This is a genomic window from Pseudomonas sp. BAV 4579 (genome assembly GCF_009765395.1).
Classification (GTDB): domain Bacteria; phylum Pseudomonadota; class Gammaproteobacteria; order Pseudomonadales; family Pseudomonadaceae; genus Chryseomonas; species Chryseomonas aestiva.
Genome location: NZ_WHOV01000019.1, coordinates 1 through 55,481, shown reverse-complemented (window position 1 = coordinate 55,481; position 55,481 = coordinate 1). Strand labels below are relative to the sequence as shown.

The 55,481-nt window shown below is 67.5% G+C and carries 54 protein-coding genes (1 of these 54 running past the window's edge); 25 read left to right on the top strand and 29 right to left on the bottom strand.

Annotation, left to right across the window (positions count from 1 at the left end):
* Together lgt and GSQ95_RS06325 are read left to right on the top strand one after the other, a co-directional pair.
* Positions 1-70 carry the end of a prolipoprotein diacylglyceryl transferase gene (lgt, locus tag GSQ95_RS06330; RefSeq protein ID WP_158893552.1) on the top strand. 743 nt of this gene lie to the left of the window's left edge, so the window shows 70 of its 813 coding nt (coding positions 744-813); the start codon falls outside the window, past its left edge; it ends in the stop codon at positions 68-70.
* A gap of 85 nt (positions 71-155) precedes the next feature.
* Positions 156-512 carry a multidrug transporter gene (locus tag GSQ95_RS06325; protein WP_133861480.1) on the top strand — a complete coding sequence of 119 codons (357 nt, stop codon included), beginning with the start codon at positions 156-158 and terminating at the stop codon, positions 510-512.
* A gap of 10 nt (positions 513-522) precedes the next feature.
* Here the strand turns inward: GSQ95_RS06325 and GSQ95_RS06320 are convergent, their stop codons facing one another.
* The 6 genes from GSQ95_RS06320 to GSQ95_RS06295 form a co-directional block, all read right to left on the bottom strand.
* Positions 523-774 carry a YfhL family 4Fe-4S dicluster ferredoxin gene (locus tag GSQ95_RS06320; RefSeq protein WP_007161640.1) on the bottom strand — a complete coding sequence of 84 codons (252 nt, stop codon included), beginning with the start codon at positions 772-774 and terminating at the stop codon, positions 523-525.
* A gap of 99 nt (positions 775-873) precedes the next feature.
* Complete coding sequence (coaD, locus tag GSQ95_RS06315; protein ID WP_158893554.1) at positions 874-1,359, bottom strand: pantetheine-phosphate adenylyltransferase; 486 nt, start codon at positions 1,357-1,359, stop codon at positions 874-876.
* 99 nt (positions 1,360-1,458) lie between these two features.
* Positions 1,459-2,463 carry a hydrolase gene (locus tag GSQ95_RS06310; protein WP_158893556.1) on the bottom strand — a complete coding sequence of 335 codons (1,005 nt, stop codon included), beginning with the start codon at positions 2,461-2,463 and terminating at the stop codon, positions 1,459-1,461.
* Entirely contained in the window at positions 2,460-3,029 is a 570-nt protein-coding gene (rsmD, locus tag GSQ95_RS06305) for a 16S rRNA (guanine(966)-N(2))-methyltransferase RsmD (RefSeq protein ID WP_158893558.1), read from the bottom strand. The genes GSQ95_RS06310 and rsmD overlap by 4 nt, the downstream gene beginning before the upstream one ends.
* Position 3,030: 1 nt before the next feature.
* Entirely contained in the window at positions 3,031-4,470 is a 1,440-nt protein-coding gene (locus tag GSQ95_RS06300; RefSeq protein WP_158893560.1) for a pitrilysin family protein, read from the bottom strand.
* Positions 4,467-5,828 carry a pitrilysin family protein gene (locus GSQ95_RS06295; protein WP_158893562.1) on the bottom strand — a complete coding sequence of 454 codons (1,362 nt, stop codon included), beginning with the start codon at positions 5,826-5,828 and terminating at the stop codon, positions 4,467-4,469. Before GSQ95_RS06295 ends, GSQ95_RS06300 begins: the two co-directional genes overlap by 4 nt.
* Positions 5,829-6,030: 202 nt before the next feature.
* Between GSQ95_RS06295 and ftsY the strand changes: the two genes are divergently transcribed.
* The 4 genes from ftsY (at position 6,031) to rpoH (ending at position 10,170) form a co-directional block, all read left to right on the top strand.
* The gene (gene ftsY, locus GSQ95_RS06290) at positions 6,031-7,476 is read left to right on the top strand and encodes a signal recognition particle-docking protein FtsY (RefSeq protein ID WP_158893564.1); all 1,446 of its coding nucleotides are present in this window, start codon (positions 6,031-6,033) and stop codon (positions 7,474-7,476) included.
* Positions 7,473-8,147: a cell division ATP-binding protein FtsE gene (ftsE, locus tag GSQ95_RS06285; RefSeq protein ID WP_158893566.1), complete on the top strand. Its 675-nt coding sequence runs from the start codon at positions 7,473-7,475 to the stop codon at positions 8,145-8,147. Before ftsY ends, ftsE begins: the two co-directional genes overlap by 4 nt.
* On the top strand, positions 8,144-9,154 hold the full coding sequence (gene ftsX, locus GSQ95_RS06280; protein ID WP_158893568.1) for a permease-like cell division protein FtsX: 1,011 nt from the start codon (positions 8,144-8,146) through the stop codon (positions 9,152-9,154). Before ftsE ends, ftsX begins: the two co-directional genes overlap by 4 nt.
* Before the next feature lie 161 nt (positions 9,155-9,315).
* A complete protein-coding gene (gene rpoH, locus GSQ95_RS06275; RefSeq protein ID WP_064309252.1) occupies positions 9,316-10,170 on the top strand; it encodes an RNA polymerase sigma factor RpoH in 855 nt (284 codons plus the stop codon).
* 227 nt (positions 10,171-10,397) lie between these two features.
* Here rpoH and mtgA read toward each other — a convergent pair whose 3' ends face one another.
* Complete coding sequence (gene mtgA, locus GSQ95_RS06270) at positions 10,398-11,099, bottom strand: monofunctional biosynthetic peptidoglycan transglycosylase (protein WP_158893570.1); 702 nt, start codon at positions 11,097-11,099, stop codon at positions 10,398-10,400.
* Positions 11,100-11,167: 68 nt separating this feature from the next.
* On the opposite strand from mtgA, the gene GSQ95_RS06265 reads away from it, so the two are divergent.
* From GSQ95_RS06265 to GSQ95_RS06245, 5 genes are all read left to right on the top strand, one after another.
* Entirely contained in the window at positions 11,168-11,545 is a 378-nt protein-coding gene (locus GSQ95_RS06265; protein ID WP_133861469.1) for a DUF423 domain-containing protein, read from the top strand.
* Between the two features lie 93 nt (positions 11,546-11,638).
* Positions 11,639-11,839, top strand: a complete 201-nt coding sequence (gene thiS / locus GSQ95_RS06260) for a sulfur carrier protein ThiS (protein WP_007161653.1) — start codon at positions 11,639-11,641, stop codon at positions 11,837-11,839.
* A 19-nt stretch (positions 11,840-11,858) separates the two neighbouring features.
* On the top strand, positions 11,859-12,641 hold the full coding sequence (locus tag GSQ95_RS06255; protein ID WP_133861468.1) for a thiazole synthase: 783 nt from the start codon (positions 11,859-11,861) through the stop codon (positions 12,639-12,641).
* A gap of 68 nt (positions 12,642-12,709) precedes the next feature.
* The gene (gene trmB, locus GSQ95_RS06250) at positions 12,710-13,420 is read left to right on the top strand and encodes a tRNA (guanosine(46)-N7)-methyltransferase TrmB (protein ID WP_158893573.1); all 711 of its coding nucleotides are present in this window, start codon (positions 12,710-12,712) and stop codon (positions 13,418-13,420) included.
* Between the two features lie 169 nt (positions 13,421-13,589).
* Entirely contained in the window at positions 13,590-15,323 is a 1,734-nt protein-coding gene (locus GSQ95_RS06245; protein ID WP_158893575.1) for a bifunctional diguanylate cyclase/phosphodiesterase, read from the top strand.
* Here GSQ95_RS06245 and GSQ95_RS06240 read toward each other — a convergent pair.
* The 9 genes from GSQ95_RS06240 to GSQ95_RS06200 all read right to left on the bottom strand — a co-directional run bounded on the left by GSQ95_RS06240 (position 15,320) and on the right by GSQ95_RS06200 (position 23,563).
* A complete protein-coding gene (locus tag GSQ95_RS06240) occupies positions 15,320-15,646 on the bottom strand; it encodes a DUF3392 family protein (protein ID WP_158893577.1) in 327 nt (108 codons plus the stop codon). The two genes, GSQ95_RS06245 and GSQ95_RS06240, sit on opposite strands and share 4 nt — an antisense overlap.
* A 14-nt stretch (positions 15,647-15,660) precedes the next feature.
* Positions 15,661-16,812 (bottom strand): radical SAM family heme chaperone HemW, encoded by a 1,152-nt coding sequence (gene hemW, locus GSQ95_RS06235; protein ID WP_158893579.1) that lies wholly within the window; start codon positions 16,810-16,812, stop codon positions 15,661-15,663.
* Positions 16,809-17,402: an RdgB/HAM1 family non-canonical purine NTP pyrophosphatase gene (gene rdgB / locus GSQ95_RS06230; RefSeq protein WP_158893581.1), complete on the bottom strand. Its 594-nt coding sequence runs from the start codon at positions 17,400-17,402 to the stop codon at positions 16,809-16,811. Before rdgB ends, hemW begins: the two co-directional genes overlap by 4 nt.
* 83 nt (positions 17,403-17,485) lie before the next feature.
* Positions 17,486-18,106: a methionine biosynthesis protein MetW gene (metW, locus tag GSQ95_RS06225; RefSeq protein ID WP_133861462.1), complete on the bottom strand. Its 621-nt coding sequence runs from the start codon at positions 18,104-18,106 to the stop codon at positions 17,486-17,488.
* A 5-nt stretch (positions 18,107-18,111) separates the two neighbouring features.
* Positions 18,112-19,251 carry a homoserine O-acetyltransferase gene (locus tag GSQ95_RS06220; protein WP_158893583.1) on the bottom strand — a complete coding sequence of 380 codons (1,140 nt, stop codon included), beginning with the start codon at positions 19,249-19,251 and terminating at the stop codon, positions 18,112-18,114.
* 108 nt (positions 19,252-19,359) lie between these two features.
* On the bottom strand, positions 19,360-21,318 hold the full coding sequence (locus GSQ95_RS06215) for a dynamin family protein (protein ID WP_158893585.1): 1,959 nt from the start codon (positions 21,316-21,318) through the stop codon (positions 19,360-19,362).
* 118 nt (positions 21,319-21,436) lie between these two features.
* Positions 21,437-22,030 carry a YggT family protein gene (locus GSQ95_RS06210; RefSeq protein ID WP_017640989.1) on the bottom strand — a complete coding sequence of 198 codons (594 nt, stop codon included), beginning with the start codon at positions 22,028-22,030 and terminating at the stop codon, positions 21,437-21,439.
* A 9-nt stretch (positions 22,031-22,039) separates the two neighbouring features.
* Positions 22,040-22,858, bottom strand: coding sequence for a pyrroline-5-carboxylate reductase (gene proC / locus GSQ95_RS06205; RefSeq protein WP_158893587.1), 819 nt, complete (start codon positions 22,856-22,858; stop codon positions 22,040-22,042).
* 9 nt (positions 22,859-22,867) lie between these two features.
* Complete coding sequence (locus GSQ95_RS06200; protein ID WP_158893589.1) at positions 22,868-23,563, bottom strand: YggS family pyridoxal phosphate-dependent enzyme; 696 nt, start codon at positions 23,561-23,563, stop codon at positions 22,868-22,870.
* A 126-nt stretch (positions 23,564-23,689) separates the two neighbouring features.
* On the opposite strand from GSQ95_RS06200, the gene pilT reads away from it, so the two are divergent.
* Both pilT and GSQ95_RS06190 read left to right on the top strand, forming a co-directional pair.
* A complete protein-coding gene (gene pilT, locus GSQ95_RS06195) occupies positions 23,690-24,724 on the top strand; it encodes a type IV pilus twitching motility protein PilT (protein WP_007161666.1) in 1,035 nt (344 codons plus the stop codon).
* Entirely contained in the window at positions 24,724-25,866 is a 1,143-nt protein-coding gene (locus GSQ95_RS06190; RefSeq protein ID WP_133861457.1) for a PilT/PilU family type 4a pilus ATPase, read from the top strand. The genes pilT and GSQ95_RS06190 overlap by 1 nt, the downstream gene beginning before the upstream one ends.
* Here the strand turns inward: GSQ95_RS06190 and GSQ95_RS06185 are convergent.
* The 3 genes from GSQ95_RS06185 to GSQ95_RS06175 all read right to left on the bottom strand — a co-directional run bounded on the left by GSQ95_RS06185 (position 25,863) and on the right by GSQ95_RS06175 (position 29,207).
* A complete protein-coding gene (locus GSQ95_RS06185) occupies positions 25,863-27,305 on the bottom strand; it encodes a UdgX family uracil-DNA binding protein (protein ID WP_158893591.1) in 1,443 nt (480 codons plus the stop codon). The two genes, GSQ95_RS06190 and GSQ95_RS06185, sit on opposite strands and share 4 nt — an antisense overlap.
* A complete protein-coding gene (locus GSQ95_RS06180; RefSeq protein WP_158893593.1) occupies positions 27,306-28,517 on the bottom strand; it encodes a putative DNA modification/repair radical SAM protein in 1,212 nt (403 codons plus the stop codon). It lies immediately after the preceding gene.
* A 132-nt stretch (positions 28,518-28,649) separates the two neighbouring features.
* A complete protein-coding gene (locus GSQ95_RS06175) occupies positions 28,650-29,207 on the bottom strand; it encodes a C40 family peptidase (RefSeq protein WP_133861455.1) in 558 nt (185 codons plus the stop codon).
* 434 nt (positions 29,208-29,641) lie between these two features.
* Between GSQ95_RS06175 and GSQ95_RS06170 the strand changes: the two genes are divergently transcribed.
* On the top strand, positions 29,642-30,046 hold the full coding sequence (locus GSQ95_RS06170; protein WP_133861454.1) for a TM2 domain-containing protein: 405 nt from the start codon (positions 29,642-29,644) through the stop codon (positions 30,044-30,046).
* 50 nt (positions 30,047-30,096) lie between these two features.
* Here GSQ95_RS06170 and GSQ95_RS06165 read toward each other — a convergent pair whose 3' ends face one another.
* The 7 genes from GSQ95_RS06165 to gshB all read right to left on the bottom strand — a co-directional run bounded on the left by GSQ95_RS06165 (position 30,097) and on the right by gshB (position 35,903).
* Complete coding sequence (locus tag GSQ95_RS06165) at positions 30,097-31,374, bottom strand: dihydroorotase (RefSeq protein WP_158893595.1); 1,278 nt, start codon at positions 31,372-31,374, stop codon at positions 30,097-30,099.
* Positions 31,371-32,369, bottom strand: coding sequence for an aspartate carbamoyltransferase catalytic subunit (locus GSQ95_RS06160; RefSeq protein WP_158893597.1), 999 nt, complete (start codon positions 32,367-32,369; stop codon positions 31,371-31,373). The genes GSQ95_RS06165 and GSQ95_RS06160 overlap by 4 nt, the downstream gene beginning before the upstream one ends.
* 15 nt (positions 32,370-32,384) lie before the next feature.
* Positions 32,385-32,894, bottom strand: coding sequence for a bifunctional pyr operon transcriptional regulator/uracil phosphoribosyltransferase PyrR (gene pyrR, locus GSQ95_RS06155; protein WP_158893599.1), 510 nt, complete (start codon positions 32,892-32,894; stop codon positions 32,385-32,387).
* A 2-nt stretch (positions 32,895-32,896) separates the two neighbouring features.
* Complete coding sequence (gene ruvX / locus GSQ95_RS06150) at positions 32,897-33,349, bottom strand: Holliday junction resolvase RuvX (RefSeq protein WP_158893601.1); 453 nt, start codon at positions 33,347-33,349, stop codon at positions 32,897-32,899.
* Positions 33,346-33,915 (bottom strand): YqgE/AlgH family protein, encoded by a 570-nt coding sequence (locus GSQ95_RS06145; RefSeq protein ID WP_158893603.1) that lies wholly within the window; start codon positions 33,913-33,915, stop codon positions 33,346-33,348. Before GSQ95_RS06145 ends, ruvX begins: the two co-directional genes overlap by 4 nt.
* 55 nt (positions 33,916-33,970) lie before the next feature.
* Entirely contained in the window at positions 33,971-34,849 is an 879-nt protein-coding gene (locus GSQ95_RS06140; protein WP_158893605.1) for an energy transducer TonB, read from the bottom strand.
* A 103-nt stretch (positions 34,850-34,952) separates the two neighbouring features.
* Positions 34,953-35,903, bottom strand: a complete 951-nt coding sequence (gshB, locus tag GSQ95_RS06135) for a glutathione synthase (protein WP_158893607.1) — start codon at positions 35,901-35,903, stop codon at positions 34,953-34,955.
* Positions 35,904-36,123: 220 nt separating this feature from the next.
* On the opposite strand from gshB, the gene pilG reads away from it, so the two are divergent.
* The 8 genes from pilG (at position 36,124) to GSQ95_RS06095 (ending at position 49,132) form a co-directional block, all read left to right on the top strand.
* The gene (gene pilG / locus GSQ95_RS06130) at positions 36,124-36,531 is read left to right on the top strand and encodes a twitching motility response regulator PilG (protein ID WP_007161679.1); all 408 of its coding nucleotides are present in this window, start codon (positions 36,124-36,126) and stop codon (positions 36,529-36,531) included.
* A 40-nt stretch (positions 36,532-36,571) separates the two neighbouring features.
* Positions 36,572-36,937, top strand: a complete 366-nt coding sequence (gene pilH / locus GSQ95_RS06125; protein WP_007161680.1) for a twitching motility response regulator PilH — start codon at positions 36,572-36,574, stop codon at positions 36,935-36,937.
* Positions 36,938-36,986: 49 nt separating this feature from the next.
* Positions 36,987-37,523: a chemotaxis protein CheW gene (locus GSQ95_RS06120; RefSeq protein WP_158893609.1), complete on the top strand. Its 537-nt coding sequence runs from the start codon at positions 36,987-36,989 to the stop codon at positions 37,521-37,523.
* A 161-nt stretch (positions 37,524-37,684) separates the two neighbouring features.
* The gene (locus GSQ95_RS06115; protein WP_158893611.1) at positions 37,685-39,715 is read left to right on the top strand and encodes a methyl-accepting chemotaxis protein; all 2,031 of its coding nucleotides are present in this window, start codon (positions 37,685-37,687) and stop codon (positions 39,713-39,715) included.
* 61 nt (positions 39,716-39,776) lie between these two features.
* The gene (locus tag GSQ95_RS06110) at positions 39,777-40,625 is read left to right on the top strand and encodes a protein-glutamate O-methyltransferase CheR (RefSeq protein ID WP_158893613.1); all 849 of its coding nucleotides are present in this window, start codon (positions 39,777-39,779) and stop codon (positions 40,623-40,625) included.
* Positions 40,626-40,636: 11 nt separating this feature from the next.
* Entirely contained in the window at positions 40,637-47,641 is a 7,005-nt protein-coding gene (locus GSQ95_RS06105; RefSeq protein ID WP_158893615.1) for an Hpt domain-containing protein, read from the top strand.
* Complete coding sequence (locus GSQ95_RS06100) at positions 47,634-48,653, top strand: chemotaxis protein CheB (RefSeq protein ID WP_158893617.1); 1,020 nt, start codon at positions 47,634-47,636, stop codon at positions 48,651-48,653. Before GSQ95_RS06105 ends, GSQ95_RS06100 begins: the two co-directional genes overlap by 8 nt.
* 11 nt (positions 48,654-48,664) lie before the next feature.
* Positions 48,665-49,132, top strand: a complete 468-nt coding sequence (locus GSQ95_RS06095; protein WP_007161686.1) for a chemotaxis protein CheW — start codon at positions 48,665-48,667, stop codon at positions 49,130-49,132.
* Here GSQ95_RS06095 and GSQ95_RS06090 read toward each other — a convergent pair.
* The 3 genes from GSQ95_RS06090 to GSQ95_RS06080 form a co-directional block, all read right to left on the bottom strand.
* A complete protein-coding gene (locus GSQ95_RS06090; RefSeq protein WP_158893619.1) occupies positions 49,129-49,788 on the bottom strand; it encodes an HAD-IA family hydrolase in 660 nt (219 codons plus the stop codon). The genes GSQ95_RS06095 and GSQ95_RS06090 overlap by 4 nt on opposite strands.
* A 67-nt stretch (positions 49,789-49,855) precedes the next feature.
* Positions 49,856-50,584, bottom strand: a complete 729-nt coding sequence (locus GSQ95_RS06085) for a 16S rRNA (uracil(1498)-N(3))-methyltransferase (protein WP_158893621.1) — start codon at positions 50,582-50,584, stop codon at positions 49,856-49,858.
* Positions 50,585-50,597: 13 nt separating this feature from the next.
* Positions 50,598-51,998 (bottom strand): adenosylmethionine--8-amino-7-oxononanoate transaminase, encoded by a 1,401-nt coding sequence (locus GSQ95_RS06080; protein ID WP_158893623.1) that lies wholly within the window; start codon positions 51,996-51,998, stop codon positions 50,598-50,600.
* Positions 51,999-52,171: 173 nt separating this feature from the next.
* Between GSQ95_RS06080 and GSQ95_RS06075 the strand changes: the two genes are divergently transcribed.
* From GSQ95_RS06075 to GSQ95_RS06065, 3 genes are all read left to right on the top strand, one after another.
* Entirely contained in the window at positions 52,172-53,749 is a 1,578-nt protein-coding gene (locus tag GSQ95_RS06075) for a flavin monoamine oxidase family protein (protein WP_158893625.1), read from the top strand.
* Positions 53,750-53,922: 173 nt separating this feature from the next.
* Positions 53,923-54,477: a cytochrome b gene (locus tag GSQ95_RS06070; RefSeq protein ID WP_133861437.1), complete on the top strand. Its 555-nt coding sequence runs from the start codon at positions 53,923-53,925 to the stop codon at positions 54,475-54,477.
* Between the two features lie 35 nt (positions 54,478-54,512).
* On the top strand, positions 54,513-55,091 hold the full coding sequence (locus GSQ95_RS06065) for a YceI family protein (RefSeq protein ID WP_059313566.1): 579 nt from the start codon (positions 54,513-54,515) through the stop codon (positions 55,089-55,091).
* Positions 55,092-55,481: the final 390 nt, after the last annotated feature.

The following is a 55,481-nucleotide window of genomic DNA, read 5'->3' as shown; positions in this document are numbered from 1 at the left end:
GCTCGGCGGTATCGCGCTCATGGTCTATGCCTATCGCCGTGCGCCCCAGCCGGTCGTCCGCGCCGAATGACGTCTGGGGGCCGCCCGCATGACAATTGCGGGCGGCCTGTTATAGTTCAGGGACCACCATTACAACCGCGCAAGGGATCAGCCGTATGAATCCGTTCCGTAGCCTGGCCGCCGTGCTGGCGCTGGCCCTGACGATGCAGGTCCTGCCGGCGCAGGCACAGCAGGCCCAGGGTGACGTCACCGAATATCAGACCGCCGACCAGGCGTTCGGTGAAGCCCAGGCTCCCGCCGCCTTTTCCATGATCGGCGATCTGCTGATCGCGCGACCGCTGCTGATCGCCGCCACCGTGATCGGCGCGGGCGCGTTCGTGGTCAGTCTGCCGTTCACCGCCGCCGGCGGTAACATCGGCAAGGCCGGCAAGGCGCTGGTGGTCGAGCCGGGCAAGGCGGCCTTCGTGCGCTGCTTGGGCTGCACCCAGAGCGGGTACGGGCGTACCGAGTAGGCCAGGCTGTTTAAGCCTGGCCGCTGATCTTCAGATACTTGTCGTGCAACTGCTCCTTGGTCTCGACATGGTTCTCGTCGAGGGGGATGCAGTCCACCGGGCAGACCTGCTGGCACTGGGGTTCGTCGTAGTGGCCCACGCACTCGGTGCACAGGTTCGGATCGATCACATAGATCTCCGCACCCTGGGAGATGGCGCCGTTCGGGCACTCGGGCTCGCACACGTCGCAGTTGATGCAATCGTCGGTAATGATGAGGGACATCGTCGGCTCCACGCCGCGCGAACGCGCAGCGATCCAAAAGTCAGGCGCGCATTTTGCCCCATCCGCGCGCCGGCTGCACCCGACAGTCCTTGGGGTTAATCAGCTGGCCGGGGCAAAACGCTCCAGCAGCGCCTGATGCACGGTGGGATGGACGAACTTGGTTACGTCGCCGCCGAGTGCCGCGATCTCCCGCACCAGGGTGGAAGACAGGTAGGAATAGTGTTCCGACGGGGTCAGGAACATGCTTTCCGCCTGGGGCGCCAGTACCCGGTTCATGTTGGCCAGCTGGAATTCGAATTCGAAATCCGACACGGCGCGCAAGCCGCGCAGGATGATGGTCGCCTGCTGCTGCTCCACCAGGTTGGCCAGCAGGCAGCTGAAGCCGATCACCTCGACGTTGGGCAGGTGCGCGGTCACCGCCTTGGCCAGCTCGACCCGCCGCTCCAGCGGAAACAGCGGATTCTTCTTGGGGCTGGCCGCCACCGCCACCACGACTTCGTCGAACAGCCGCGAGGCGCGCTCCACCAGATCGCCATGGCCCTTGGTGATGGGGTCGAAGGTGCCGGGGTATAGCACTCGGTTCATGACGCTTTCCTGGGGGCGAAGCTGTTGGGGCTTGGATGGTAGCTCAGGGGCGGAGTGAGGCCAAGGCGACAGCCGCCGGGATCGCCGACCCGTGGGCGTTTATCGGCCGGATGGCGCTGCCCGCTGGCTGACCAGCCAGTCGGGGATGCGCCTTTCCAGATAGTAGTCCGGGTCGCGGAAGGCGCCGCCGACGAAACCCACGTGGCCGCCATGGGGCAGGCGCTCGAACAGGGTGTCGGGCGCCAGTTCGGCGCGGGCGGGCAGGGCGTCGGTGCCGATGAAGGGATCGTCCTCGGCCTGGATCAGCAGGGTGGGGATGCGGATTCCCCCCAGGTAGTAGCGGCTGGAGGCCTGGCGATAGTAATCCCGGGCGTCGCGAAAGCCGTGCAGGGGCGCGGTGTAGCGGTCGTCGAAGTCCCAGAAGGTCTTGAGCCCCTCCGGCGGCCCCAGGCGCGCGAGGATCTCGTGCTGCTCGGGGTGGCGCTCGCGGTCGAACAGCGCCTGCTTGTCGCGCACGTAGCGCGCCAATTCGCGGATGAAGTGCCGCTGGTAGATGCGCGAGAAGCCGAGGCCGATGCGATCGGCGCAGAGGTCCAGGCGAAAGGGCACCGAGACCGCCGCTGCGGCGGTGAGACCACTGTCCGCGCCGCGCTCACCGAGATACTTGAGCAGCACATTGCCACCGAGGGAAAAGCCCACCGCATACAGTGGCGCCTTCGGACGACTGGCCTGCAGATGGCGCACCACCGCGGCCAGGTCTTCGCTGACGCCAGAGTGATAGCCGCGCGGCAGGCGGTTGGGTTCGCCGGAGCAGCCGCGCCAGTTGAGGCCGACGCTGGCCCAGCCGCGGGCGGCGAGGGCGAATTGCAGGCCGAGCACATAGTGGGAGCCGGAGCTGCCGGTGAGGCCATGGGCGATCAGTACCAGCGGCGCGCGCGGATCCTCGGCGTGGTACCAGTCCAGGTCGAGGAAATCGCCATCCTCCAGCCACAGTCGCTCCCGCGGCCGGGTGATGGGCGGCAGGCGGCGCCACAGCGAGCCCCAGAGGGTCTGCAGGTGCGGGCCGGGCAGCCAGCGCGCCGGGCGAAAGGGAGCACTGTTCACGCCTGGCGATGCCAGAGGGCATAGTGGACGTTGCCGGTCTTCTTCTCGCGGTGCAGCTGCCAGGTCGCGGGCAGGGCCAGGCGCGAGGGCTGGGTCTCGCTCTCGGTATAGATCCAGGTGTCCGCGGCCAGCCAGCCCTGGGTTTCCAGGGCCGCGCAGGCCGGCTCCAGCAGGTCCTTGCCAAAGGGCGGATCGAGAAACACCAGGTCGAAGGGCATCTCCGCCGGCTTGGCCAGGGCCTGCAGGGCGTCGGTCTGGCGCACCTCGGCGTGGGCGCAGCCGAGGGCCTGCAGATGGCCGCGCAGGGCATTGGCGGCCTGGGCATTGAGGTCGAAGGCCAACGCCGGGCCGGCGCCGCGGGACAGGGCTTCCAGCAGCAGGGCGCCGCTGCCAGCGAAGGGATCCAGCACCCGTGCGCCCGGGGTGACGGCGGCCAGCCAGTTGAACAGGGTCTCGCGGACCCGATCCGGGGTGGGTCTCAGGCCCAGGGCATCGGGAAAGACGAAGCGCCGGCTGCGCCAATCGCCACCGATGATGCGCAGTTGGTTGGCGGTCTTCTGGGCCATGCTAGTGCTCCGGAACGCCGCTGGGCGGCAGGTTGGGAAGAGGGCGGGGTGGCGGCAGCGGCTGCTGGGCGACCCGTGGGCCGGCGCTCACCACGATGAACTTTTCCGGGTCCAGATGGCGCCGCAGGGCGGCATGCACCTGGTCCACCGTGAGGCGGCGGACCTGCTGGAGGAAGTCGTCCAGGTAGCTGCTGGGCAGGTCGTAGAAGCCGATGTTGCCCAGTTGCGCGACGATGGCGCCGTTGCTGGCGTTGGCCAGCGGGAAGCTGCCTTCGATCTGCCGCTTGGCGCGGTCCAGTTCGGCCTGGGTGGGGCCCTGGGCCAGGTAGTCGCGCAGCAGGTTGCGGACCAGCGCCAGGGTGGCATCGCCCAGTTCGGCGCGGGTCTGCAGGCCGATGGTGAAGGGACCCGGCTGCCGCATGGGGGTGAAGCCCGAGCTGACGCCATAGGTGAGACCACGGCGTTCGCGCAATTCGGTCATCAGCCGACTGCCGAAGCCGCCGCCACCGAGGATCTGGTTGCCGACGAAGAGGGCGGCGTAGTCGGGATCGCGGCGGGTGATGCCGAGTTGGCCGAGCAGCAGGCGCGTCTGCTGGGCCGGGACCTCCAGCTGCACCACTGCCGGTGCGGCAGGCGCCGGCACCGGCAGTGGCGGCAGGGCCGGACCGCGAGGCAGGGCGCGCGACAGCCTGGCGGCGATCTGTTCGGCGCGCGTTCGATCCAGGTCACCAGTGAGGGCGATCACCGCATTGCCGGCGGCATAGGCACGGGCATGGAAGGCCCTGAGGCTGGCCGCATCGAGATGGGCCACTCCGGCTGCGGTGCCGCGGGGCGAATGGGCATAGGGGTGATTGCCGTAGAGGCGCTCCTGCAGCGCTTCGCCGGCCAGGCTGGCCGGTTCGCGGCGGCTGGCGGCGATCAGCGTCAGCAACTGGTCACGGATGCGCTGGATGGCCTCGCTGGGAAAGGTCGGGCGACCGACCACCTCGGCCAGCAGCGCCAGGGCCGGTTCGCTGTGGGCCGGATCGGCGAGGGTGCGCAGTCCGATCACCGCCTGATCACGATAGGCGCCGTTGCTGAAATCGACGCCCAGGCGCTCGAAGCCGTCGGCGATGGCACCGGCATCGCGTCCCGGGGTGCCTTCGTTGAGCAGGCCGTTGGTCAGCATGGCCAGACCCGGGGTGGCGCCATCCTGGCTGCTGCCGGCGGCGAAGATCAGGCGCACATCGAACATCGGCAATTCCGGCGCCGGCACGAACAGCACCTGGGCGCCCTCGGCGGTGTGCCAGCGCTGGATATCCAGCTGGCGACCCAGGGGCGGTGCGTCCTTGAGCGTCCTGAGGCTGTCCACGGCGGGATAGGCGCGCGCCAGGTCGCCGACCGGGGTAGGGGACTGGCAACCGGCGAGCAGGCACAGCGACAGCCATAACAGCGGCTTCATGGACGATTCTCCGCGGTGCCTGCGGGCTTGAGCTGGGCCAGGGTCAGGCGCTCGCGGGTGAAGTAAGAGCGCGCCACCCGCCGCAGGTCGTCGGGGGTGACCCGGCCCAGTTCGTCGAGCAGCCGATCGCCCTGGCGCCAGCCGAGGCCGACGCTTTCCAGCTGACCGATGCTGCTGGCCTGGGCGGTGATGGAGTCGCGGCCATAGACCAGCCCGGCCACCAGCAGGGCGCGGACCCGGGCCAGCTCCTCGGTGCTGGGCGGCTCGCGCTTGAGCAGGTCCAGTTGCGCCCAGAAGGCCGCTTCCAGCTGGTCGAGGGTCTTGCCGCGCTGGGTGTTGGGGGTGCCGCTGAGCAGGAAGAGGCTGTCGCCACGGGTGTAGGCACCGTAGGCGGCGCGCACGCTGCTGGCCACTTCCGCGCCGCGTTCGAGACGACTGGGCAGGCGCGCGCCCGAACCGCCGCCGAGCAGGGCGGCCAGCAGTTGCAGCGCATAGGCATCGCGCGGCTGGGCGGCGGTGGCCAGGCTGGGCACGTTGAAGCCCATCAGCAGGCTGGGCAGTTCGCGGGCCTGCAGGTCCAGACGGCGCTCGCCCGGCGCCGGCAGTTCCAGCGGGCGGCGCGGCGCGGGCAGGTCGCTGCGCGGAAGGGTGCCGAACCAGCGCTGCACCTCGGCATGGATCGCCTGGGGGTCGACGTCACCGACCACCACCAGGGTGGCGTTGTTGGGCGCGTACCAGGTCTGGTACCAGCGGCGCAGGTCCTCCACGCCGAGGCGCTGCAGGTCCTGGGGCCAGCCGATGGTGGGATTGCGATAGCCGCTGGCCGGGTAGGCGGCGGCCTTGAAGCGCTCGAAGGACAGCGCTTCGGGGCGGTCGTCGGTGCGCAGCCGGCGTTCCTCCTTGATCACCTCCAGCTCGCGCCTGACCTCGTCGGGCGCCAGCCGCAGGTGCTGCATGCGATCAGCTTCCAGCTCCAGGGCCACCGGCAGGCGATCACGGGCGAGCAGCTGGTAATAGACGGTGTAGTCGTCGGTGGTGAAGGCATTTTCCTCGGCGCCCAGGTCGCGCAGCAGGTGCGAGGCCTCGCCGGCGTCAAGCTTGCGGCTGCCCTTGAACATCAGGTGTTCCAGGGCATGGGACAAGCCGGTCGCTCCGGGCGCCTCCAGGCTCGAACCCACGCGGTACCAGAGTTGCACCACGGCGACCGGCGCCCGGTGATCTTCGCGGACCACCAGCTTGAGGCCGTTGTCGAGGGTGAATTCCTCGGTGTTCTGCCGGTTGGCCGTGGCCAGGGCGAGGGTGGGGAGCAGGCTGAGCAGGACGACCAGGGCGGTCCGACGGAAGCGGGAGGCGGGCATCGCGAGAGCAGGCCTTGTAGCGCGGTAGGGGACGAAGCGGCTGCGTCCTGGGGACGGTCGCGCGTTTTTCGCCGACGGGGAGGTCTTCCGCCCGGCAGGCTGCTAGGATACGCATCCCTTTTCCCGACGGCCATGCCTGACGGTCGAGCCCCGCCTGGCGGAGCTCCCGCAGCCGGTTCGTCCGTTCGATACAGAGCCCCGCATGTTTGGATCCGACGACAAGAAGTCTCCCCCCACGGAGAAGAAAGGCCTGTTCGGCTGGTTCCGCAAGAAGACTGCCGAACCCGTAGAGACGCCTGCCGAAGCCCCCGCGCCCGACGCCGAGGAGCGCCTGCCCGCGCCGCTGGCCAGCGAGCCGGTGCAGCACCCGGAGCCGGTGCCCGAACCGCCGGAGGCGATCCCCTCGCTGACCCCGGTGCCGGTCGCCGAAGAGGAGGCGCCGTCGCCGGTGGCCCTCACGGCGCTGGTCGAGCCGCTGGTGGCCGACCCCATCGTGCCGCCGGTCGAGGTCGAGCCGGTGAGGGCGCCCGAGGTGGAGCCCGAGCCATTAGCTGTGCCGGTCGCGCCGCTGCCCCCGGTTGTGCCTGAGCCTGAGCCTGCTCCCGCCCCGGTCGTAACCGTTGCGCCCATTGTCCCGGTCCGCCCTGAGCCTGAGGTGGTTGAACCCGAGCCCGAGCCCGCTCCACCCATCGTCGTCGCTCCGGCCGAACCCGCCAAGCTGGGCTTCTTCGCCCGTCTGCGCCAGGGCCTGTCCAAGACCAGCGCCAGTCTCGGCGAGGGCATGGCCAGCCTGTTCCTCGGCAAGAAGGCCATCGACGACGACCTGCTCGAAGAGCTGGAGACCCGCCTGCTGACCGCCGACGTCGGTGTCGAGGCCACCGGCGTCATCATGCGCAACCTGACCCAGAAGGTGGCGCGCAAGCAGCTGGCCGACAGCGAAGCGCTCTACCAGGCGCTGCAGCAGGAACTCACCGAGATGCTGCTGCCGGTGGAACAGCCGCTGGTGATCGATACCTCGCACAAGCCCTACGTCATCCTGGTGGTCGGCGTGAACGGCGCCGGCAAGACCACCACCATCGGCAAACTGGCCAAGCGGCTGCAGAACGACGGCAAGAAGGTCATGCTGGCGGCCGGCGATACCTTCCGCGCCGCGGCGGTCGAGCAGCTGCAGGTCTGGGGCGAGCGCAACCGCATCCCGGTGATCGCCCAGCACACCGGCGCCGATTCCGCCTCGGTGATCTTCGATGCCGTCCAGGCCGCCAAGGCCCGCGGCATCGACGTGCTGATCGCCGATACTGCCGGTCGGCTGCACACCAAGGACAACCTCATGGAGGAGCTGCGCAAGGTGCGCCGGGTGATCGGCAAGCTGGACCCGGCGGCGCCCCACGAGACCCTGCTGGTGCTGGACGCCGGTACCGGCCAGAACGCCCTCAACCAGGCCAAGCAGTTCCACAATGCGGTGCCCCTGACCGGCCTGGCGCTGACCAAGCTCGACGGCACCGCCAAGGGTGGGGTGATCTTCGCCCTGGCCAAGCAGAGCGCCCTGCCGATCCGCTATGTCGGCGTCGGCGAAGGCATCGACGACCTGCGGCCCTTCGAGGCGCGGCCCTTCGTCCAGGCCCTGTTCGCGGAGCGGGGCGTCTCATGATCCAGTTCGACCGCGTCTCCAAGCGCTATCCCAACGGTCACGTCGGCCTGCAGGAACTGAGCTTCCGTGCCGAACGCGGCGAGATCCTCTTTGTCACCGGTCATTCCGGCGCCGGCAAGAGCACCCTGATGCGGCTGATCCTGGCCATGGAAAGGCCCACCGGCGGCAAGCTGACCCTGGCCGGCCAGGACATCTCGCGCATCACCAATGCGCAGATTCCCTTTCTGCGCCGGCAGATCGGCGTGGTCTTCCAGAACCACCAGCTGCTCCATGACCGCACCGTGTTCGACAACGTTGCCCTGCCGCTGCAGATCCTCGGCCTTTCCAAGCCCGAGATCGCCAAGCGCGTCGCCTCTGCGTTGGAGCGGGTCAGTCTCAAGGACAAGCTCGACGACTATCCGGCGGAGCTGTCCACCGGCCAGCAACAGCGGGTCGGCATCGCCCGCGCCGTGGTGCATCGGCCGGCCCTGCTGCTCGCCGACGAACCCACCGGCAACCTCGATCCGCGCCTGGCCTCGGAGATCATGGGCGTCTTCGAGGACATCAACAGCCTCGGCACCACGGTGCTGATCGCCAGTCACGACCATGCGCTCATCGCCCGCCTGCACCATCGCATGCTGACCCTGCAGCGCGGTCGCCTGATCGGTGACGAAGAGGAGAACCCGTCATGAGTGGCAACGAACTGCCCCGTGGCCAGGAACAGGGCGGCAAGCCCCAGCGTCCGCAGCGCCAGGCCCCGCAGAAACCCAAGAGCGACTGGCGCAGTCCGCTGCACGCCTACCTCGAAGCCCACCGTACCGGCCTGAGGGACAGCCTCAGGCGCATGGTGCAGCAGCCCATAGGCACCTTCCTCACCTGCCTGGTGATGGGCATCGCCCTGGCGCTGCCCATGGGCGTGTCGCTGCTGCTGAAGAACGTCGAGCGACTCGGCGGCTCCTGGCAGCGCGCGGCGCAGATCTCGGTGTTTCTCGACCTGCGCACCGGTCAGGACCAGGCTGAGGTGCTGATGAGTCAGATCAAGGTCCTGCCCGATGTGGCCGAGGCGCGCTGGATCAGTCCGGACGATGCCCTGAAGGAGTTGCAGCAGGATGCCGGCCTGGGTGAGGCGCTGCGCGAATTGCCGCAGAATCCGCTGCCCGGCGTCATCGCCGTGACGCCCAGGGAAATCGACAAGAGTCGCCTCGACATGCTGCGCAGCCAGCTGGCCGAGATGAACGGCGTGCAGCAGGTGCAGCTGGACATGCAGTGGGTCGAGCGGCTCACCGCCATTCTCAAGCTCGGCGAGCGCTTCGTCTTCGGCCTGACCGTGGTGCTGGTGATCGCCCTGCTGCTGGTGATCGGCAATACCATCCGTCTGGCCATCGAGAATCGCCGTACCGAGATCGAGGTGGTCAAGCTGGTGGGCGGCACCGACGGCTATGTGCGCCGGCCCTTCCTCTACATGGGCGCGCTGTTCGGCCTCGGCGCCGGCATCGCCGCCTGGGCCCTGCTGGTGTTCGGCCTGAGCTGGCTCAACGCCGCGGTGCTGGATCTGGCCGGCCTCTACGGCAGTGATTTCGCCCTGGGCAGCGTCGCCGTCGAGGACGGGCTGCAGCTGCTGATCGGCGCCGTGCTGCTCGGCTACATCGGCGCCTGGCTGGCGGTTGCCCGCCACCTGCGCGAACTCGCCCCACGCTGACGAACGGCCGTTTCCGAAACTTGCGGAAACGGTCTAACCCCCTGATGACACAGGCATTTCACTGTGTTCTTCAGCTGGGGTTAAGGGAACCTCGGCTAGTCTGGCGCTGACGAAAAAATCAGTGTTAGACTGTCCCGTGCTTAGTGAATCGGAGGATTCGCATGACCACTTCGTTGCAACCTGTTCCTACATTGGTTCCCGGCGCCAGCCTGGAAGCCTATGTACATTCGGTGAACAGCATTCCGCTGCTCACGCCGGAGCGGGAGCGTGAACTGGCCGAGCGCCTCTTCTACAAGGAAGACGTCGAGGCCGCCCGACAGTTGGTGCTCGCGCATCTGCGTTTCGTGGTGCATATCGCCAAGAGCTATTCCGGCTATGGTCTGGCCCAGGCCGATCTGGTCCAGGAAGGCAATGTCGGCCTGATGAAGGCCGTGAAGCGCTTCAATCCCGAGATGGGCGTACGCCTGGTGTCCTTTGCCGTGCACTGGATCAAGGCCGAAATCCACGAATTCATCCTGCGCAACTGGCGCATCGTCAAGGTCGCCACCACCAAGGCGCAGCGCAAGTTGTTCTTCAACCTGCGCAGTCAGAAGAAGCGACTGGCCTGGCTGAACAACGACGAGGTCCATCGCGTGGCCGAAACCCTGGGTGTCGAACCCCGGGAAGTGCGCGAGATGGAAAGTCGTCTGACCGGGCATGACATGGCCTTCGATCCGGCCAGCGATGCCGATGACGATGCGGCCTATCAGTCCCCTGCCCAATACCTGGAAGACAGCCGTTACGATCCGGCGCGTCAGCTGGAGGAAGCCGACTGGACCGACAGTTCCACGGCCAATCTGCACGAGGCCTTGGAGCACCTGGACGACCGCAGCCGCGACATTCTTTACCAGCGTTGGCTGGCCGAGGAAAAGGCGACGCTGCACGAGCTGGCGGCCAAGTACAACGTCTCGGCGGAGCGTATCCGTCAGCTGGAAAAGAACGCGATGAACAAGCTCAAGGGCAATATCGCCGCCTGATCCGGTCGCTGACCAAAAACCGCACCTCCGGGTGCGGTTTTTTTATGTCCGAAAATCCTTACCCTGTTGTGCACGGACCCAGCGTATCGCGGCCATGGGTCGCTCCTACAGGATGTGATGCTTCTGTAGGAGCGGCCCATGGCCGCGATGGAGCATCAAGGCACGACCGCATCAATCAACTTGAGCCGGTAGGGTGGAAAACCGCGCAGCGTTTTCCAGTTGCCTGGCTACCGCCCGGTCATCTGCCTGAGATAGTCGCTGCCGCCCAGCTGCCGTTCCTGCTGGCGGATCCAGGCGGCGCGTTCGGCGACGTAGGCGCTGGGGCGGCTCGGGCTCCATTCGCGGGGATTGGGCAGCACGGCGGCCAGCAGGCTGGCCTGGCGGTCGGAGAGGTAGGACGCGCCTATGCTGAAATGGTGACGGGCCGCGGCCTCGGCGCCGAATACGCCGTCGTCCCATTCCACGCTGTTGAGATAGACCTCGAGGATGCGCTGCTTGGACCAGAAGGTTTCCAGCAGCACGGTGAACCAGGCTTCGAAGGCCTTACGCAGATAGCTGCGGCCGCTCCAGAGAAAGAGGTTCTTGGCGGTCTGCTGGCTGATGGTGCTGGCGCCGCGCAGGGAACCACCGGCTTCGTTGTGGCTGAAGGCCTGGCGGATCGCCGCCATGTCGAAGCCCCAGTGCTCGGCGAAGTGCTGGTCTTCGCCGGCGATCACCGCCATCTTGAGATCGTCCGGCAGCTCCTTCCAGGGTCGCCAGTCGCGCTGCAGGTCGATGGGCTTGCCGTCGATCCAGGACTCGACCTTGCGCTCCACCATCAGCATGCTGCCCGGCGGCGGCACCCAGCGCAGGATCAGCACCAGGGCGGCGCTGAGGACGGCGAACCAGAGGGCGATACGCAGGAGACGGCGGAGGAGGGTGAGCAGCATCGGCTTGGTCTTTGGCGGTTAGCGGGCCATTATAACCAGCGCTGCTCTTCCATCGCCCGGTAAAACCCATGTTGCGTCTCTTCCTGTTGTTCGCGGCCCTGGCCGGCTTCACCGGTGTCGGCCTCGGCGCCTTCGCCGCCCATGGACTCAAGGGCCGGCTGACCGCCGACTACCTGGCCGTGTTCCAGACCGGCGTGCTCTATCAGCTCATCCATGCCCTGGCGCTGTTTGGCGTCGCCCTCTTGTCGCTGCACTTCCAGGGGCGCCTGGTGGCCTGGGCCGGTGGCTTTTTCATTGCCGGCATCCTGCTGTTTTCCGGCAGCCTCTATCTGCTGACGCTGACCGGTATCGCGCGGCTGGGCATCATCACCCCTTTCGGCGGGCTGTGCTTTCTCGCCGGCTGGGCCTGCCTGGCCATCCTCGCCTGGCGTCTGAGCAGTCTCTGACCGCGCGCTGGCCGTCGTTCCCGGCCCGGCGCCGCTGCAATGCACGCCCGACCGGCGTAGAATGCCGGCTCACCCCGTGACGATGCCTTTGCCATGCAGATTCTGTTGAACGGCGAATCCCTAGAATTGCCGGACGGCGCCACCGTCGCCGACCTGCTCGTGCGTCTCGACCTGACCGGACGGCGAGTGGCGGTGGAACGCAACCTCGACATCGTGCCGCGCAGCCAGCACGCCACCACCGCCCTGGCGGACGGCGACCGGCTGGAAGTGGTCCACGCCATCGGCGGCGGCTAGCCGCGCAAGAGGAATCCAGATGAAAGACACTCCCTTTACCCTGGCCGGGCGCACCTATGAGTCGCGTCTGCTGGTCGGCACCGGCAAGTACCGCGATCTCGAAGAGACCCGCGTGGCCATCGAAGCCTCGGGTGCCGAGATCGTCACCGTGGCGGTGCGTCGCACCAACATCGGCCAGACGCCCGGCGAGCCCAATCTGCTCGACGTGATCTCGCCCGAGCGCTACACCATCCTGCCCAACACCGCCGGCTGCTATGACGCGGTGGAAGCGGTGCGCACCTGCCGCCTGGCGCGCGAGCTGCTCGACGGTCACAACCTGGTCAAGCTGGAAGTCCTGGCCGACCAGAAGACCCTGTTCCCCAACGTCATCGAGACCCTCAAGGCCGCCGAGACGCTGGTCGCCGACGGCTTCGACGTCATGGTCTACACCAGTGACGATCCCATCGTCGCCCGCCAGCTGGAGGCCATCGGCTGTATCGCCGTCATGCCGCTGGCCGGTCTGATCGGCTCGGGCCTGGGCATCTGCAATCCCTACAACCTGCGCATCATCCTCGAAGAGGCCAAGGTGCCGGTGCTGGTGGATGCCGGGGTGGGTACCGCCTCTGACGCCACCATCGCCATGGAGCTGGGTTGCGAAGCGGTGCTGATGAACAGCGCCATCGCCCATGCCCGCGAGCCGGTGTTGATGGCCGAAGCCATGAAGCACGCCATCGTCGCCGGTCGCCTGGCCTATCTGGCCGGGCGCATGCCGCGCAAGCTCTATGCCACGGCGTCCTCGCCGCTGGACGGCCTGGTCAACTAGGACCTAGCGCCCTCCATCACGCGCCCGGCCTCTGCCGGGCGTCTCTTTTTCCCACTATCGATAACGCCATGACCGACCATCAAGACGACCAGACCCCCGACCGCCCCCGGCGCACCATCAAGAGCTTCGTGATGCGCGCCGGCCGCATGACCGAAGGCCAGCAACGCGGTCTCGACCAGGGTTGGCCACGCTTCGGTCTGGAGCTGACCGACGGCCTGCAGGATTTCGACCAGGTGTTCGGGCGCCAGGCGCCACGTACCTTCGAGATCGGTTTCGGCATGGGCCATTCCACCCTGGAAATGGCCGCCGCCGCGCCCGAGCAGGATTTCATCGGCGTCGAGGTGCATCGCCCGGGCGTGGGCGCGCTGCTCAATGGCGCCATGACCCAGGGCCTGACCAATCTGCGGGTCTACAGCTGCGATGCCCTCGAGGTGCTGCGGCAGTGCGTGGCCGATGCCAGTCTGGACCGGGTGCTGCTGTTCTTTCCCGATCCCTGGCACAAGAGCCGTCACCACAAGCGCCGTATCGTCCAGCCGGCCTTCGCCGAACTGGTCCGGCAGAAGCTCAGGGTCGGCGGGGTATTGCACATGGCCACCGATTGGCAGGCCTATGCCGAACACATGCTCGAGATCATGGACGCCGCCCCGGGTTACCGTAATCTCGGCGAAGCCTCGGGCTATGTGCCGCGCCCCGAGGAAAGACCCAGCACCAAGTTCGAACGCCGTGGCGAGCGCCTGGGGCATGGCGTCTGGGATCTCAAGTTCGAACGCCAGAGCTGACCGTGTATCTCTGACGAATCGATCTTGAGCTGCCAACGGGCAATTGGCATGATGGCCAATTGCCCTGCTGTGATGGCGGTTGCAGTCGAATTCACAGAGACACCTGGATGTCAGTCCTCTTCAAGAACGTCACCCGGTCCCGTGCCGCCCTTCGTGAGCGGCGGATTCCATGAGGGATCTGGTCCGTCCCGATTCGCCGACGGCCGAGTTGCACGCCGTACGCCGCTGGCTCGAAGTCGAGCGTAGCGCTCGCCAGCGCACCGAGCGCTCGCTGCACCTCATCGCTTCGGCCTTCGCCCTCTGCCGCGACGCCATGGCCGTGCTGACCGAAAGCGGGCAGATCATCGAAGCCAATGACGCCCTGCGCGCCCTGATGCTCAGTGCGGAGCGCAGTGTCAGCGGCCAGTACCTGTCGCACTACATCAAGTTGCCCGAGGCGGCCATCCGCACCTTCGAGCGCGACGGCTATGCCCTGTGCGAAGCCCAGTTCCACGTCTCCGCCAAGCGGATCACGCCGGTGGAGATCAGTCTGAGTCGCTTCGCCGGCGAGGCGGATCGCGAGGGCTACGTGGTCGCCAGTCTGAGGGACATCACCGAGCGCAAGCGCGCCGAGCAGGCGCTGGAGCGCATGGCGCTCAGCGACGCCCTGACCCAGTTGCCCAATCGCACCTCCTTCTACCAGGACTTCGAGGCGCGCCTGCAGGACCTCGAACAGACCGGCAACCTCGCGGTGCTGTTCATCGATGTGGACGGCTTCAAGGAGGTCAACGACTCCCTGGGCCACGCCGCCGGTGACGAATTGCTCTGCGCCCTGGTGCGCGAGTTGCGCCAGGTGCTGGGGGCTGGTGAGGTGCTGGCGCGCTGGGGTGGCGATGAATTCGTCGCCCTGCTGGACGTGAGCGATCGCGACCAGGCCCGCCAGGTCGCCGAGCAACTGGTGCAGGCGGTGGGCCGGCAGCAGTGCATCGCCGGCCACGATATCCGCGTATCGGCCAGCATCGGCCTGAGTCTGGCGCCCGAAGAGGGGCTGGATGTGGAGACCCTGCTGCGCAATGCCGATGCCGCCATGTATGCGGCCAAGGCGGCCGGCAAGAGCCGGGTGCGCTGCTACGATCCGCAGCTGACCTGCGAGGCGCGCAGCAAGGTGACCCTGCTGGCCCATTTGCACGGCGCCATCGAGGCGGAGCTCATCACCTTCGTCCTGCAGCCCAAGTTCGATGCCCGCCAGCGCATGGTCAGCGCCGAGTTGCTGGCGCGCTGGAACTGTCCGGGCGTCGGCGCGGTGCCGCCCAACGTCTTCGTCGCTCTGGCCGAGCAGAACGGCATGGCTTCGGCCCTCGGGCGGCTGGCGATCCGCCGCGCGGCCGCTTGCGCCCGGGCCCTGCAGGACGCCGGTCTGCAGATCCCGGTGGCAGTCAACATCTCGCCGCTGCAGGTGGCCGATGATGAACTGGCCGAGGTTCTCGCGGCCGCCTGCGCCGAATTCGGCATCGAGCCCAGGGCGCTGGAGCTGGAGGTGACCGAATCGGTATTCCTGCAGCAGGGCACGCCGGAGCGGCGCCTGGCCGCCTTGCGCGAGCAGGGCTTTCGGGTGGCGATGGACGATTTCGGCACCGGCTATTCGTCGCTGGGCTATCTGCACCGCCTGCCCTTCGACACCATCAAGATCGACCGCAGCTTTCTGCTGGCGGTGGACGCCGACGACCGATCCCGGCAGTTGCTGGTCGGCATCGTCAGCCTGTGCCGCGCACTGGACATGCAGATCGTCGCCGAAGGGGTGGAAACCCAGGCCCAGTTCGAATTGCTCAAGGATCTGGGCGTGGACACCTTCCAGGGCTTCCTGCTGGGTCGCCCGCAATCCCTGGAGTGCCTGCTGGACGGTATCCGCGCCCGCTGCCGCTAGCTACGGCGTTCGGCCAGCACGCCCAGCAGGCAGACGCCGATCAGCAGCACCGGGGCCAGGGCATAGTTGTTGAACTGCGCCAGGCCCTTGACCACCCAGGGGGTCAGGAAGGTCATGGCAGCGCCATAGATGGCCAGGCAGGCCAGGGCGAAGGCCGGAACCCGAACGGCGGTCGGCAGGCTGCCCAGGCGCGCCTGGATGAAGGCGTTGACCTGGCTGCCGAACAGCACCAGCAGGGTGGCGGTGACCGCCAGGGCCACCTCGTCCAGGTGGCTGCGGCTCCAGCGGGAGAGGTCGGCGATATGGTCGAGTACGAAGTCCAAGGCAGAGCTCCTCGTCAGTCAGGCAGAAAGGATTGCAAGAGGTCGTTCAGGAACAGCTGGCCTCGGGCGGTGGGGCGCAGCCGCTGGGCATCCTCGGCCAGCAGGCCGGCGCGGCGCGCCGCGGCCAGTGCAGGCGCCAGGCTGTCCAGGGACTGGCCGGTCCGCTGCGGATACCAGGCGGCGGGTACCCCGTCCACCAGGCGCAGGGCGTTCATCATGAAATCGAAGGGCAGGTCGGCCGGCGCCAGCGATTTCGCGCCGGCCTGGAAGGCCTTGGCCGGGTCCATATAGTCCTTGGGCAGGCGGGTCTTCCAAGTGCGCTGCAGGGTGCCGTCCGGGGCGCTGAGCTTGGCGTGGGCGCCGGCGCCGATGCCGAGGAAGTCGCCGAAGCCCCAGTAGTTGAGATTGTGCCGCGCCTGGCGCCCGGGCCGGGCATAGGCGGAGGTCTCGTACTGGTGGTAACCGGCGGCCGCCAGTCGTGCCTGGCCGGCTTCCTGGATGTCCCAGAGGGTGTCGTCTTCGGGCAGCTCCGGCGGCTGGCTCCAGAATACCGTGTTGGGCTCCATGGTCAGCTGGTACCAGGACAGGTGGGTGGACGCCAGGGCGATGGCCTGCTCCAGGTCGCCGAGGGCATCGGCGACGCTCTGCTCGGGCAGGCCGTGCATCAGGTCCAGGTTGAAATTGTCGAAGCCGGCGGCGCGCGCCCGGTCGGCGGCGCGAATGGCTTCATCGCGGCCGTGGATGCGCCCCAGGGCCTTGAGCTTGGCGTCCTGGAAGCTCTGGATGCCGATCGACAGCCGATTGATGCCCAGACCGCGGTAGGCGACGAACTTGGCCTGCTCGAAGGTGCCAGGATTGGCTTCCAGGGTGATCTCGATATCCGGCGCGAAGCTCAGCCGCCGGGCCACGCCATCCAGCAGACGGCCCAGGGCCTCGGCGGAAAACAGACTGGGCGTGCCGCCGCCAAAGAAGATCGAGGTCAGCGGGCGGCCATGGACGTGCGCCAGGTCATTGTCCAGATCCGCCAGCAGGGCGTCGACATACTCGGCTTCCGGCAGGGTCGGGCCGGCCGCGTGGGAGTTGAAGTCGCAATAGGGACACTTGCGCACGCACCAGGGGATATGGATGTAGAGCGCCAGGGGCGGCAGGGCGAACACCGGGGTCACAGGCCGAGCCGTTGCTTGAGCTGGGCCATGGCGCGGGCGCGATGGCTGCGCTGGTTCTTTTCCGCCGGGGCCAGTTCGGCCGCGGAGACCGCTTCGCCATCGGGCTGGAACAGCGGATCGTAGCCGAAGCCATGCTCGCCCTGGGCGGCGTGCAGGATGCGCCCGGGCCAGAGGCCCTCGCAGAGGATCGGCAAGGGATCGTCGGCGTGGCGCACCAGGGCCAGCACGCAGACGAACTGGCCGGTACGCTCGGCGTCGGGGACGTCACGCAGCACGTCGAGCAGCTTGGCGTTGTTGGCGGCATCGCCCTTACCGTCGGCGTAGCGGGCGGAATAGATGCCGGGAGCACCGCCGAGGGCATCCACCGCCAGGCCCGAATCGTCGGCCAGGGCCGGCAGACCGGACAGCCGCGCCGCGTTGCGCGCCTTGAGGATGGCGTTCTCGACAAAGGACAGCCCGGTTTCCTCGGGTTCCACCTGACTGAATTCGCCCACCGAGCGCACCTTCACCCGGTCGCCGAGCATGGCCTGGAGTTCCTTGAGCTTGCCGGCGTTGTGGCTGGCGAGAACCAGTTCGGTAAGGTCGGACATGGGAGACACCGCGTCGCGTTGAGAAGGGCGGCGTATTGTACGCGAAGCCGTGCCCAGGCTGGCTGCGCCACCCGTGCCTTACGTCATATCGCGACGCGCAGGTCGTGCAGGTGCGGCGCGCTGACCCGGTAGATGCCGATCTCGCCGAGCAGGTTCGGCCACAGCTTGCTGGCCCAGCCATGACGATGCAGGCGGTCCACGGCGAGACGATCCAGCACCTGGGCGCGCTGTTCGCGGCAGAGGCGCTCGAAGTCCTCGAAGGTGCAGAAGTGGATGTTCGGCGTGTTGTACCAGGTGTATGGCAGGAAGTCCGAGACCGGCATCCGTCCCCGGCCGCCCAGGTACAGCCGGCAACGCCAGTGACCGAAGTTGGGAAAGGTGATGATGCACTGGCGGCCGACCCTGAGCATCTCCTGGAGGATGCGATCCGGGTATTGCATGGCCTGCAGCGACTGGGTCATGACCACCACGTCGAAGCTGTCGCTAGCGAAGTTGGCCAGGCCGCCGTCGAGATCCTGCTCAATGACGTTGACGTCCTTGAGCAGGCATTCGGCGATCTTGTCCGGGTCGATCTCCAGGCCGTAGCCGGTGACCTGCTTGTGATCGCGCAGCCAGGCGAGCAACTCGCCGGTGCCGCAACCGAGGTCGAGGACCCGGCTGCCGGCGGGGATCCATTCCTGAATGATGTCCAGATCGGCGCGCACGGCAGCTATACCTCGATGCGGGTCATGTAGTGGGAGAAGGCCTGCAGATAGCGCGGGATGGGGATGAGGAAGGCGTCATGCCCCTGGGGCGCGTCGACCTCCAGGTAGCTGACGTCCTTGCGCGCGGCCATCAGGGCGTTGACGATCTCCTTGGAGCGCGCCGGCGAAAAGCGCCAGTCGGTGGTGAAGGAGACGATCAGGAAGCGCGCCTGCACTCCGGCTAGGGTCTTGGCCAGGTCGCCGCCCTGGGCATGGGCCGGATCGAAATAGTCCAACGCCTTGGTCATCAGCAGGTAGGTGTTGGCGTCGAAGCGGCCGGAAAATTCCTCGCCCTGGTAGCGCAGGTAGCTCTCCACCTGGAATTCGACGCTGTGGAAGTCGTAGTTGAGCTGGTCGGTCTTGAGTTCGCGACCGAATTTCTCGCCCATGGCCTCGTCGGACAGGTAGGTGATGTGGCCGACCATGCGCGCCAGCATCAGGCCGCGCTTGGGGATCACGCCCTTTTCCTGGAAGTGGCCGGCGTGGAAATCCGGGTCCGAAAGGATGGCCTGGCGCGCCACCTCGTTGAAGGCGATGTTTTCCGCCGACAGCTTGGGTGCCGAGGCGATGGCCAGGCAGTGGCGGATGCGCTCGGGATAGCTGATGGTCCACTGCAGCGCCTGCATGCCGCCCAGGCTGCCGCCGATCACCGCCGCCCACTGCCCGATACCCAGGCGATCGGCCAGCCGTGCCTGGCTGTTGACCCAGTCCTCCACGGTCAGCACCGGGAAGTCCGCGCCATAGGCCCGACCGGTCTCGGGGTTCGGACTGCTGGGGCCGGTGGAGCCGTTGCAGCCGCCCAGGTTGTTGAGGGCGACGACAAAGAACTTGCGGGTATCGATAGGCTTGCCGGGACCGATGCAGCTGTCCCACCAGCCCGGCTTGCGGTCGTCCAGGCTGTGGTAGCCGGCCGCGTGGTGATGGCCCGAGAGCGCGTGGCAGATCAGCACGGCGTTGCTGCGACTGGCGTTGAGTTCGCCATAGGTCTCGACCATCAGGTCGTAGGCCGGCAGGGTGCGGCCACAGGCTAGGGCCAGGGGCTCGTTGAAGTGCAGCAGCTCGGGGGTGACCAGGCCGACGGAATCTTCGGGAATGACGCTGGGCATTGACGGCTCGTCCGGGGCGGGGCTCGCCAGTCTAAAGAGCACCGCCGGGAGCGGCAAGGGCAGGCGCGGCGCGGCGGCCAGGGACCGCGCCGCGCGTGGCGGGCAGGGCTAGCCGACCCGCGCCAGCGGCAGGGCGACCACGTTGTCGTGGCGCTGGGACGGTGCCGGCCGATTGATCTGCTTGAGCATGTCGCTGACCTCGCTGAGCTGCCCGTGCAGGACGTCCTCGTGCACCTGCAGCCGGCGCACCTGCTCCTGGCTGTTGAGGTTCTGCTGGGTGAGCTGCTTGAGCGCCAGCATGCTGGTTTCCAGCAACTGCTTCTGCTCGCGGGTGTGCTGCACCAGCGGGGTCAGGGCGCCGTCGTTCCAGCGCAGCACCTGGGCGTGGGCGCCTTCCTGCAGCGCCTGGACCTCCTGGGCGACGGTGGCGAAGAAGCGGCGACCCAGGGCGCTCTGCTCGGTGAGCAGGGTCTTGACCTGCCGCTGGACCTCCTCGGTCTTGAGTTGCAGCTGGCGCAGCTCGCGGACATAGGGGCGGATGCGCAGTCGCGGCGCTTCCAGGGGATGCAGCGGATTCTCCACATTGTGCCGCTGGTAGACCGCGCCGAGCACCTTGTTGGCCCGGTCCGCCTCGTTGTCCAGGGCCAGCAGGTCATGCTCGACCACGCGGAAGAAACGGGTGATGGACTGGTTGATGCCGACGGTGGTCAGGCTGGTGCGGAATTCCCTGCGGGCGGTGTCCAGGTGGGCATCCAGTCGCTCCGGCGCGACCAGGTCGGTCAGCAGCTTGCGCTGCCCGGCCAGCATGTTCTGGGTGGTGCGCAGATCCAGCAGGCGGCGGTGGTAGAGGTCGTATTCCTGGCGCGTGCGAGCGGTCTGCAACTCCAGGCCGGCACCGGGCAGTTCCTCGTCGGCCAGTTGCGCGTACTGGGCGCGAATGGCTTCCAGACGCTGTTCGATAAGCGTGCGGCTGGCGCCCAGCAGGCCACTGGCCTGCTGCACGATGCGCTGCTGCAACAGGCGCTCGCGGGCGCCGACGATGCGTTCGGCGAGCAGCTGTTCGAGGCTGTCCAGCTGGCTGCGCGCGAGCAATTCCAGATCGCCGCGGACCTTGCCCAGCAGCGCCTGCTTGGCCGACAGCGGCAGGATGTGTTCGGCCGGCAGCGCCAGTTGCCGGGCACTGGCCTGGCGGACGTTTTCCAGGGACTGGGCGACATGGGCGACGCCGCCGAGGTCGTCCCAGAGGCTGTCGATCTTGTTCATTACCGCGAACAGCCGCTCCGGGGCATCGCCCAGGGACGGCTTGACGCACTGCTCCCAGAGCGCGAGATCCGAGGCGGTCACGCCGGTGTCGGCACCGATCAGAAAGAGCACGGCCTGGGCGTGGGGCAGCAGCGACAGGGTCAGTTCCGGCTCGGCGCCCAGGGCGTTGAGGCCGGGGGTATCGAGGATGCGCAGGCCCTGGCGCAGCAGCGGATGGTCGATGCTGATCAGCGCGTGGCGCCAGGCCGGGATGCTGACCAGGCCGTCGCTGTCGAGTTGTTCCAACTGCTCGGGATCGAAGCCCAGCTGCACGGCGGCGGCGGTTTCCACCTCGCGGGTCTCGGTGACCTTGGCCAGCAGGGCGGCCATGGCGTCCGGGTGCCGGTCGTCCAGGGGGAAGCGCTGCCAGGCCTCGGGCGCCTTGCGCCAGGCGGTCAGGCTGCGTTCGTCCAGGCGGCTGTCGATGGGCAGCAGCTGCAGATAGGGACCGTCGGCCGCGGCGTCATAGAAGATCTCGGTGGGGCACATGGTGGTGCGCCCGGCCTGGGACGGCAGCATGCGCTGGCCGTAGTCGGCGAAGAAGAGGGCGTTGATCAGCTCGGTCTTGCCGCGCGAGAACTCGCCGGCGAAGGCCAGGGTGATGCCGTCGGCCTGCAGTTCGCTCTGGCAGGTCGCCAGGGCGGCGTCCAGCGCGGGGGAGGCGAGACGATTACGCTGCAACCAGTCGCGGTAGCGGCCCAATTGGGTATCGAGTTCGGCTTTCCACGTGGCATAGGCATCGACGTGGCGGAACAGGCGTTCCATAGGGGACTTCCTTGACCTGAACAGCAAAGGCTGGACGGTGCCCCAGCGTCCGGCGGGACGTCAATGCCGCCTCCGCCACGACGCGGCAGGCGGTCGTGGCGGGTGCGCGAATGGCGCCTCAGAGGAAGGGCGCGAGAATCTGCGGCATGCCCGTGGCCGCGGCCAGCTGGCCGATGACGAAGCGATCCAGCAGGTTGATCACGATGAAGGCGAAGATCGGCGACAGATCCAGACCGCCCAGGCTCGGCAGGATGCGGCGGAAGGGGGCCAGCAACGGCTCGCAGATCTGGTTGACCAGTTCGGCGGCCGGATTGTGGGTCTGGGGCGCGACCCAGGAGAGGATGACGCTGACGATCAGGGCGAAGAAGAACACCTTGAGGAACAGCGACGCCACGCCCAGCAGCGCCCAGATCAGCAGGGCGGGGAACAGGCCGCCGATGCTGGCGCCGAGCAGCACCACCACGACCATCATCAGCGCCAGCTGGACCAGGATCGCCAGCACCAGGGCCGCCAGATCGACGCCGCCGAAGCCGGGGATGATGCGCCGTACCGGCTTGAGCAGTGGCTGGGTGGCGCGCACGGTGAATTGCGAAAGCGGGTTGTAGAAGTCGGCCCGCACCAGCTGCAGGATGAAGCGCAGCAGGATGATCAGCAGATAGAGGCTGCCGAGGGTCTGGATGACGTAGACGAGAGCTTGGGCGAAAGCGGACATGGATACTCCTTATCGATCCGGCAACTGGGCCAGTTCCGCAGCCCGGTCGGCCGCGGCGGTGAGGGCTTCTTCCACCAGGTCCGCGAAGGCCCCGGCTTGGAAGGTTTCGATGGCGCGTTCGGTGGTGCCCTTGGGGGACATCACCGAGCGGCGCAATTGTTCGGGGCTGCGGTCGCCCTGACAGGCCATGGCGGCGGCGCCGCGGGCGGTGTGCAGGGTCAGCTGCTGGGCGACCTCGGCCGGCAGGCCGAGCTTGGTGCCGGCCTCGGTCATGGCTTCCATCAGCAGGAAGAAATAGGCCGGACCGCTGCCGGAGACGGCGGTGACCGCGTCCAGCTGCTGTTCTTCCTCGACCCAGAGGGCCAGGCCGACCGCGGCGAGGATCTCCTGGGCACGGGCGCGCTGTTCGGCGGTGACCTGGTCATTGGCGAACAGGCCGCTGGCACCCAGGCGCAGCTGCGAAGGCACGTTGGGCATGCAGCGCACCAGGGCGCGCTGGCCCAGCCAGAGTGTCAGGCTGGCGCAGGTGATGCCGGCGGCGACCGAGACGATCAACTGGTCCGGGCGCAGATGGGGCGCCAGCTCCTGGCAGACCTCGCTCATCACCTGGGGCTTCACCCCCAGCACCACCACGTCGGCATCCGCGAGCACGGCGCTGTTGCTGGCCTCGACGTGGATGCCATGGTCCCGGGCCAGGGCTTCGCGCTTGGCCGGGTTGCGATTGCTGGCGCTGAGCTGCCGGGCCGGCATGCCCTGGGCGAGCAGTCCGCCGATGATGGCGCCGGCCATGTTGCCGGCGCCGATGAAGGCGATGCGGGTGTCTTTCATCGAGACTTCCTAGGTTGCAGGGGCGGCGCCGTAGTCACGGGCGCCAAAGAGGGCGGTACCGACGCGGACCCAGGTGGCCCCTTCGGCGATGGCGGCTTCCAGATCCTGGCTCATGCCCATGGACAGGGTGTCCAGGCCCAGGTTCAGGGCTTCGCCCAGGGTGCGCAGTCGGGCGAAGGCGGCGCGCTGGCTGGCCGGGTCCTCGGTGGGTTCGGGGATGGCCATCAGGCCACGCAGGCGCAGGTTGGGCAACTGGCTGACCGCGGCGGCCAGGGCCGGCAGGTCGTCGGGGTGGCAGCCGGACTTGCTGGCCTCGCCACTGACGTTGACCTGCAGGCAGATGTTCAGCGGCCCGCGCTTGGGCGGGCGCTGTTCGGCCAGGCGCTGGGCGATCTTCAGGCGATCCACCGAATGCACCCAGTCGAAGTGGCAGGCGATGGCGCGGGTCTTGTTGGACTGGATGGGGCCGATGAAATGCCACACCAGTGGCAGGTCGGCCAGCGCCGGCTGCTTGTCCAGCGCCTCCTGCAGGTAGTTCTCGCCGAAGTCGCGCAGGCCCGCGGCGGCGGCCTCGCGCAAGGCGGCGGCGGGCTTGGTCTTGCTCACCGCCAGCAGGCCGACAGTCGCGGGATCGCGGCCTGCCGTCCGGCTGGCGGCGGCGATGCGTTCGAGTACGGTTGCGCTATTCTCGGCTATCGTGGACATTCAGCCCCTGCTTGCGTCGGCGCATCCGGCAGGCCTCGGCGTACCGGATGAGTGAGTGGCGGTGACCAGGTCAGACCGCCAGTGCTGCGCGGCATTCTACCTGCTTGCTCGACATCTGGGAGTCCCATGGATATCACCGAATTGCTGGCCTTTTCCGCGCGGCAAGGCGCCTCCGACCTGCACCTGTCCGCCGGCCTGCCGCCGATGATCCGCGTCGACGGCGACGTGCGCCGCATCAACCTGCCGGCCTTCGAGCACAAGCAGGTGCACGCGCTGATCTACGACATCATGAACGACAAGCAGCGCAAGGACTTCGAGGAATTCCTGGAGACCGACTTCTCCTTCGAGGTGCCGGGCGTGGCGCGCTTCCGGGTCAATGCCTTCAACCAGAATCGCGGCGCTGGCGCGGTGTTCCGGACCATCCCTTCCAAGGTGCTGAGCATGGAAGAGCTGGGCATGGGCGAGGTGTTCAAGAAGATCACCGACGTTCCGCGCGGCCTGGTGCTGGTGACCGGACCGACCGGCTCGGGCAAGTCCACCACCCTGGCGGCCATGCTCGACTATCTCAACAACACCAAGTACCACCACATCCTCACCATCGAGGATCCCATCGAATTCGTCCACGAATCCAAGAAGTGCCTGGTCAACCAGCGCGAAGTGCACCGCGACACCCTGGGCTTCTCCGAGGCCCTGCGCTCGGCGCTGCGCGAGGACCCGGACATCATCCTGGTCGGCGAGCTGCGCGACCTGGAGACTATCCGCCTGGCGCTGACCGCGGCCGAGACCGGGCACCTGGTGTTCGGCACCCTGCACACCACCTCGGCGGCCAAGACCATCGACCGGGTGGTGGACGTCTTTCCGGCGGAAGAAAAGTCCATGGTGCGCTCCATGCTGTCCGAATCCCTGCAGGCGGTGGTCTCCCAGACCCTGCTGAAGAAGGTCGGCGGCGGCCGGGTGGCGGCCCACGAGATCATGATCGGTACCCCTGCCATCCGTAACCTGATCCGCGAGGACAAGGTGGCGCAGATGTATTCCTCGATCCAGACCGGTGGCGGCCTGGGCATGCAGACCCTGGACATGTGCCTCAAGGCGCTGCTGGCCAAGGGACTGATCAGCCGCGACGCAGCCCGCGAGAAGGCCAAGACGCCGGAGAACTTCTGATGGATTTCGACAGGTTCCTACAACTGATGGTGGACAAGGGGGCGTCCGACCTTTTCATCACCACCGGCGTGCCCCCTTCGATGAAGATCAACGGGCGCATGACGCCGGTCACCAAGGATTCGCTCACGCCGGATCAGTGCCGAGCCATAGTGCTGGGGGTGATGAACGACGAGCAGCGCCAGGAATTCCAGCAGAAGCGCGAGTGCAACTTCGCCATCAGCGCCCGCGGCATCGGCCGCTTCCGGGTCAGCGCCTTCTATCAGCGCAACCTGGTGGGCATGGTGCTGCGCCGCATCGAGGTCAACATCCCCACGGTCGAGCAGCTGCGCCTGCCGGAGATCATCAAGAAGCTGGCCATGACCAAGCGTGGCCTGGTGATCTTCGTCGGCGCCACCGGCACCGGCAAGTCCACCTCGCTGGCGGCCATGATCGGCCACCGCAACAAGAACTCGGCGGGGCACATCATCTCCATCGAGGACCCCATCGAATACATCCACCAGCACCAGGGCTGCATCGTCACCCAGCGCGAGGTGGGCATCGACACCGAGTCCTTCGAGGTGGCGCTGAAGAACACCCTGCGCCAGGCCCCGGACGTCATCATGATCGGCGAGATCCGTAGCCGCGACACCATGGAGCACGCCCTGGCCTTCGCCGAGACCGGTCACCTGTGCCTGGCCACCCTGCACGCCAACAACGCCAACCAGGCACTGGATCGCATCATCCACTTCTTCCCGGCCGATCGGCACGGCCAGACCTGGATGGACCTGTCGCTCAACCTCAAGGGCATCGTCGCCCAGCAGCTGGTGCCCACCACCGACGGCCAGGGGCGCCGCGCGGTGATCGAGGTGCTGCTCAACACCCCGCTGGTCGCCGACCTGATCCGCAAGGGCGAGGTGCATGAACTCAAGGCGCTGATGAAGAAGTCCGGCGAACTGGGCATGCAGACCTTCGACCAGTCGCTTTACAGCCTCTATCGTGACGGTGAGATCAGCTACGAAGCGGCCCTGGCCCACGCCGATTCCGCCAACGACCTGCGGCTGATGATCAAGCTGGGGTCGGAGACGGATGCCGATCACCTCAATCAGACCACCCGCAATCTCTCGGTGGACATGGGCGACGATCCGCCCAAGCGCTTCCGCTAGCCTTCGCCTTCGGCTGCCAGGGTCCTGGCCTCGCGCAGGGCCGTCACCAGGGCCTGGCGCGCCTGCTCCTGCTGCTCGGCGTCCGGGGTGCGCAGGATGTAGGAGGGGTGATAGGTGGCAATGATCCAGCGCTCGTCCAGCCGCAGCGGTCGGCCCATGAACTGCGCCAGGCCCCGGGGCTTGCGCTTGAGCAGGGCCTCCAGGGCAGTCGAGCCCAGGGCCACCACCACCGTCGGCTGGATGTCGCGCAATTCCTGCTCCAGCCAGTAGCGGCAGGGGGCGATCTCCGGTCCCGGGGTGACGTGCTTGCGCCGCCGGCCCTGGGGAATCCACTTGAAGTGCTTGACCGCATTGGTCAGGAACACCTCGCTGCGCTCGAGGCCGGCCTCGGCCAGGGCCGCCATCAGCACCTGCCTGGCCGGGCCGACGAAGGGCCGACCCGCCAGGTCTTCCTGATCACCGGGCTGCTCGCCAAGCAGCAGGATGCGCGCCGTGCGCGGGCCTTCGCCGGCCACCGGCTGGGTGGCCTTTTCCCACAGCTCGCAGCGGCGGCAGTCATCAAGGGTGGTGGGCAGCGGTCGCTCCGGCTGCGCACGTTCCGCGGCGATCAATACCTCGCGACCGCTCTGGCGACCCACGGCCTCGGCCTGGGCCAGGCGCTGGGCGCCGGCGCGGGCTTCGCTGAGCAGCGCCGGGATCAGCGGCCCTTCCGGCAGATCCTTCCAGAAGCGCGCCGGCATGTTGCCCCTCAGGGTGCGCGGATTGGCCCGCGCCGGATTGAAGGTGCTGCGGTAATAGGCGCGCCAGAGTTCATCGCCGGCGTTGCGGTCATCGTCTTCCGGGGTCTGCCGCGCCAGTTGCTGCAGCTCGGCGGGGCAGGGCTCCACCAGTTGCAGCGCCTGGCCGTCCCAGAGCGCGGCGGCCTCGGGGGTCGCGATCAGCCAGCTGCTGTTGCCCATGCGGTCGCAGAAATGCGGCGCCGCCAGGGCCAGGACGTCGTGGGCCGGCTGGTGCCAGGCCACCCAGGCCGGCGGACCGGCGCTTTCCGCCCGCGGCCGAAAGCGCAGGAAGGCATGCACATGGTGGATCTCGCGGCGGATCGCCTTGACCCGGCGCTGCAATTCGCTGCCATCCTCGTCACCGGCCAGCATGGCCGCGCGTTCCCCCCGCGCGACCCGCCAGAGCACCTGGTAGAGCAGTGCCCAGCGATCATCGCTGCGAAAGCAGGCGGCGTAGTTCAGGGCCTCGGCCAGTTGGGGCGGAATGCGTATGGCGCCACTCGGCGGCGGTGCCGTGGCCTCGACCGGTTCGTCGAACAGATCGCCCAGCCCACGACTCTCCTGCCAGCTCACCTGGGCCGGGGCGATACCCGCCTGCAGCAACCGGCGCGCTTCCTTGCGCCAGCCGGCGAAGGTGCCGTCGAAGTCGACTCTCTGCATCTAGAGCAGGGCGAGCTGGGCGGGCGGCTCGGCGAGTTGCCGGCGCAGGTCGAGGGACTCGGCCAGGCGCGGCTGTGGCCGGTAGTCCTGGGTGATGATGAAGGGCCGCGCCTTCTCGACGCTGCATTTCAGGCGGATCAGGTCGGCGTAGCGGATGCGCCGCTCGCGCCTGAGCTCCACCAGCCGCTTGGCCGAGAGCACCCCGATGCCGGGCACCCGGGCGATCATCACCTGGTCGGCCCGATTGAGATCCAGCGGGAAGATGGCCCGGTTGTGCAGCGCCCAGGCCAGCTTGGGGTCCACGTCCAGCGGCAGCTGGCCATCTTCGGTGGGCAACTCCTCCGCCTGGAAGCCATAGCCGCGCATGAGGAAGTCGGCCTGGTACAGGCGATGCTCGCGCAGCAGCGGCGGCGGTTGCAGCGGCACCGTGCCCGGGCTTTCCGGAATGGGGCTGAAGGCCGAGTAGTAGACGCGCTTGAGGCGATAGGCGCCATACAGCGTCTGGGCGGTATCGAGGATGGTGCGGTCGTCGGTGGCATCGGCACCCACGATCATCTGGGTGCTCTGGCCGGCCGGGGCGAAACGCGGTGCCTTGGCTTCGGCCTCGGCTTCCTCCAGGCCCAGGCGGATGTTGCCCATGGTCTTGCGGATGCTGCTGCCGTTCTTTTCCGGCGCCAGCTTGATCAGGCTGCTTTCGGTGGGCAGCTCGATGTTCACCGACAGGCGATCGGCATAGAGACCCGCCTGGGCGATGATCTCGGGATCGGCGTCGGGAATGGTCTTGAGGTGGATATAGCCGCGGAACTGATGCTGCTCGCGCAACAGCTGGGCCACCCGGGTCATCTGCTCCATGGTGTAGTTGGAGGAGCGGATGATGCCGGAGCTGAGGAACAGTCCGCTGATGACATTGCGCCGGTAGAAGTCGAGGGTCAGCTGCACCACTTCCTCGGGCGTGAAGCGCGCCCGCGGCACGTTGCTGCTGCGACGATTGACGCAGTACTGGCAGTCGTACTGGCAGAAGTTGGTCAGCAGCACCTTGAGCAGCGCCACGCAGCGCCCATCGGGGGTGAAGCTGTGGCAGATGCCCATGCCATCGGTCGAGCCCAGGCCGCCCTTGCCCTTCGAGCTGCGTTTGGGCGCACCGCTGCTGGCGCAGGACACGTCGTACTTGGCGGCATCGGCGAGAATGATCAGCTTGTCGGCGAGCTCCATCGAGATCTCCTGGACTGTGATTGCATACAGTATCCAGGAAGCGGAGCGTCGTTCAATGGCTTTGCGCCGGGCGGCGCCGAGTGGAGCGACACTCCGCCGGGCGGTAGCGACCCGGCGGAGCGAGGGGCGGGATCAGGACTTGCGGGTACGCTTGGTACGCGGCTTGTCCGCGACGGGATCGGTTTCCGCCGCCAGGGTATTGGGCTGCTGCAGCACGCGCTTGGCCGACGCGAACCTCTTGGTCCAGTAGGGCTTGCTCAGGTGGTCGACGCGCACGCTCTCGCCACTGCGCGGGGCATGGACGAAACGATCGTTGCCCAGATAGATGGCGACGTGATCGATGCCGCTGCGCTGACCGGTCTTGAAGAACACCAGGTCGCCGGCCTTGAGATCGCCACGAGCGACCTTGGGGCCCTTGAGTTGGGACAGCTCACGGGAGGTACGCGGCAGCTTGACGTTGTGTACGTCGCGATAGACGTAGTTCACCAGGCCGCTGCAATCCAGGCCGTTCTGCGGATTGGTACCGCCGAAGCGATAGGGCGTGCCGACCAGGTCCATGGCGCGGGTCGCGACCTGGGCGCCGACGTTACGGGTGGCAGCCTGGGCGGTGGCCTGCTTACGGTGCAGGGCGCTGGTGGCGCGGGCGGCGTGCTTGGCACGGGCGGCGGAGGCGGCCTGGGTAGGGTCCACCTTCGCCACGCGGCGAGCGGCGGCCTTGGGCGCGGGTGCAGCGGAGGCGTGCCGGGCGGCGGTCTTGGGAGCTGAGGCGGCGGTGACATGCCGGGCTGCGACCTTGTGGACCGGAGCGGCAGTGCGCGCTGCAGAGTTCTCTTTCGCTTGCACCGCCGCTGGCAGTACAAGACAGGCGGAGAGCCATGTCAGAAGAAATAGACGCATTGTCGTAGGGGTGTCTGAAGATCGAAGCGATGGATTCTATACCAACCCTGTGGATATTTTGTGCACCTCTCATCAAGAAATTATGTAATTTTTAGCGGAAAGTGAGGTCCCTTGAGCGCCAACCAGTGAGACTCCCTGGGCATTCATCCAGTTTTCGACATAAAGTCACGGTGAAGGTAAGGGTGTAGGTAAGGCGGGTCTTTTCCTTAAGTCGCGAGGTCGTAGGCATGCGGTATCAGGACACTCACAGCAAGGTCATGGGCTATCTGCTGTGGATCTTCGGTTTTCTCGGCGCCCATCGCTTCTACTATGGCAAGCCGGTCACCGGCACGATCTGGTTCTGCACCCTGGGCCTGCTGGGCATCGGCTGGCTGATCGATCTGTTCCTGATCCCGGCCATGGATCGCGAGGCGGATCTGCGCTTCCAGTCCGGCTCCCTCAACTACAGCCTCGGCTGGATCCTGCTGACCTTTCTCGGCCTCTTCGGCGTCCATCGCCTCTACCTGGGCAAGTGGATCACCGCGATCCTCTATTTCTTTACGGCGGGTTTCTTCCTGCTGGGCGTGCTCTACGACTTCTGGACGCTCAACTCACAGATCTCCGAGGAGAACCGCCGGCGGCTGGTGCGCTAGGTTCGGTTGAGTGGCAAGCAGAAGGGGCTCCGCGGAGCCCCTTCTTTTATTCAGGCATCACGCTGGTAGGTGGTGCGGCCCCCCACCAGGGTGCGCTCGACGCGTCCCGCCAGGGTGAGGCCCCGGAAGGGGCAGTTGCGGCCGCGGGACAGCCAGGGCGTCGCGGCCTGGGCGGTCGGCTGCTGGGCGAACAGCACCAGGTCGGCCGGCAGGTCCTTGGCCAGGCGGCCCGCGTCGAGGCGCAGGGCCTGGGCCGGACCCTGGGTCAGGCGGGCCAGCAGGGTCGGCAGATCCAGCAGGCCGTCTTCCACCAGCGTCAGGGCCAGCGGCAGCAGCAGTTCGACACTGCTGATGCCCGGCTCGGTGGCGGCGAAGGGGGCCAGCTTGGCATCCGCCTCATGGGGCTGGTGGTGGCTGGAGATGGCGCCGATCACGCCGTCTCGCACCCCGGCTCTCAGGGCGTCGCGATCTCGCGCGGTACGCAGCGGCGGCTTGACGTGGTAGAGGCTGGAAAAGCCCTGCAGCGCCTCGTCGGTGAGCAGCAGCTGGTAGAGCGCCACATCGGCGGTCACCGGCAGGCCACGGGCCTGGGCGGCGGCGATCATCTCCACCGCACGGGCACTGGTCAGCTGCCCGAAGTGGGCGCGTACGCCGCTCTGTTCCACCAGCAGCAGGTCGCGGGACAGGGCGATGGTCTCCGCGGTCTCCGGAATCCCGGTGAGCCCCAGGAAGCTGGCGGTGGGGCCTTCATGGGCCAGGCCACCATGGGCCAGATCGGCGTCGAGGGCGGTAAAGACCACGGTGAGGTCGAAGGTGGCGGCATATTCCAGTGCGCGCCGCTGTACCCGCAGATTCTCGAAGGGCTGCAGGCCGTTGGTAAAGGCCACGCAACCGGCGTCGCGCAAGGTCATCAGCTCCGACAGCTGCTCGCCGGCGAGGCCCCTGGTCAGGGCGCCGATGGGATGGACGCGGGCGTGATCGGCGGTGCGCGCCCGATCAAGGATGAGTTCGGCCACCGCGGTGGTGTCCAGCACCGGACGGGTAGTGGGCGGGCAGCACAGGCTGGTGACGCCTCCGGCCGCAGCGGCGCGGGTCTCGCTGTCGACATTGCCCTTGCGGGTCAGGCCCGGTTCGCACAGGGCGACATCCAGGTCGACCAGGCCAGGGGCCAGGATCAGGCCGCTGGCGTCGAGCTGCTCGTCGGCCTGAAAGCCCTGGGGCGCTTCACCGAGGGCCAGGATGCGACCCTGGTCGACATGGACATCGCTGATCCGGTCGAGACCGGTGGCCGGGTCGATCACCCGGGCATTGCGGATGCTCAGGCTCACTGCGCATTCTCCTGTAGCTGACGCTGGGCCGTCTGCCCGCTCATGGTCATCGACAGCACCGCCATGCGGACCGCGATGCCGTAGGTGACCTGGTTCAGGATGACCGATTGCTCGCCATCGGCCACCGCCGATTCGATCTCCACGCCGCGGTTGATCGGGCCGGGGTGCATGACGATGGCATCGGGCTTGGCGCGGGCCAGGCGCTGGCGGGTCAGGCCGAACAGCCGGTAGTACTCGCCTTCGCTGGGCAGCAGGCCGCCCTGCATGCGCTCGCGCTGCAGGCGCAGCATGATCACCACGTCCACCCCTTCCAGGCCCTCGGCCAGGTCGGTACAGGTGCGCACGCCATAGAGTTCTTCGAGGCCGACCGGCAGCAGGGTGCGCGGCGCGACCACGCGGATGTCGCGGCAGCCCAGGGTGCGCAGCGCCAGCATGTCGGAGCGGGCGACCCGGGAGTGCAGGATGTCGCCGACGATGGCCACCGAGAGGTTGGCGAAGTCGCCCTTGTGGCGGCGGATGGTCAGCATGTCGAGCATGCCCTGGGTGGGGTGCGCATGGCGGCCGTCACCGCCATTGATGATGGCCACATCCGGGCAGACGTGTTCGGCGATGAAGTGGGCGGCGCCGGAATCGGCGTGGCGCACCACGAACATGTCGGCGGCCATGGCTTCCAGGTTGCGCAGGGTGTCGAACAGCGTCTCGCCCTTGCTGGTGGAAGAGGTGGAGACGTTGAGGGTGATGACGTCCGCCGACAGCCGCTTGGCGGCCAGTTCGAAGGTGGTGCGGGTGCGGGTCGAATTCTCGAAGAAGACGTTGCACACGGTCTTGCCGCGCAGCAGGGGCACCTTCTTCACCGCCCGGGCGCCGACTTCCAGAAAGGAGTCGGCGGTATCGAGCAATTCGGTGAGGAGTTCGGCAGGCAGGTCGTCGAGTGACAGGAAATGGCGCAATTGGCCCTGGGCGTTGAGTTGCAGCGAGCGCGTAGCGTCGGTCATGGCAGCGAATCCAGGTCAGGCGGCGGGGACGTCGCGGTATTCGAGGGCGAGCGGCGAGGGGCCGGTCAGCTTGACGCGCTGGGTGGGGGCCAGGCTCAGGGTGGCGCCCACCACGTCGGGCTGGATCGGCAATTCGCGGGCATTGACGTCCAGCAGGCAGACCAGGGTCACACTGGCGGGACGGCCATAGTCGAAGAGTTCGTTGAGCGCCGCGCGCACGGTGCGACCGCTCATCAGCACATCGTCCACCAGCACCAGGTGGCGACCATCGATCTCGAACGGCAGGGCGGAGGGACGCACCTGCGGGTGCAGGCCCTTCTGGGTGAAGTCGTCGCGGTAGAAGGAGACGTCCAGGCTGCCCAGCGGGGTGTCCAGGCCGAGTTCGGCCAGCAGGGCCTCGGCGACCCAGAGGCCGCCGGTGTGGATGCCGACGAAGCCGGGATCGGTGATGCCACGGCGATCCAGCGACAGACGCAGGTCGGCGGCCAGCCGCGGCAGGAGCTCGGCGGGAGAGGGCAGGTGCATGGCTACTCCGATTGCGGGCGCGCGGCCCGTTCCAGTTGTTGGGTCAGCCAGCCTTCCAGGAGGAGGGCGGCTGCCAGGGCGTCCACCGGGCGTTCGCGATAACCGTCGCGCTGACCGCCCTGCAGGCGCTCGCCCTTGGCGGCATAGGTGGTGAGGCGCTCGTCATGGGTATGCACGGCCAGGCCGTAGCGTCCCTGCAGGCGGCGGGCGAAACGTTCGGCGCGCTCGCTCATCTCGCTGGGCGTACCGTCCATGTTCAGTGGCAGACCGACCACCAGGGCGGTGGGGCGCCACTCGTCCAGCAGGCGCTGGATCTGCTGCCAGTCGGGTACGCCGTTCTGCGCCTTGAGGGTGAGCAGTTCACGGGCCTGGCCGGTCACGGCCTGACCCACGGCCACGCCGATCTGCCGGCTGCCGTAGTCGAAGCCCAGATAGAGCCCGCTGGGCGCGCTCATGCGTGACCCGCCTGGCGCGAGAGCAGCCGCAGGTCGACTCCCAGCAGGGCGGCGGCCGCGCCGAGGCGCTGCTCGCTCGGCGTCTCGAACAGCAGGGCGCTGGTGGCCGGGGTGGTGAGCCAGAGATTGGCCGCCAGTTCTTCTTCCAGCTGGCCGGGGCCCCAGCCGCTGTAGCCCAGGGTGATCAGGTGGCGGCTCGGGCCGGTGCCATCGGAGAGGGCGAAGAGCACGTCTGGCGAGGTGGTCAGGCTGAGGGCTTCGAGCTCCAGGGTGTTCTGGAACACCGGGCCGGCGTCGTGCAGGACGAAGCCGCGATCGGTCTGTACCGGGCCACCGGCATAGAGCACGACCTGGGCATCTTCCTGGGTGGCCGGTATCTCGGGACGCAGCTGTTCGAGCAGGTCGTCCAGGTGCAGGCCATTGGGGCGGTTGATCACCAGGCCCATGGCGCCATCCGGGCTGTGGTCGACGAGGTAGATCACCGTCTCGGCGAAATGGGGATCGTCCATCTGCGGCATGGCGATCAGGAGCTGGTGCTGTAGGGTGGTGCTGGAGGTCGGCTTCATGACCGGCAAGTTTCCCGGTTGCGCGGTCCGGCTTCAAGTCCAACGGCGTCCCGGACTATTGACTGGACAGGCGGTCGCCACGCTCGAAGCGCCAGGTGCGGATGATCTCCAGCCGGTCGATGTCGGCCAGATCGCCACTGAAGGGGGCGAAGGGCGCCGCCAGCCGGACGATGCGCAGCGCCGCCTGGTCCAGCACCTGGCGTCCCGAGGATTCCAGCACCTGGACCTCGTAGAGCGAGCCGTCCTTGTTGATGGCCACCAGCAGGCGCAGGCTGCCGTAGAGGCGGTCGCGCTTGGCCTGCTCGGGGTAGTTGAGATTGCCGATGCGCTCGATCTTGCGCCGCCATTCTTCCTTGTAGCGGGCGCCCTTGTCCTTTTGCGTCGAGGCGGCATTGATCCGCCAGATCTTCGGCCGCTTGGCGTATTGCTGGCGCTCTTCGGCGAGCTGGGCCTCCAGGCTGGCGAGTTCGGCGGCCTGGCTGTCGGACTCGGGGCTGGGCGCATCGCGCTGCTCCCGCTCCGGGGTCTCGCGACTGGGTTCGGCCTTGGTGGGGCGCGCGGCGCGGGTGGTCACCGCGGCCTTGGGCGCCTGGGCACGATCCGCCGCTGGCGGGCGAGCCGGGGGCGCGGCCTGGCGGATCTCGCTGTCGTGGAAAGGCGCCTGCACCGGGGTGCTCGGCGCCGCCGCCTTGTCCAGCGTACCGCTGCCCTGCTGATTTTCCTGGGCCAGGAAGTCGGCCTGCTTGGGCGCCTCGTCGCTCTTGAAGCTGGCCAGCGTCACCTCCAGGGTGCGACTGATCTGGGCAGGCTCGGGCAGCGAGAAGCCGACGCCGAGAATCAGCACGACGTGCAGCAGGGTCGCGATGAGCAGCGTGAAGCCCAGGCGGTCGGCGGGACGAACCTGGGCGGCGGGGGAGGAGGCGGTGCTGGGCATTGACTGGGTCGGCAAGGGTAGAGGACGCGCGGCAGGGCTGGCGCCAGTCTGCGGATTGTGTCCGCGGTTGTCCATGCCGCCGCGGGCGGCATGGACGCGCGCCTCAGCTCGCGCGTTGCTGCGCGATCACGTCCATCAGGCGCTCGGCGATGCGGGTGTCGTAGGCCGCATCGATCTCGCGGATGCAGGTCGGGCTGGTGACGTTGATCTCGGTCAGGTGCTCGCCGATCACGTCCAGACCGACGAAGAGCAGGCCGCGCTTGCGCAATTCCGGACCCACCGTCGCGGCGATCTCGCGATCCCGTGCCGACAGCGGTTGGGCCACGCCGCGGCCACCGGCGGCCAGGTTGCCGCGGGTCTCGCCCTGGGCCGGAATGCGCGCCAGGCAATAGTCCACGGGTTCGCCGTCGATCATCAGGATGCGCTTGTCGCCGTCCTTGATACCGGGCAGATAGCGCTGGGCGATGATCTGCTGGGTACCGTGGGCGGTCAGGGTCTCGAGGATCACCGAGAGGTTGGGATCACCTTCGCGGTGACGGAACACCGAGCTGCCACCCATGCCGTCCAGCGGCTTGAGGATGACGTCGCCGTGGGTGCGGGCGAATTCGCGGATGATGTCGGCGCGACGGCTGACCAGGGTCGGCGGGGCCAGCTCGGGGAACAGGGTGGCGAAGAACTTCTCGTTGCAATCGCGCAGGCTGGCGGGACGATTGACCACCAGGGTGCCGCTACGCTCGGCCTGCTCCAGCAGGTAGGTGGCATAGACGAATTCGTTGTCGAAGGGCGGATCCTTGCGCATCAGGATCACGTCCAGCTCGCGCAGCGGCAGGTCGACGTCTTCGCCAAAGGCGAACCAGCGCTCCGGATCCTGGAACACGTCCAGCTGGCGACCGCGACCGCGGGCCTCGCCATCGACCTGGTACAGGTCCTGCATCTCGAAATAGTGCAGGGTCCAGCCGCGCGCCTTGGCCGCCCACAGCATGGCCATGGAGCTGTCCTTCTTATAGGAGATGCGTTCGATGGGATCCATGACGATCCCCAGACGGATACTCATTGACGCTAGACCTCGGTTCTACGTGGGCAAGGCGTCAGAATAGCCCTTCGATCCCCTTTAGTGCCAATGCTTGCGCGATCGTCGTGGTGGGCGGGCCGGTGGTCCGTCACCAGGGGATCTGCGTGGTACGTCACGGTATTGTGTGCTACAAAGAGGCGCCGCCAAAGTGCCCGGATCGACATCATTCACGTTGCATCGACGATGAGCTGGTAGCTTGAACATGGAACAGTATTCGGAAGGGCTGAAGGTCATGGTGATCGACGACTCGAAGACGATTCGTCGGACCGCCGAGACCTTGCTCAAGAAAGTTGGCTGCGAAGTCATCACTGCCATCGATGGATTCGATGCGCTCGCCAAGATCGCCGATAGTCATCCCCATATTATCTTCGTGGACATCATGATGCCGCGACTGGATGGCTATCAGACCTGCGCGCTGATCAAGAACAACAGCGCCTTCCGCGCGACGCCCGTCATCATGCTTTCCTCCCGTGACGGACTCTTCGACAAGGCCAAGGGCCGCATCGTCGGCTCTGACCAGTACCTCACCAAGCCCTTCAGCAAAGAAGAGCTGATCGGTGCGATCAAGACCCACGTCCCCAGTTTCACTCCGCTCGAACAAGCGTCCTGAGTGTCCTGAGGCGGGCGATTCTATCTAGTAGGAAATTTTCATGGCTCGAATTCTGATCGTCGATGACTCTCCCACCGAGATGTACAAGCTCACCGCCATGCTGGAAAAGCATGGTCATCAGGTGCTCAAGGCCGAGAACGGCGCCGACGGCGTCGCCCTGGCCCGCCAGGAGAAGCCCGACGCGGTCCTGATGGATATCGTCATGCCCGGCCTCAACGGCTTCCAGGCGACCCGGCAGCTGACCAAGGATGCCGAGACCAGCCACATTCCGGTGGTCATCGTCACCACCAAGGACCAGGAAACCGACAAGGTCTGGGGCAAGCGCCAGGGCGCCAAGGACTACCTCACCAAGCCCATCGACGAAGACACCCTGTTGCGCACCCTGGCGGGTGTCCTGCAAGGCTGAGGTCTTTCGTCCGTTTCTCGCGGCAGCGCCCCACTGGGCAGGGAATCCTATGAGCGACGCCTCCACGCCCTACGAGCTCTTGCGCCTGATCGATCTGCGCTGCCGCGAGCGGGCAGCCGGTCTGCCGGCGCAACAGGAAAACCAGCGCAGCTGGAGTGGCATCGGCTTTCGCCTCGGTGAATTGCGCTTCGTGATTCCCATGGGCGAGGTCAGCGAGATCCTGCCGGAGCCGCGTTTCACCGCCTTGCCCGGCGTCAAGCCATGGCTCAAGGGCGTGGCCAATGTGCGCGGTCGCCTGCTGCCGATCGCCGACCTGGGGCAGTTCCTCGGCGTGAAGATCCAGGCCCTGCGCAAACAGCGGCGGATCCTGATCGTCGACCATGGCGACCTCTTCGTCGGATTGGCGGTTGACGAAGTCCTGGGTATGCAGCATTTCGACATCGAGGCTTATCGCGAGCACGCTGACAGCGTGCCGGCGGGCCTGCACTTCTTTCTGGAAGGTGTCTTCCAACGCGACGTGCCCTGGCTGGTCTGCAGCCCGCGCGCCTTGGTCGAGCATCCCGAATTCATGGACGTCGCGGCCTAGGTCGCCAGACGTCCGGACGCTGCAAGGCGGATCGGGGTCGGGATGGCAGGAGCCGTCGCCGACGGGTGGGGGTAGGGCGCCGAACACCGGCTTCAAGCGAACCGGTCTGGCGTCCGACAAGGATAGAACTAAAGGAACCAAGGTCCAGGCGGGGGCCGCTGATGAACAAACTCAATACCGGGAAACTCAACGCGTGGGTCGCGGGCATGTTCGTGGTGCTGATCGTCGCGATCGTGCTGCTGTTCGCCAACTTCGCGTACCTGGGCACCCAGACCAACTACGACAACCAGTACCAGGGCCAGGCCACCGAGCTGCGCATCCTCTCGCAGCAGCTGGCCAAGAGCGCCAGTGAGGCCGCCACCGGCAAGGCCGAGGCCTTCAAGGACCTGCGTCAGGCCCGTGCCGAGTTCGAGCGCCGCCTGAACATCCTGCGCAGCGGTGATCCGCAGACCGGCCTGCCGCCTTCGCCGGCGATCCTCGGTCCGCGTCTGGATACCCTGCAGTCCCAGTGGGAGAGCCAGCGCAAGCAGGTCGACACCATGCTCGGCAGCGAGCAGACCGTGCTGTCCCTGCACCAACTGTCCGGCGCCCTGGCCGATACCATTCCCCAGTTGCAGGTCGAGAACGAAGAGATCGTCGACATCCTGATCGAGCGCGGCGCGCCCGCCAGTCAGGTGGTGGTGGCCCAGCGTCAGGCGCTGCTCGCCGAGCGGATCCTCGGCGCCATCAACAAGATCCTCACCGGCGACGAAGCCGCCGTGCAGGCCGCCGACAGCTTTGGTCGCGACGCCAGCCTGTTCGGCCGGGTGCTCAAGGCCATGCGCGAAGGCAATGCCTCCATGGGCATCGCCAAGATCACCGATCCCGAGGCGGTCGGCCGCCTCAACGAAGCCAACAAGCTGTTCGAATTCGTCTCCGGCAACGTCGACGAGATCCTCGCCACCTCGCCCGAGCTGCTGCAGATCCGTTCCGCCGTGGGCCTGATCTATCGCGGCTCCCAGGCGCTGCTCGGTTCCGCTTCGGAGCTGAGCGCCGGTTACGCCTCCCTGGCCCAGAGTCGCAAGATCAACACCGTGGGCAGCTACCTGCTGGTGTTCATCGCCCTCGGCGCCATCCTCTGCATCGGCTACATCCTGGTGCGCGACACCCGCCGCCGCCTGGCCGAGACCGACGAAAAGAACCAGCGCAACCAGACCGCCATTCTGCGCCTGCTGGACGAGATCGCCGACCTGGCCGACGGCGACCTGACCGTGCAGGCCACGGTGACCGAAGACTTCACCGGCGCCATCGCCGACTCCATCAACTACTCCATCGACCAGCTGCGCGAACTGGTGGAAACCATCAACCAGACCGCCGTCCAGGTGGCCGCCGCCGCCCAAGAGTCCCAGGACACCGCCACGGTGCTGGCCGAGGCCTCGGAACACCAGGCCCAGGAAATCGCCGGGGCTTCCGCGGCGATCAACGAGATGGCCGTGTCCATCGACCAGGTATCCACCAACGCCTCCGAATCCACCGCGGTGGCGGAGCGCTCCGTGGCCATCGCCAACAAGGGCAACCAGGTGGTGCACAACACCATCATCGGCATGGACAGCATTCGCGAGCAGATCCAGGACACCGCCAAGCGGATCAAGCGCCTGGGCGAATCGTCCCAGGAGATCGGCGACATCGTCGGCCTGATCAACGACATCGCCGACCAGACCAACATCCTGGCCCTGAACGCCGCCATCCAGGCCTCCATGGCCGGTGACGCCGGCCGCGGCTTCGCCGTGGTCGCCGACGAGGTCCAGCGCCTCGCCGAGCGTTCCTCGGGGGCCACCAAGCAGATCGAGGCCCTGGTCAAGGCGATCCAGACCGACACCAACGAAGCGGTCATCTCCATGGAGCAGACCACCTCGGAAGTGGTACGCGGGGCCGCCCTGGCCCAGGACGCCGGTGTGGCCCTGGAAGAGATCGAGAAGGTTTCCCAGAGCCTGGCCGGACTGATCCAGAACATCTCCAACGCCGCGCGCCAGCAGTCCTCGTCCGCCAGCCACATCTCCAGCACCATGAACGTGATTCAGGAGATCACCTCGCAGACCTCGACCGGTACCACCGCCACCGCGCGCAGCATCGGCGAGCTGGCCAAGCTGGCCAGCGAGATGCGGCGTTCGGTTTCGGGATTCAATCTGCCGAACGAGCAGCCGCTGGGCTGAACACAGCGGCCACATCGCGGTGTGGCGAGGGGGAGACGGGGTGGGGGAGTCGAGTTGGGCGTTGCGCCGTGCTCCCGAGCTGCCGGATGCGGACTTCGAGCGTTGGCGACAGTTGCTGGAAACCCGCGCCGGCATGGTGCTGGACGATCGCCAGCGCAGCTTTCTGCAGATCCAGCTGGCCGCGCGCATGCGCGAACTGGCGATCGCGGACTACGACAGCTACTACCAGGTCGTCTGCGCCGGCATCGGCGGACGCATCGAATGGGTTCGGCTGCTCGACCGCCTGACCATCCAGGCCACCCGCTTCTTTCGCCATCCGCCGTCCTTCGCGCTGCTGGAAACCTATGTGAACGAGTTCGCCAAGACCGCCGAGGGCGATAGCCTGACCCTCTGGAGCCTGGGGTGTGCCAGTGGCGAGGAAGCCTTTTCGATGGCCATCAGCACCGCCGAAGTGCTCACGCGGCAGACGCGCCCGCTGACGTTCGCCCTGACCGGTACCGACATCAGCAGCGAAGCCCTGCGCCAGGCGCGGCAGGGCATCTACAGCCTGCAGCGACTCGCCGGGATGCCGGCCGCCCTGCGCGAGCGGTATTTTAGTCCCCGCGGCGGCGGCAACTTCGAGGTTGCCGCCGGGTTGGCGGAGCGGCTGTGCTTTGCCCGGCTCAATGTGCTGGAACTGGGCCAGGCCCCCTTGCAGGGGCTCAACGTCATTTTTTGTCAGAACTTGCTGATTTATTTCCGCCGCTGGCTGCGTCGAGACCTGCTCAATCAGCTGGTCGAGCGGCTTGCACCGGGTGGGCTCTTGGTCCTGGGTGTCGGTGAGGTGAGCAATTGGAGCCACCCGCAGCTGATACCCGTCGATCATCCCGAAGTCCTGGCGTTCACCCGCCAGCTGGACCACCCGGCATGACAGGAGCCGAGATGATCGATCGACACGACTACGTAGCTCTCGAGTGGGTCAAGGGCGAGATCGCCGAAACCTTGCAGCAGGCCCGCAAGGCGCTCGAGGCGTTCGTCGACAACCCGCACGACCGTAGCCGCCTGGGTTTCTGCCGGACCTATGTGCATCAGGTCTACGGCACCTTGCAGATGGTGGAGTTCTACGGTGCCGCGCTGCTCACCGAGGAGATGGAGCTGCTGCTGCAGGCTCTTCACGAAGAGCGGGTGAACAGCTCCGACGAGGCGCTGGAAGTGCTGATGCAGGCCATCCTGCAGGTACCGCCCTATCTGGATCGGGTCCTCGAGGCCCGCCGCGATCTGCCTCTGGCCATCCTGCCGCTGCTCAACGACCTGCGGTCGGCGCGCGGCGAGAAGCTGCTCTCCGAGACCAGCCTGTTCTCGCCGGATCTCTCCGCCACGCCGCTGTCGCTGAGCGATGCCGAACTGGCCGACCGCGCCGCGCCGGACTGGCTGCCGCGCCTGCGCAAGTTGCGCCAGGCGCTGCAGGGCGCCCAGGTCGGACTGTTCCGCGACCGCGATGTCCAGCTGCACCTGGATTACCTGCTGCGGGTCTTCGAGCGCCTGGACCAGCTCTGCGCCGGTTCGCCCTTCGGCGCGCTCTGGCCGGTGGCCGCAGGCCTCACCGAATTGCTGCAGGCCGGCGAGCTGGACAACAGCAGTTCGATCCGCGGCCTGTTGCGGCAACTGGATCGCGAACTCAAGCGACTCATCATCGATGGGGTGACCACCCTCAATCAGCCGGCGCCGGCCGATCTGCTGAAGAATCTGCTGTTCTACCTGGCCAAGGCGCCGGTGCAGAGTCCGCGCATCGCCGCGCTCAAGGCGCACTATCGCCTCGACGAGGCCCTGCCGGATGCCGAGCTGGTGGGCTTCGAACGCTCACGCATCGTCGGTCCGGATCGCGAAGCCATGCGCTCGGTGGTGACCGCGCTGTGCGAAGAGCTGGTGCAGATCAAGGACAGCCTGGACCTGTTCGTGCGCAGCGATCGCCAGCAGCCCGCCAGCCTGCGTGGCCTGCTGGCGCCGCTCAAGCAGATCGCCGATACCCTGGCGGTGCTGGGCTTCGGTCAGCCGCGCAAGGTGGTGCTCGAACAACACGAAGCCGTCGCCGAACTGGCCGAGGGCGTGCGCGAGGCCAGTGACGCCGCCCTGATGGATATCGCCGGGGCGCTGCTTTATGTCGAAGCCACCCTGGCCGGCATGGTCAGCGGCAACGAGGTGGGCGATGCCGAAGAGAGCCGGCTGCCCACCACCGACATCGATCAGCTGCATCGGGTGGTGGTGCGCGAGGCGCGCAATGGCCTGGAACAATCCAAGGACGCCATCATCGAGTTCATCGCCTCTCAGTGGAACCATGTCCACCTGGAGTCGGTGCCCCTGTTGCTGACCCAGGTCCGCGGCGGCCTGGCGATGATCCCGCTGGAGCGTGCCGCGGCCCAGGTGCAGGCGGCCAACGACTACATCTGCCAGCAGCTGCTGGGCAAGCAGGCCGTGCCGGACTGGCAGAGCCTGGACACCCTGGCCGACGCCATCACCAGCGTCGAGTACTATCTGGAGCGCCTGGCGGAAGATCCCTCCACGCCCCACGACATGATCCTCGACATCGCCGACGAGAGTCTCATCGCCCTCGGCTATCCGCCCAGGGCGGCTGGCGAAGGCGAGGCGGCGCCCCTGGCCTCCAGCGAGGTCGCGACGCCGGCCCGGGATCTGCCGGAAGACCAGCCCCTGGTTGCGGAGCCAGTGGCCGAAGAGGCGCTGGAGCTCGCCGCCCTGCCGGTCGAGGAGCCTGCAGCGGCGGGCGAGGCTTCCCCTGCCGAACTCGAGCCAGCCGCAGCGGAAGCGCCGCTGACCGCCGATCTTCTGGACGCAGACGCAGCGGTCGAGGGGGCAGATGACGAGCCGCTTGGCCAGACCGCGTCCGCGCACGCGGAACCCAGGGAACTGCTGGCCGACCGCGAGGCGGACAGCCTGTCGCGGGCGACCGCCGATGCCGATGCCGATGCGATCGCCGAGGTTTTGGCCGCGCCGGTCGATCCCATCAATCCTTCGGCGGCGCAGGTGCCGCAAGCGCTGCTGCCACCCGCGGTCGACGCCGAGCCGGTCGAGGACGAACTGCGCGAGGTCTTTATCGAAGAGGCCGGCGAGGTCCAGGCGGAGCTGGAACGCTGGCTGCCGATCTGGGAGGCCGAACCCGAGCAGCGCACCGCCCTGAGTGAATTGCGGCGCAATTTTCACACCCTCAAGGGCAGTGGCCGCATGGTCCAGGCACTGGTCATCGGCGAATTGGCCTGGGCCCTGGAAAATCTGTTCAATCGCCGGCTGGATCTTAGCGTCGCCCACAGCGCCGCCCTGCAGACGGTGGTCGAGCAGACCTGCGCCTTGCTGCCGGAGCTGGTCGAGGAGTACGCCGAGAATCGTCAGCGGCAGCGCGACGACGTCGACTGGCTGGCCCACGCCGCTCATGCGCTGGCCCGTAACGAAGCCTTGCCCGCGCGTACCTCACCAGGCAGCGCAGTCGCCTCCGCGCCGGCGACGCTCCCCGAAGCGGAGGTGCTTGAGCCTGAGGTCGCGGCACCCGTCGCCGCCGAAGCCGATACCCAGCTGCTGGATATCTTCCGCACCGAGGCCCAGGCGCACCTGGAAACCGTGCGCCGCTTTCTCGAGCAGTCCGAAGCCGGCAGTGCCCAGCCGGTCTCCGACAATCTGCTGCGTGCCCTGCACACCCTCAAGGGCAGTGCCCATATGGCGGGCAGTTCGCCGATGGCCGAGCTGGCGTCCGCGCTGGAACGGCTAGCCAAGGAATACAAGCTCGCCCATGTCGCCTTCGCCGAACCCGAGTGCGCCTTGCTGGCCCGGGGTGCCGAGTTGCTGGAGCAGCGCCTGGGCGAACTCGACGAAGGGGCGCTGGCAACGCCGCTGGCAGGCGCGCCGGACGTCATCTCGTCCTGCGAAGCGCTGCTGGAGGAGCTGGATCCCCAGTTGCCGCTGCCCGAGGCACCGCTGCCGGAGCAGCGTGACATCCTGCGGCTGACCGATTTCCTCATGCCCGGAATGGACCTGTTGCTGGAGGCCGATGAGCGCCTGCATGCCTGGCGGACCAGTGGTGACCAGGCGGCCTGCGCGGATCTGTTGGCCGAGCGGCTGAATACCTTTGCCGATGGGGCCGCCCGGGTCGGCCTGGCCGATGTCGAGCAACTCGCTGAAGCGCTGCAGGTCGTCTATGCCGCCGCGGCGAGCGGCTCGCTGCCCGCCGACGAGGCCTTCTTCCGCGAAGCGGCGGAGGCCCAGGAAGCCCTGATCAGCATGCTCAACCAGCTGGCCGGTGGCATGCGGGCCACGCCGAGCGAAGAGCGGATCCAGGGCCTGCGCGGCCTGCTGGCCGGCATTCTCGCCGGGTTGCCCATGGCGGCCACCAACCTGCTGGCCGAGCCCGAACCCGAAGAGCTTTTTGATCCGGCAACGGCCACGCCGGTCGCACCCGAGCTGGCGCTGGACGCCGAAGCCGAAGCCGAAGCCGAGCCTGAGCTGGAGTCGCCGGAGCCGTCGGATGAGCCGCTGCCGCGGTTGGCGGACAGCGAGCCGGTCGATCCGGAGATGCAGCTGATCTTCCTCGAGGAAGCCCAGGACCTGCTGGACAGCGCCGACCGGGCCCTGAAGCGTTGGCTGGTGGAGCCGCAGCAGCGCTTCCACCTCGGCACCCTGCAGCGCGATCTGCATACCCTCAAGGGTGGCGCCCATCTCGCCGGGGTGATGCCGGTCGCGCAGCTGGCAACGGAGCTGGACGCCATCTACGAAGGGCTGCTCGATGGCCGTCTCGCCGGCGGCGCCGAACTGGCCAACCCCCTGCGGGACGCCCATGGCTGCCTGGCCGCGCAGCTCGAAGAGCTGGCGGCGGGTGATCCAGTCAGTGAGCATGTCGAGCAGGTCGAGCGCCTGCAGCGCATCCGTACCGGTCATCTGGATGACCTGCCTGAGCCGGACGACAGCGGGTCTGCCCCGCGCGAGCCCGAGCTCGGCGAAGCTATCGCGGACCAGCCGGCGGCTGCCGAGGCGGCGCCCCTGGCCACCGCGCCGGCGGCGGACGAGGGGCCCGACGCCGAGTTGCTGGCCATCTACATCGAAGAGAGTCGCGACCTGCTCGACAGCATGGCGACCTCGCTGCGCGCCTGGGAAGCCGAGCCGCACAACAGTCTCGAACTGGAATCCCTGCTGCGCGACCTGCACACCCTCAAGGGCGGTGCGCGCCTGGCCGAGATGGATGCCATCGGTGATCTGGCCCATGCCCTGGAGGCCTTCTACGAGGGGCTGGCACGGGGAAGGATCAAGCCCGGTGCCGACCTGGGCAGTCTGCTGCAGCGCTGCCACGACCGCCTGCACGAGCAACTTGAAGCCCTGGCCCAGGGGCAGGTCCCGGCGCCGGCTGGCGACCTGATCGAGGCCTTGCGCGATTATCGCGGCGAGCCGCTGACGGCCGGTGTGACGGCCGCCCCCGTGGTCGCCGCACCGGTCTTCGACGCCGACACCGATGCGGAAATCCTCGAAATCTTCATGGAGGAAGCCCAGGACCTGCTGGTCAGCATGGACGAGGCCCTGGCGGACTGGCCGGCCGCGCCCGACGTGGCGGTGGACGAGTTGCTGCGCTGCCTGCATACCCTCAAGGGTGGTGCGCGCCTGGCCGGTCTGCACGGCCTGGGTGAGCAGGCCCATGAACTGGAACAGCAACTGGCGGAATTGCGCTCGCTCGCCGTGGGGTTGAGCGAGGACGATCGCGAGCGGGTACGCGCCCTGGCGACCCAGGGGGTCGACGGACTGCAGCTGGCGGTCGCCCAGCTGTCGCTGCCGGCCGCCGCTCCGGAGAGTACATCCCCGGTGCCGGTCGAGACCGCCGAAGCGGAAGCAGAAGCCGCGAGCGAGTCTGATCTGCCGGCGGCCGTGGACCTGGCCGGGAATAGCGAGACGCCAGGCGCGGACGCCGAGTCCGGCGTCGTGATCCCGCTCGCCGTATCGCCTGAGCAGGACATCGCGGCACCGGTCATGGTGGCGGCCGAGACGTCTGCGCCAGCGGCTGCGCCGCTGCCCTTCGTGCAGCGCCTGCAGCAGGTTCGTCAGCAGGCGGCGCAGCGGCGGTCCTCCCAGGAACTGGTGCGGGTACCGGCCGCGTTGCTGGAACAGCTGGTGAACCTGGCCGGCGAGACCTCGATCTTCCGCGGTCGCGTCGAACAGCAGGTCAGCGACATCGGTACCACCCTCGGCGAGATGGAAGCCACCATCGAGCGGGTTCGCGATCAGCTGCGCCGGCTGGATACCGAGACCCAGGCGCAGATCATCAGTCGTCACCACGAAGACGTGGATCGCGCCGGCTACGAGGATTTCGACCCCCTGGAGCTGGATCGCTATTCCCAGCTGCAGCAGCTGTCCCGGGCGCTGTTCGAATCGGCTTCCGACCTCCTGGATCTGAAGAACACCCTGGGCCAGCGCAATCGCGATGCCGAGACCCTGCTGCTGCAACAGGCGCGGGTCAACACCGAGTTGCAGGAAAGCCTCATGCAGACCCGCATGGTGCCGTTCGAGCGCATGGTGCCGCGGCTGCACCGGGTGGTGCGCCAGGTCAGCGGCGAACTGGACAAGCCAATCGAGCTGCGGGTCGGCAATGCCGAAGGCGAGCTGGACCGCACGGTGCTGGAGCGGATCATTCCGCCGCTGGAACACATGCTGCGCAACGCCATCGACCACGGGGTCGAGGACGCCGCCGGGCGCCAACGCGCCGGCAAACCGGCCGAGGGCGTGATCAGCCTGGATCTGCGCCGTGAAGGCGGCGACATCATCCTGACCCTGGCCGACGACGGCCGGGGCATCGACCTGGGGGCAGTGCGCCGCAAGGCCATCGAGCGCGGCCTGATGGCGGAAGACGCGCAACTCACCGATCATGAGCTGCTGCAATTCATCCTCGAGTCCGGCTTCTCCACGGCGCCGACCGTCACCCAGATTTCCGGGCGTGGCGTGGGCATGGACGTGGTGCACCAGGAGGTGAAGCAACTCGGCGGCAACATGGACATCCACAGCGTGGCGGGCGAGGGGACCCGCTTCACCATCCGCCTGCCGTTCACCGTGTCGGTGAACCGCGCGCTCATGGTGCATGCCGGCGATGACCTCTATGCCGTGCCGCTGAACACCATCGAGGGCATCGTGCGGGTGACCGCGGCCGATCTCGAGCGCCTTTACCGCCCGGGGGCGACGACCTTCGAATACGGCGGCCAGCACTATGACCTGCGCTACCTGGGCCATCTGCTCAACAACGGCCAGCAGCCCAAGCTGAGCGGCCAGAGTCTGCCGCTGCCGGTGGTGCTGGTGCGTTCCGCCGAATACGCGGTAGCCGTGCAGGTGGATGCGGTGGCCGGTTCGCGGGAGATCGTGGTGAAGAGTCTCGGTCCGCAATTCGCCGGGGTACCGGGCCTGTCCGGTGCCACCCTGCTGGGGGACGGACGCGTGGTGGTGATTCTCGACCTGCTGGCGATGATCCGCAGCCAGCGCGCCAGCGGCGAAGAACTCGCCCGGCTGGCGCAGGGTCCGGCCACGGTGGCCGAGGTCACCCGGCCGCCGCTGGTCATGGTGGTGGACGATTCGGTCACGGTGCGCAAGGTCACCAGCCGCCTGCTGGAACGCCACGGCATGGAAGTCTTTACCGCCAAGGACGGGGTGGATGCCATCGCCCAGTTGCAGGAGCGGCAGCCGGACATCCTGCTGCTGGACATCGAGATGCCACGCATGGACGGCTTCGAGGTGGCGACCCTGGTGCGCCATGACGCGCGCCTCAAGGACCTGCCGATCGTGATGATCACCTCCCGGACCGGGGAAAAGCACCGCGAGCGGGCGCTGAGCCTGGGCGTGAACGAATACCTGGGCAAGCCCTACCAGGAGAGCGAACTCCTGGCCCACATCCATCGGTTGGTCAGGGAACATGACTGAGATACACACCGCCCGCATCGCCATCCTGGCCGACAGTCCGCTGCAGCGCCACGTGCTGCAGCAGGTGCTGGCCGACAATGGCTATCACGTCGTCCTCAACAGCGATCCGGAGCGCTTCGACGAAGCGGCCTGGCCCACCGTCGCGACCGATCTGTGGCTGATCGACCTCAGTCAGACGGAGGAGTCGCCACTGGTGGACGCGCTGCTGGAGGGGGCCGAGGTGCCCATCCTGTTCGGCGAAGGTCAGGCCCCCGAGCGTTTCACCGATCCCTTCACCCAATGGGAGAAGCGCCTGATCGGCAAGCTCAAGCGGCTGATCGGCGATCCGGTGGCGGCGGTCGGCCCGGCCCTGGAAACCCTGCTGCAGGACCAGCCGCGACCGCCGCGCCTGACCCTGCCGGAACCCCTGGCCAATCTGCCGCTGCCAGCCGGCGATCCGGCCCCCGAGGTCTGGTTGCTGGCTGCCTCCCTGGGCGGTCCGGCGGCGGTGAAGGCCTTTCTCGATGCCCTGCCGGGCGGTCTGCCGGTCGGCTTCCTCTATGCCCAGCACATCGGCGACGGCTTTGCCGCCAGCCTGCTGCGCGCGGTCGGCCGGCACAGTCAGTGGCATATCCAGGGCGCGCGCCCGGGTGAGCCGGTACGCTGCGGCGAGGTGGTGGTGGTGCCGACCCAGCAGGAGCTGACCTTTCGCGCCTCGGGTGCCCTGGACATCGTCGAGCGCGCCTGGCCCGAGCCCTATACGCCGTCGATCAGCCAGATGATGCTCAACCTGGCGCAGCACTTCGGCGCGCGCTGCGGGGTCATCGTCTTCAGCGGCATGGGCAACGACGGCACCGCTTCGGCGCCCTATGTGCGGCGTCGCGGTGGCACGCTCTGGACCCAGTCGGCGAGCACCTGCATCGCCCCGAGCATGCCGGAAAGCCTGCGCGAATCGGGTCTTGCGACCCTTACCGCCGATCCCCGCGGCCTGGCCGAAGCCCTGGTGGCGCGCCTGGCCGAGCAGCGAAGCTAGAGGAATTCCCCATGTCGACCGCCGCTCCCGCCGAACACCTGACCGGTCTGCTGCTGACCCTGGCCGATCGTACCCTGCTGCTGCCCAACGCGGCGGTCGCCGAGCTGGTGCCCTGTCGCGAGATCCGGCCGCTGCCGGTGCAGCCGGACTGGTGCCTGGGCCAGGTCGCCTGGCGCGATCTGCGCCTGCCACTGATCAGTTTCGAAGCGCTGTCCAGCGGCAGTGCCGCGCAATTCGATGGCGATCGCCATGCGCGGGTGGCCATCCTCAACGCCCTGGGTGGGCGTGAGCGGGTGCGCTTCCTGGCGCTGCTGATCCGCAGCATTCCGCGCTCGTTGCGCATCACCCCGGAGCTGGTCGCCGCCGAGGTGCCCCTGGCCGCCCTGGAGCTGGGCGCGGTGGCTTACGAAGGCGGCACGGCGCGCATCCCCGATCTGATCGGGGTGGAAGAACGACTGGCCGCCGCGGGTGTGTTCTAGGACTGCCGGGTGAGGCGCATCCCGCCGTTTTCATCCAGGCTGACAGCGACTCCGCGATAGTCCGCCAGGGTCGGCAGCCCCAGGTCCAGCGGCTGGCGATGGGTCGCGGTGATGGCCAGGGCATCGGCGCCGGACGCCTTGGCCGCGGCAAAGCCGGCGTGGGCATCCTCGAACACCAGGCAGTCGCCGATCGCCACGCCCAGCTTGCGCGCACCCGCCAGGAAGCAGTCCGGCGCGGGCTTGCCCTGGGTGACGTCTTCGGCGCAGATCATCACCGGCGGCAGGGCCATGCCGGCCGCGGCGAGCCGGACCTCGGCCAGGCGGCGGGAGGCCGAGGTGACCAGTGCCCAGCTGCCGGCGGGCAGAATGGCGAGAAAGGCCGCCGCGCCGGGGATTTCCTGGATGTCGGCGACATCGGCGATCTCCAGTTCGGTGATGGCGCGGGTCTCGGCGTCGATGTCCGCGCCCGCCGGGGCGAAGCGTTGCACCGTTTCCACCGCCCGCACCCCGTGCATCATGGCGAGGACGTCCGCCGGATCGAGGCCGTGGCCGAGTGCCCAGGTGCTCCAGGCGCGTTCGGCGGAGGCCACGCTGGTGAGCAGGGTGCCGTCCATGTCGAACAGGAAGGCGGCGTAGGGGCGAGAGGGCAGGGTCATCCGGGGCTCCAAAACTATCCGTGGGGAAAGGGGCGGACCGCCGCAGGACAGCGGCCCGGGGGGCGGATCAGGGGGTCTGGAAATCACCCCAGAGTTGCTGGGCCACGCTCAGGGCCACCACCGGGGCGGTCTCGGTGCGCAGCACCCGCGGTCCCAGGCGGGCCGGCTGGAAACCGGCGGCGCGGGCAGCCGTGACTTCGGCTTCGCTCAGGCCGCCTTCCGGGCCGATCAGCAGGGCCAGGCGGGTGGGGCGGGCATGGCTTTCCAGAGGCTCCGCCACCGGGTGCAGGACCAGCTTGAGATCGGCGTCCAGCCCGGCCTGCCAGTCGGCCAGCAGCTGCGGCGGATGGATCAGCGGCACCGTGGAGCGACCGCACTGTTCGCAGGCGCTGATGGCGACCTGGCGCCAGTGCTGCAGGCGCTTGTCGGCGCGCTCGTCCTTGAGGCGCACCTCGCAGCGTTCGCTGACCAGCGGGGTGATCTCGGCCACGCCCAGTTCGGTGGCCTTCTGGATCGCCCAGTCCATGCGCTCGCCGCGGGACAGGCCCTGGCCGAGGTGGATGCGCAGCGGCGAATCGGGTTGGCCGGGCAGTTCCTCGGTCAGCTCGACACTCAGGGTCTTCTTGCCCACCGCGGCGACCTGGCCGAGGTATTCGCGGCCGCTGCCGTCGAACAGTTGCACGGCATCCCCCGGCGCCAGGCGCAGCACGCGGCCCAGGTAGTGGGCCTGGGCCTCGGGCAGGTCGAGGTGGCCGAGGGCCAGGGGCAGGTCGAGGTGGCAGCGGGTGAGACGCATGGCGGACTCCAGATCAGCCGGGATCGCGGTGGTTGGGGTGCAGGTCGCTCAGGGCGACGCTGACCGAGGTGCGGGTGGCAAGCTCGATGCCTTCGCTCGCCACCTCGGCGAGGAAGTCGATCTGCTCGGGGGTGATGACATAGGGCGGCAGGAAGTAGACCACGTTGCCCAGGGGCCGCAACAGGGCGCCACGGGAGAGGGCGTGCTGGTAGACGGCGAGACCGCGGCGCTCCTGCCAGGGATAGGGCGTGCGACGGGCCTTGTCGGCGCTCATCTCGATGGCCAGGGCCATGCCGGTCTGGCGTACCTCGCCCACGTGGGGGTGATCGACCAGGTGCGCGGTGGCCTCGGCCATGCGCCGGGCCAGGGGTTTGTTGGCTTCGATGACGTCGTCCTGGGCGAAGATGTCCAGGGTTGCCAGGGCGGCGGCGCAGGCCAGCGGATTGCCGGTGTAGCTGTGGGAATGCAGGAAGGCCCGCAGGGTGTGGTAGTCGTCGTAGAACGCCTGGTAGACCGCATCGGTGGTCAGGCAGGCGGCCAGCGGCAGATAGCCGCCGGTGAGGGCCTTGGACAGGCAGAGGAAATCCGGACGGATGCCGGCCTGCTCGCAGGCGAACATCGTCCCGGTGCGACCGAAGCCCACGGCGATCTCGTCATGGATCAGGTGCACGCCATAGCGATCGCAGGCCTCGCGCAGGAGGCGCAGATAGACCGGATGGTACATGCGCATGCCGGTGGCGCCCTGGATCAGCGGCTCGACGATGACCGCGGCGACGCTGGCGTGGTGCTCGGCCAGGGTGCGCTCCATGTGCGCGAACATCTGCCGCGAATGCGCTTCCCAGTCCAGGCCCTCGGGGCGCAGGTAGCAATCGGGACTGGGTACCTTGAGGGTGTCCAGCAACAGGCCCTGGTAGGTCTCGGTGAACAGCGCCACGTCACCCACCGACATGGCCGCCACCGTCTCGCCGTGGTAGCTGTTGGTCAGGGTGACGAAGCGGCGCTTTTCCGGCTGGCCCACGTTGCGCCAGTAGTGGTAGCTCATCTTCAAGGCCACCTCGATGCACGAGGAGCCGTTGTCGGCATAGAACACCCGGTCGAGGCCGGCCGGGGTCAGGGCGACCAGGCGCTCGGACAACTCGATCACCGGCTGGTGGCTGAAGCCGGCGAGGATGACGTGCTCCAACTGGTCGACCTGGGCCTTGATGCGCTCGTTGATGCGCGGATTGGCGTGGCCGAAGACATTGACCCACCAGGAACTGACGGCATCCAGGTAGCGCTTGCCGTCGAAGTCCTCCAGCCAGACGCCCTCGCCACGGCGGATCGGGATCACCGGCAGCTGCTCGTGATCCTTCATCTGGGTGCAGGGGTGCCAGAGCACCTCCAGGTCACGGCGCATCCAGTCGTGATTGGTCATTGGCGTCTCCTGGCGATGGGCCCGGCGATAAAAAGGGGGCGCAAGCCTAAGCCAGGGTGCGCGACGGGAGCAAGGCGCGGGCCGATTGCCGGTCGTGGTGGCAGCTAGTGGCTCAGGGGCCGCTGGCGTATGCTGCGCCACCGCCGTTTCCCGGTCCCTGGAGTCTAGAAAAGATGTCGTCGCGTTGGACAGGTTTTACCGTCTGCTTGGCAGCCGGCGTATTCGCTACCAGCCTGAGCGCAGGCGCTGCCGAGAAGGCCCATAAAGAGCCGCACAAGGCGCCGGAGAAGGCTGCCGCGGCACCCGTCGCGCCCAGTGGTCCCTCGGTGATCGTGGTCGGTGCCGGCATGGCCGGTCTGGCCTCGGCCTATGAACTGCAGCAGGCCGGCTGGAACGTGACCCTGCTGGAAGCCGGCGCGCGCGTCGGCGGTCGTTCCGGTCTCGCCTCCAGCGAATGGATCGGCGACACCAAGGCCCAGCCGGTGCTCAACCACTACCTGGACACCTTCAAGCTCAAGACCGTGGACGCGCCGTCCTTCGTGCGCACCCCGGGCTATCTGATCGAAGGCCAGTACTTTTCCCAGGAAGACCTGGCGCAGAAGCTGCCGGCCGTGGCCGATGCCCTGAAGCGCGTCGACAAATCCCTGGACGATCTGGCTGCCGCCATCAGCGATCCGCTGCAGCCGACCGCCACCCCGACCCTGCACGCCCTCGACCAGATCAACGCCGCCACCTGGCTGGACAAGCAGAATCTGCCGCCGGTGGCGCGCCAGCTGATCAACCAGCGCATCCGCGTCCGCTACGACGAGCCCTCGCGGCTGTCGCTGCTCTATCTGGCCCAGCAGACCCGTGTCTATCGCGGCGTCGATGACAAGGACCTGCGCGCCTCCCGTCTGCCCGGTGGCAGCGAGGTGCTGGCCCAGGCCTTCGTCAAGCAGATCAAGACGATCAAGACTGACAACAAGGTCTCCAGCATCGTCCAGGACAAGGACGGTGTCGTGGTCAAGGCCGGTGCCACCGGCTACAAGGCCGACTACGTGGTGATGGCGGTGCCGCTACGCGCCCTCGGCCAGGTGCAGATGACCCCGGCGCTGGATGCTACCCAGCAGGCGGCGATCAAGGGCACCACCTATGGCTGGCGCGACCAGATCCTGCTCAAGTTCAAGACCCCGGTGTGGGACAGCAAGTCGCGCATGAGCGGCGAGATCTACAGCGATCAGGGCCTGGGCATGCTGTGGGTGGAGCCGGACGTCAAGGGCGGCGCCAATGTGCTGGTCAACCTGGCCGGCGACAGCGCGCGTCTGGTGCAGGCCTTCGGCGACAAGCAGATGGTCGATCAGGTGCTGATTCGCTTCCACGCCTTCTATCCCAAGGCGCGGGGGGCCTTCTCCGGCTACGAAGTCCGCCGCTACAGCCGCGATCCGGGCGTGGGCGGTGCCTACCTGGCCTATGGCCCGGGCCAGATCACCCGCTACTGGCGGCTGTGGGAAAAGCCCACCGGCCGGGTGATCTTCGCCGGCGAGCACACCGATCCGCTGCATCCGGGCACCCTGGAAGGCGCCCTGGCCAGCGGTCAGCGCGCTGCCGGCCAGGTCCGCGACCTCAAGGCCGGCAAGGCCGTGGTGCCGGTGGTGGCCAGTGCCAAGACCGCTGCCCAGCCCGCTGTCGCGCCCAAGGCTGCCGCCGCTGCGCCGGCCAAGGACAGTGGCGAGCACGGCTTCTTCTGGAAGCTATTCCACTGGTCGTTCTGATCGCGACCCAGGCTCGGACGCTGCCATCGCGCAGCGTCTGGGCCGGAGCGGACGGGGCCTTGGCGCGCCGTCCGCTCCATCGATTCCTTCGATATTGATTCGATACTTTTTCCGCTTTCCATCGATACGTTTGCGGCTAGGCTTAGGCAAAGCTTTTTCAGGAGAGAAAAGCGATGCACTGGCGCAACGATGGCCTTCGCTACGGTCTGGTAAGTCTGGTTCTGCATTGGGTCATGGCCCTGGCGATCGTCGCCATGTTCGCCTCCGGCCTGTGGATGCGCACCCTGGACTACTACGACACCTGGTACCACACCGCCCCCGAACTGCATAAGAGCGCCGGCATCCTCTTGCTGATCGCCCTGGTGCTGCGCCTGCTCTGGCGCCTGGTCAGTCCGCCACCGCCGGTGGAGGGCAGCCCCCTGGTGCGCCGCGCCGCCGGTGCCGGGCACTTCCTGCTCTATGGGCTGATGCTCAGCGTCATGGTGGCCGGCTACCTGATCTCCACCGCCGATGGCGTGGCCATCGATGTCTTCGGCTGGTTCAAGGTCCCGGCGACCCTGAGCGGCCTGCCGGAGCAGGCTGATACCGCCGGCAAGATCCACCTCTGGTTCGCCTGGACGCTGATCGTCCTGGCCGGTCTGCACATGCTGGCCGCGCTCAAGCACCATTTCGTCGATCGCGACGGCACCCTGGTCCGCATGCTCGGCCGGGTCCATACCCCTTCCTGATGTTCGCTTCCCACCACCACCTGGAGCTCCATCCAATGCTGAAGAAAACCGTTGCCGCCCTGGCCCTGGGTACCGCTCTGCTGGGCGCTGGCCAGGCCATGGCCGCCGACTACAAGATCGACAAGCAGGGCCAGCACGCCTTCATCCAGTTCCGCATCCAGCACCTGGGCTACAGCTGGCTGTACGGCACCTTCAAGGACTTCGACGGCAACTTCAGCTTCGATGCCAAGGATCCGTCCGCCGACAAGGTCAAGGTGACCATCAACACCGACAGCGTCGACACCAACCACGCCGAGCGTGACAAGCACCTGCGCAGCGCCGATTTCCTCAACGTCGCCGCCCATCCCCAGGCCAGCTTCGAATCGACCAAGGTCACCCCCACCGGCGACGGCACCGCCGACGTCACCGGCAACCTGACCCTGAACGGCGTGACCAAGCCGGTCACCATCAAGGCCCACTTCATGGGCGAGGGCAAGGATCCCTGGGGTGGCTACCGCGCCGGCTTCGAAGGCACCACCACCCTCAAGCTCAAGGACTTCAACATCCAGAAGGACCTCGGCCCGAAATCCCAGGAAGTGGAATTCATGCTGTCCTTCGAAGGCGTGCGCCAGTAACGGGACGCCCTCAGGTTGTAACCAAAGATGCCGGATTCGTCCGGCATTTTTATGCCTGGTCGTTTTTGCCGACGAGGCGGGCGACACCGGGATTCCCCGGCAGAACTCGCCTCCCGCCTCATGGTCTGCTACCGAGGTCGGTCGCACTGGCCTGACGTTTGTCGGCATAGCCGTTTTCACGAGACGTCGGAGTCGCCGGCGAGATACCCGAGTAAGGCGCTTGGGTTATTTACAAACAGTCGTGAACGTAAGTATATTTGTCTGATAATAGTTCCTATGCTCGAGCCGGTGCGGATCCACAAGGCGCGCTGCGCATGCTCATTTCCCCGCTTTCAAGGACTTTTGATATGCAGATCAAGCCGGCGCATGCCTTTTTCGCTCCCGCCCTGC

Excerpts from the sequence above, each read along its gene's own strand:
- GSQ95_RS06070 (WP_133861437.1), top strand. The coding sequence starts at position 53,923 with ATGCACTGGCGCAACGATGGCCTTCGCTACGGTCTGGTAAGTCTGGTT.
- rpoH (WP_064309252.1), top strand. The coding sequence starts at position 9,316 with ATGACCACTTCGTTGCAACCTGTTCCTACATTGGTTCCCGGCGCCAGC.
- pilH (WP_007161680.1), top strand. The coding sequence starts at position 36,572 with ATGGCTCGAATTCTGATCGTCGATGACTCTCCCACCGAGATGTACAAG.
- GSQ95_RS06185 (WP_158893591.1), bottom strand. The coding sequence starts at position 27,305 with ATGCAGAGAGTCGACTTCGACGGCACCTTCGCCGGCTGGCGCAAGGAA.
- GSQ95_RS06115 (WP_158893611.1), top strand. The coding sequence starts at position 37,685 with ATGAACAAACTCAATACCGGGAAACTCAACGCGTGGGTCGCGGGCATG.
- GSQ95_RS06215 (WP_158893585.1), bottom strand. The coding sequence starts at position 21,318 with ATGGAACGCCTGTTCCGCCACGTCGATGCCTATGCCACGTGGAAAGCC.
- GSQ95_RS06210 (WP_017640989.1), bottom strand. The coding sequence starts at position 22,030 with ATGTCCGCTTTCGCCCAAGCTCTCGTCTACGTCATCCAGACCCTCGGC.
- ftsX (WP_158893568.1), top strand. The coding sequence starts at position 8,144 with ATGAGTGGCAACGAACTGCCCCGTGGCCAGGAACAGGGCGGCAAGCCC.
- gshB (WP_158893607.1), bottom strand. The coding sequence starts at position 35,903 with ATGAGTATCCGTCTGGGGATCGTCATGGATCCCATCGAACGCATCTCC.
- GSQ95_RS06265 (WP_133861469.1), top strand. The coding sequence starts at position 11,168 with ATGTTGCGTCTCTTCCTGTTGTTCGCGGCCCTGGCCGGCTTCACCGGT.
- GSQ95_RS06245 (WP_158893575.1), top strand. The coding sequence starts at position 13,590 with ATGAGGGATCTGGTCCGTCCCGATTCGCCGACGGCCGAGTTGCACGCC.
- GSQ95_RS06300 (WP_158893560.1), bottom strand. The coding sequence starts at position 4,470 with ATGAAGCCGCTGTTATGGCTGTCGCTGTGCCTGCTCGCCGGTTGCCAG.
- pilT (WP_007161666.1), top strand. The coding sequence starts at position 23,690 with ATGGATATCACCGAATTGCTGGCCTTTTCCGCGCGGCAAGGCGCCTCC.
- GSQ95_RS06190 (WP_133861457.1), top strand. The coding sequence starts at position 24,724 with ATGGATTTCGACAGGTTCCTACAACTGATGGTGGACAAGGGGGCGTCC.
- pilG (WP_007161679.1), top strand. The coding sequence starts at position 36,124 with ATGGAACAGTATTCGGAAGGGCTGAAGGTCATGGTGATCGACGACTCG.
- GSQ95_RS06065 (WP_059313566.1), top strand. The coding sequence starts at position 54,513 with ATGCTGAAGAAAACCGTTGCCGCCCTGGCCCTGGGTACCGCTCTGCTG.
- ftsE (WP_158893566.1), top strand. The coding sequence starts at position 7,473 with ATGATCCAGTTCGACCGCGTCTCCAAGCGCTATCCCAACGGTCACGTC.
- GSQ95_RS06085 (WP_158893621.1), bottom strand. The coding sequence starts at position 50,584 with ATGCGTCTCACCCGCTGCCACCTCGACCTGCCCCTGGCCCTCGGCCAC.
- ruvX (WP_158893601.1), bottom strand. The coding sequence starts at position 33,349 with ATGAGCGCGCCCAGCGGGCTCTATCTGGGCTTCGACTACGGCAGCCGG.
- GSQ95_RS06220 (WP_158893583.1), bottom strand. The coding sequence starts at position 19,251 with ATGCCCAGCGTCATTCCCGAAGATTCCGTCGGCCTGGTCACCCCCGAG.
- GSQ95_RS06140 (WP_158893605.1), bottom strand. The coding sequence starts at position 34,849 with ATGCCCAGCACCGCCTCCTCCCCCGCCGCCCAGGTTCGTCCCGCCGAC.
- proC (WP_158893587.1), bottom strand. The coding sequence starts at position 22,858 with ATGAAAGACACCCGCATCGCCTTCATCGGCGCCGGCAACATGGCCGGC.
- rdgB (WP_158893581.1), bottom strand. The coding sequence starts at position 17,402 with ATGTCCGACCTTACCGAACTGGTTCTCGCCAGCCACAACGCCGGCAAG.
- GSQ95_RS06120 (WP_158893609.1), top strand. The coding sequence starts at position 36,987 with ATGAGCGACGCCTCCACGCCCTACGAGCTCTTGCGCCTGATCGATCTG.
- GSQ95_RS06200 (WP_158893589.1), bottom strand. The coding sequence starts at position 23,563 with ATGTCCACGATAGCCGAGAATAGCGCAACCGTACTCGAACGCATCGCC.
- coaD (WP_158893554.1), bottom strand. The coding sequence starts at position 1,359 with ATGAACCGAGTGCTATACCCCGGCACCTTCGACCCCATCACCAAGGGC.
- GSQ95_RS06090 (WP_158893619.1), bottom strand. The coding sequence starts at position 49,788 with ATGACCCTGCCCTCTCGCCCCTACGCCGCCTTCCTGTTCGACATGGAC.
- mtgA (WP_158893570.1), bottom strand. The coding sequence starts at position 11,099 with ATGCTGCTCACCCTCCTCCGCCGTCTCCTGCGTATCGCCCTCTGGTTC.
- trmB (WP_158893573.1), top strand. The coding sequence starts at position 12,710 with ATGACCGACCATCAAGACGACCAGACCCCCGACCGCCCCCGGCGCACC.
- GSQ95_RS06105 (WP_158893615.1), top strand. The coding sequence starts at position 40,637 with ATGATCGATCGACACGACTACGTAGCTCTCGAGTGGGTCAAGGGCGAG.
- GSQ95_RS06095 (WP_007161686.1), top strand. The coding sequence starts at position 48,665 with ATGTCGACCGCCGCTCCCGCCGAACACCTGACCGGTCTGCTGCTGACC.
- GSQ95_RS06145 (WP_158893603.1), bottom strand. The coding sequence starts at position 33,915 with ATGAAGCCGACCTCCAGCACCACCCTACAGCACCAGCTCCTGATCGCC.
- GSQ95_RS06170 (WP_133861454.1), top strand. The coding sequence starts at position 29,642 with ATGCGGTATCAGGACACTCACAGCAAGGTCATGGGCTATCTGCTGTGG.
- GSQ95_RS06295 (WP_158893562.1), bottom strand. The coding sequence starts at position 5,828 with ATGCCCGCCTCCCGCTTCCGTCGGACCGCCCTGGTCGTCCTGCTCAGC.
- GSQ95_RS06325 (WP_133861480.1), top strand. The coding sequence starts at position 156 with ATGAATCCGTTCCGTAGCCTGGCCGCCGTGCTGGCGCTGGCCCTGACG.
- GSQ95_RS06160 (WP_158893597.1), bottom strand. The coding sequence starts at position 32,369 with ATGACCGACGCTACGCGCTCGCTGCAACTCAACGCCCAGGGCCAATTG.
- GSQ95_RS06075 (WP_158893625.1), top strand. The coding sequence starts at position 52,172 with ATGTCGTCGCGTTGGACAGGTTTTACCGTCTGCTTGGCAGCCGGCGTA.
- ftsY (WP_158893564.1), top strand. The coding sequence starts at position 6,031 with ATGTTTGGATCCGACGACAAGAAGTCTCCCCCCACGGAGAAGAAAGGC.
- GSQ95_RS06255 (WP_133861468.1), top strand. The coding sequence starts at position 11,859 with ATGAAAGACACTCCCTTTACCCTGGCCGGGCGCACCTATGAGTCGCGT.
- GSQ95_RS06320 (WP_007161640.1), bottom strand. The coding sequence starts at position 774 with ATGTCCCTCATCATTACCGACGATTGCATCAACTGCGACGTGTGCGAG.
- GSQ95_RS06180 (WP_158893593.1), bottom strand. The coding sequence starts at position 28,517 with ATGGAGCTCGCCGACAAGCTGATCATTCTCGCCGATGCCGCCAAGTAC.
- thiS (WP_007161653.1), top strand. The coding sequence starts at position 11,639 with ATGCAGATTCTGTTGAACGGCGAATCCCTAGAATTGCCGGACGGCGCC.
- pyrR (WP_158893599.1), bottom strand. The coding sequence starts at position 32,894 with ATGCACCTGCCCTCTCCCGCCGAGCTCCTGCCGCGGCTGGCCGCCGAC.
- GSQ95_RS06080 (WP_158893623.1), bottom strand. The coding sequence starts at position 51,998 with ATGACCAATCACGACTGGATGCGCCGTGACCTGGAGGTGCTCTGGCAC.
- rsmD (WP_158893558.1), bottom strand. The coding sequence starts at position 3,029 with ATGGCCCAGAAGACCGCCAACCAACTGCGCATCATCGGTGGCGATTGG.
- GSQ95_RS06100 (WP_158893617.1), top strand. The coding sequence starts at position 47,634 with ATGACTGAGATACACACCGCCCGCATCGCCATCCTGGCCGACAGTCCG.